The following is a 55,847-nucleotide window of genomic DNA, read 5'->3' as shown; positions in this document are numbered from 1 at the left end:
CTCCAAGGGCCAACAGCCTCAGTTCATCACCGGCTTCCCGGACAGCGGCCGGGTTGATCAGGTCACCCTCCCAGAACTCGGTTAACTCGCAAAAATCGATCCCGTGCTTTTCTAGATTGATCAAGCGCTTGGCTTCGTCCCATTCAAATTCCATAACGCCCTGCCCACGCTGGAGTGTTTGATGATGCCAAAGCCGTTCCGCCCTGCCCGCTTCACCCAAGCTATCGCAGGATTTACCCTGGCTCTAGCCCTGCTTGGCTCTCCAACGGCAGCGCAGCAGACACCCCCGCCCGCAGGCCCGACGCGCATGACGATGGCCGAGGCGGCGGGGTACAAGGCGCAGTTCCTGTGTTCGAGCCTCTGGAACGGCAACAAGACTCTCGCCGATATCGAGGCGGACGAGCTTTCGGGCATATACCCGCATATCGACCCGATCGTGCCGGGCCTGAAGGCCGAGATCGACGAAGCCGCGCATCAGGTGAGCGTCAGTTTCGCCGAGGACATGCCGCCGCGCGTTGCCCGGCACAATCCGGTCACCGGCTGCACCTCGATGCCGATCGGCTGGACCAATGACGGCCGCCGTCTGCCCGGCGAGGCGCTGGAGCGCGCGCCTGCTGGCAGTCTCGACGACCGCCCCTGGCCGATGGGTGATGCCGATGCCAGCGACCCACGCGTGATGATGATCACCCCGTTCGACACGCTGATCGAGAGCGCGTTCGATGCGAAAGCCTTTGGCGGCAAGACCAGCGGCGTGGTGATCGTCCACAAGGGGCGCATCGTGCAGGAACGCTACAAACAGGGGCACGACCTGCATACCGCGCAGCGCACCTGGTCGGTCGCGAAGTCAATCGCGGGCACCTATGTCGGCTTCGTCCGGCAGAAGGGCTTCACCATCCCCGAAACGCCGATCCGCGAATGGAACGTGCCGGGCGATCCGCGCCGCGCGATCACGGTCGATAACCTGCTGCGCATGGGCAGCGGGCTCGAGAGCGACAGCCCCGGCAACCGCACCGACGCGGTATACATGGGCGCGGGCGAGGTGCGCCAGTGGACCACGCAATGGCCGATGCTGCACAGGCCCGGCTCGATCTTCCGCTATGCCAATAACGACATCCTGCTGGCGACGCTCGCCGCGCGCGATGTTGCGCCCGACCTCCACCCGCACCAGATGTTCGACGCGATCGGCATGACGCGGACCTGGGCGGAGACCGACTGGCAGGGCAATTACATCCTGTCGAGCCAGGTCTGGACCACCGCGCGCGACATGGCACGCATGGGCCTTTTGTACCTCAATGACGGCATGTGGGACGGCCAGCGCATCGTGCCCGCCGGATGGCGCGACTATGTCACCAAGTCCAGTGGGCCTCAGCCGGACGGCCCGTTCGGCTATGGCGCGAGCTTCTGGCTGATGAACAGGAGCGAGGGCGTCCCCGCCGATGCGTTCGCGGCGATCGGCAATCGCGGCCAGTATCTGGTGGTGATCCCCAGCCGCGATCTGGTGATCGTGCGGCGCGGCTATGACAAGGCGGGCGACGGGTTCGACATTGCGAAGTTCACCGCCGAGGTGTTGAAGCAGCTTCGCTGAAGTCGATGCGCAAGTTCGAGCACTTTGCCTGTTTCGACTGGTCGGGCCAGGCAGTTGCACGCCCCAAGGGGTTGGCGCTGGCGACCATCGCCGCAGAAGACGGCGCGCGGCCCGAACTGCTGCGACCGAAAGTCGGCTGGTCGCGCGGCGCGGCGCTCGACTGGCTGCTCGACCATGCCGCAGCGGGGACCGACATGCTGATCGGGCTGGACCTTTCCCCCACCTTCCCGTTCGTCGATGCGGGCGGCTATTTCCCCGATTGGGAGCATAGCCCCGCCGACGCGCGCGGCCTCTGGGCGCTGGTCGACGGGCTGTGCGCCGAGGACGAACATCTCGCCGCGAGCAGCTTCGTGCGGCATGATGAGGCGCGGCGCTATTTCCGGCACGGAAAGGGCGACACTGGTGACCGCTTCGGCAGCCTCGGCACCGGGCGGCTGCGCGCGGTCGAGCATCACCAGCGCCGCACGAAACAGGCGAATAGCGCCAGCTGCTTCAACCTCGTCGGCGCAGCGCAGGTCGGCAAATCAAGCCTCACTGGCATGCGTGTGCTGCACCGGCTCGCGGGGCGGATACCCATCTGGCCGTTCGATCCTGTCCCGGAAACCGGCCCGGTGATCGTCGAGATCTATACCAGCATCGCCGCGCGCGCCGCGGGGGTTGCAGGCGGACGGAGCAAGGTCCGCGATGCCGACGCGCTGCATGAGGCGCTCGCCAATCTCGGCGCGCCGCCGCCTGCCCCGCTGCTGGCGCATGACGACCATAGCACCGATGCGCTGATCACCGCTGCCTGGCTGCGCGATGCCGCGCGCGATGCGGAGCTGTGGCACGCCCTGTGGCATCCGCCCATGCTCGATGACGCGATCCGCCGCACTGAAGGCTGGACCTTTGGCGTCAAATAGCGCATGGCACGCGGCGCAATCGCGATGGGTACGCCGCTTTAGCTCAGCTGGTAGAGCAACCGCCTTGTAAGCGGTAGGTCGTTGGTTCGAATCCGACAAGCGGCACCATGCACGGTCGCAATCAGGGGCTTGGGGGGCCGCAATCGCACGAAAGCTGACCTGTCGCTGATGGACTTCTCGCCCGCCGAAAACCTGCCCCAACCCGCATCCCGGTTTTCGCATTGGCGCGAAGCGTTGCGCTCGCGGTTTGGCGAGCGTGCTGGCGGCATCATCCTGGCGCTGATCGCCGAACTGCTGTTCGTGCTCGCCCTGCTATCGCTGTCGATCGCGCCGCCGGGCGAAAAGCGCGAAGAATCGCTGATGACGGTGTTCGGCGTTACGCCCGAACCAACGGCGGAAAAGACCGAGCAGGACAGCCCCAAGCCGGCGGAAAACGCCTCGCGCTCGCCCGAGCCTACCGAGCAGGAAGAGAGCCCGGTCGAAACGCCCAGCCCGGTCGTCTCTCCGCAGCCCTCGCCGATCCCGCCGCCGATCGTCGCGATCCCTTCGCCCCAGGCTGCGCCAGCCGCGCCGCCGTCACAGCCCAAGGCCAAGGCGGTGATCAAGCCGGGCCGTGTCTATGGCCCGATGGACAAGGGCGTGCCCGGCGACAGCGAGCGGGTCGGATCCGGTCCGAATGGCGAGCCGCTTTTCGCCGCCGCCTGGTATCGCGAGCCTTATGACGATGAGCTCAAGGGCTATCTATCGACCGCGCGCGGCCCCGGTTCGGCGCTGATCGCGTGTCGCACGGTGCCCGATTTCCGCGTCGAGGATTGCTACGAGATCGGCGAATCGCCGCAAGGGTCGGGGATCGCCCGCGCAGTGCTTGCCGCCGCCTGGCAGTTCCGCGTACGCCCGCCGCGCGTCGGCGGCGTATCCAAGGTGGGCGAATGGGTGCGCATCCGCATCGACTACGGCGTGCGCACCACCAGTCGCTGAAATTGCCGGTCGCTGATCAGCCGCGCGTAAAGACACCGCAAGCTAGGCGATCCCCGCTATCGCCCGAAGGATCGGTCTTCTGGTCGTCCGCCTTGGCGTGGATCACCAGAGCCGCCCCATCGGCATCGAGCATCTGATCGAGCTGCGCTTCGTCGAGCAGATAATCCATCCGTCCACTGCCGTCGCTCGCCACGACGAGATTGGGCATGTCGCCCGAATGCTGGCCCTGCGGATTGTTGAGACCATGTTTGGCACCCATGGGGTTCCAGTGGCCACCTGCGCTCTCGAACTTCGGTCCATCGCACTTGCCAGTCATGTGGACATGGATGCCATGCTCGCCTGCCGACATGCCCGTGGCATTGATGGCGAGGCGGATGCCGCCGTCTTCCTGCGTGGCCGTCACAGAGCCTGCATCCTTGCCGTCTGCGGTCTTGAGCAGCGCCTGTGCCGTGGCCGGAGCGGAATCGGCGGCCATATAGGCCCGTTCAGGCTCGTCCTGTGCGGCGGGCGCCTCGGCGTCATTGCTGCAGGCGGCGAGCGCGAGGCCAAGGGTCAGGCTGGTTGCGGTCAGAACTGTTCGGGCAGAGATCATCATGGGCTCCTGTCTTTGCCCAATTACCCCGCGCGCCTTTCTCCGGTTCCCGCACCAGCCCGGAAAGTCTGTTTGACAATGCGACGCCTTGCCGGTTGGTTGACCGCACCAGACGCCTTAACCGCTGCAGGAGAGAATGCCGCATGTCCCACGCCGTTGCCGTCAATCCCCCAACCGATCTCAACCAGGCGCTGGGCTTTGTCCGCGTCGTCGAACTCGATCCGGCGGGCCGTGCGACGATCGAATATCAGGCGGGCATGCACATGTGCCATTCGGGCGGCGTGGTTCAGGGTGGGTTCGTCACCGGCTGGATCGATGCCGCCATGGCCTATGCCGCCATGGCGATGACCGGCCCGGACGTCGTGCCGATGTCACTCGAACTGAAAGTCAGCTTCTTCGCGCCGGCGCGCCCCGGCCTGCTCACCGCGACCGCCTGGGTCGAGAAGCGCGGACGCAGCACCTGCTTTTTCGAAGGGCAGTTGCTCGACGCCGGCGGCAAGGTGCTGGCCAAGGCGAGTTCCACGCTGATGCTTGCCGACCGGGGACGGATCGAGCAGGCTTCGAGCGCGGCGCTGGCGACCGACTAGACTTGCGATTATTTCGGTGCAGCGGCCTGCAGGTCGCTCAGGAAGCTGCGGATCCGCTTGGCGTTGACGCCGAGATCGCTCTTGCCGACGCGAGAGACGCTGCGGACGTCGACTTCGCTGGTAAGACCGCCGGGGCCAGGCTGCACCCGCACCACGACATCGTCCTTGAACTTGAACAGCGAAACCGTGTCGGTCGCCTCAAGCCGCCCTTCCTCGGGCTTTGATGCGGCGATTTCCCAGCCACGCTCACGTGCGACCTCGGTGGCCAGCGTCACGGCACGGTCGACCGGCAGCTTGATCACCACCGTCTTCAGATCGCCATAGGCGCCGCGGTGCAGCACCTTCCAGCGCTCCTTGGCGTCCATGCCGGCATATTTGGGCTCGCCACGACCGGGAATGTCGGCAAAATCGTCGGGACGCAGCTTGAGCACCTGGAATTGCGGCGGGTTGTCGAGATTGGTGGTGATGTCGTGAATCTGCGGCACGCTGCGCGCGACATTGATCCAGTATCCCATGAAGCCGAGATAGGCGAGCGAGCAGACCAGTCCCATCACCGTCAGATCGCGGATGCGCTTGCCCTTCTTGCGATAGAGCAGCAGCACGATGAGCGAGAATACCAGACCCACCAGCGCCACGACAATGGCGGCTGCCACGGTGCTGACGCCGTTCAGCTTGCCCCACCAATCCTGGCCCGCACCGATCGCGCCGATCAGCGCCATCACGATCGATCCTGCCCCCAGCAACAGGCAAAGCCGTGCCAGCCAGATCGAACCATGTGGTTTTGCGGTCTCGTCCATGAACTCCCCCTGTTACGCGTACGTGTTGCCAGCAAGTCACACATAGGAAAGCGATGGCGCTTTGGCAAACCTTATGGGGAAGCCGGAGGGTCAAGAATTGCGCTCGACTCAAGGGCTTGCCGTCCCTAAGGGCGCGGATCGACGCCCTTTCCTTCTATCGTCTGGACCGATGACCGAATTCAACATTATCCCGCTGGATCAGGTGGATAGCGCCTGGGTTGAAGAACTGCTCGATCTGGTGTTCGGCCCGGAGCGAAAGAACCGCACCATCTACAAGGTGCGCGATGGCCTGACGCATCTGCCCGCGCTCAGCTTTGCCGCAGTCGATGGCGAGGGCTATCTGGTCGGAAGCATCCAGTGCTGGCCGGTCGCGCTGACCGATCCCGATGGGCTGGCCTATCCGATGATCCTGGTCGGCCCGGTCAGCGTCGCGCCCGATCACCAGGACCAGGGCATCGGCCGCGCGTTGATGGCGGCGGTGTTCGGCGCGATGGGCGTGGGCGAGAAGCTGCCGCTCGTGCTGCTGGGCGATCCCGAATATTATGGCACCCGCTTCGGCTTTACCGCCGAGCGCACCGGGGGCTGGACGCTGCCCGGGCCGTATGAGCAGCACCGGCTGCTGGCATTGGCGCGACCCGATTCGCTGATGCCCGAGCGGGGCATGCTGGGCCCCTGGCGGCTGAGCTGACACGCACGAGGCGGCATCGCCCTTTGCATCGCGCACCGGCCATGCTTATCTGGCACCTGCATGCCTTATGATCCGCCCCCCGAACTTCAGGACCTCTCGCTCGCCGATATTGCCGGCCTGGTCGCCGCGCGCAAATTGCCGCCGGTCGAGAAATGGACGCCCGCGCACCAGAGCGACAGCCATATGCGGATCGCCGCCGATGGCCGCTGGTATCACCAGGGCGGGCTGATCTCGCGCCCGGCGATGGTGCGGCTTTTCGCTAGCGTGCTGCGCCGCGAGCCGGACGGGCGTTACGCGCTCGTCACCCCGTTCGAGCAGCAATGGATAGAGGTCGAGGACGCGCCGCTGCTCGCGGTCGAGCTCAAGTCCGAAGGCACGGGCGACCAGCGCCGCCTCGCCTTCCGGCTCAACACCGACGAACTGGTCGTCGCCGGACCCGAGCGGCCGATCATCATGCGCGGCGATGCCGATGAACCCCGCCCTTATCTCGGCCTGTGGCGAGGGCTCGAGGCGCGGATCGAGCGCGCGGTCTATTACGATCTGGTCGAGCTGGCGCTCCAGGAGGCTGGCGAGGCCGATACCAGCCTGCCGATCTGGAGCGACGGCACCTGCTTCCGGCTCGACCGGATCGAGGACGCATGAGCCTGTACGACCGCCTGGCCGAGGCGCTTGCCGTCAGCCAGGGCATGGAATCGATCGACGAGGCGCATATCCGGCCTGACCGGGGTGTGCACATTCCCGCCGCCGTGCTGATTGCGATCACCGACCGCCCGCAGCCCGGCGTCATCCTGACCCAGCGGCCCGATTATCTGCGCAGCCATCCCGGCCAGGTCGCCTTTCCCGGCGGCAAGATCGACCCGGAGGACGAGGACGCCATCGCCGCCGCGCTGCGCGAGGCGGACGAGGAACTGGGCCTGTCGCCCGAACATGTCCGCGTGATCGGCACCGGCGATGTCTATCGCAGCGGCAGCGGCTTTGCGATCACCCCGGTGCTGGGCGTCATCCCGCCCGATCTCAGCTACTCGCCCAATCCCGGCGAGGTCGCCGACTGGTTCGAGGTGCCGCTCGATTTCGTGCTCGATCCTGCCAATCACGCGCGGCATTCAACCTTCTGGAAAGGCGCGCAGCGCCAATATGTCGAGATCATGTGGGGGCAAAGGCGCATCTGGGGGGTGACGGCGGGGATCATCGCCAATCTGTCGCGGCGGCTGGAAGGCGTGCTGGCGTGACGCGAATCGATGCTGAATGGACCCGGCGCGAGGACCTGCGCGCGATGCTTGCCGTGCTTGATGCCGAGGGTAATCAGTGCCGCTATGTCGGCGGCGCGGTGCGCGATGCGCTGCTGGGCATCGAGGCGACCGATATCGACATCGCCACCAGGCTGCTGCCCGAAGACGTGATCGCACGGCTGGAGGCGGCAGGCATCCGCGCGGTGCCGACGGGCCTTGCGCATGGCACGGTAACCGCCGTGATGCCGCGCGGCCCGGTCGAGATCACCACGCTGCGCCGTGATGTCACCACCGACGGCCGCCATGCCGAGGTCGCGTTCACCGATGACTGGCGCGAGGACGCCGCGCGGCGCGATTTCACGATCAACGCGCTGTTCGCCGATCCCGCGACGCTAGAGGTGACCGACTATTTCAGCGGGCTTGAGGACCTGGAGGCGGGGCTGGTGCGCTTTATCGGCGATGCAGGCGAGCGCATCCTCGAGGATCACCTGCGGATCCTGCGCTATTTCCGCTTTCACGCCCGCTTCGGCGGCGCGGTCGATGCTGAGGCGGTCGCGGCCTGCAGCGAACATGCCGAGCGGCTGAAGGCGCTGTCGCGCGAACGGATCGCACGCGAACTGCTGTTGCTGCTGGGCGCCGCGGACCCGCTGGCATCGGCACGGCTGATGGCCGATGGCGGGATCTGGAAGGTCGTGCTGCCCGAAATGGCAGAAAATGGTCTCGACCGGCTGGCCGAATTGCTGGCGCGCGAACACGCGCTGGGAGCCGAGCGCAATGCGCTGCTGCGGCTCGCGGCGCTGCTGCCCACCGAGCCGCTGCTCGCCGATACGGTGGCGGCGCGGCTGCGCCTGTCCAAGGCGCAGCGGCTCGCTCTGGCGCGCTTCGCAACGCCCTGGCCCGCCAGCGGCACGGCACGCCAGGTCGCGGCAGGTGTCCAGCCCGAGGAGCTGGTCGCCCCCTGGCTGCTGCTGCGCGCGCCCGATGCTATGCTGGCGACCGGGTGGCAGAGCCTGCAGGATTGGCAGGTGCCGGTTTTTCCGCTGGGCGGCCGCGACATCATCGCGCTCGGCATCCAGGCAGGACCGCAAGTCGCCAAGGCTCTGGGCGAGATCAGGCGCCGCTGGATTTTCGAGGATTTTCCAGAGGATGCGCGGCTTGCCGAGATTGCAGCCGAAGTCGCCGCCTCGGGCTGATCAGCTCATCCGCTCGATCATGAAATCATAGGCACGGCTTGCGGGAACCGGGGGCGAGTAGAAATAGCCCTGGCCGTAGGAGCAGCCGAGCGCCGCGAGCGTGTGCGCGATTTCCAGCGTCTCGATCCCTTCGGCGGTCGTTTCCATGTTGAGCGCCGAGGCGAGCGACAGGATCGCGCGGACGATCGCCACCTTGTCGCGCTCCTGCAGCATGTGCGTCACGAAGCTGCGGTCGATCTTGAGCACATCGATCGGCAGCTGCTGCAGATAGGCGAGGTTCGAATAGCCGGTGCCGAAATCGTCCATCGCCAGCGACACGTCGAGCGCACGCAGCGCGTTCATTACCTTGGCGGCGCGCGCGGGATCGCTCACCACCACCGATTCGGTGAGCTCGAGCATGATCCGATCGGGCCGGGTCTTGTTGGCGCGCAGGATGCCGGAGACCATGTTCGGGATATCGTCACGCGCGAACTGCGCCGCAGACACGTTGACGCTGATCTTCAGCGGCAGCTCCTCGCCCGCCTTCTTGTCCCATTCGTTCAGCACCTGGCAGGCACGGTCGAGCGCCCAGCGACCGAGCGGCAGGATCAGGCCGCATTCCTCGGCGACGGGAATGAACTCGGCGGGCGAGATCATTCCGTAATCGGGGTCCTTCCACCGTGCCAGCGCCTCGAACCCGGTGACGAAACCATTGCTGAGATCGATCAGCGGCTGGAAATAGAGTTCCAGCCGGTCGAGCTCGATCGCCTTGCGCAACTCGGTTTCCAGCGTGAAGCGACGGCGCGCCTTGTCGAGCTCCTCGGGGGTGTAGATTTCCGCCTGGCGGGTCTGCTTGGCGCGCTTGAGCGCGATCTGTGCCTGGCGGATGTAATTGGCGCAATCCGCCTGACCCTGCTTGCTCAGCGCGATGCCGATCGCGCCATCGATCTGGATTTCGAGATCGGACAATCGATAGGGGTCGGCGAACACGCTGCGAATACGGTTGGTGATCCGCATCAGTTCGCGCTCGTTGGTGCTGCGCAGCGGCACGAACAGGGCAAATTCATTGCCGCCGATCCGCGCCACGATATCGGTCTTGCGCATACGCCCCATCAGGCGCCGCGCGACGGTGATGATCAATTCGTCGCCAACGATGCTGCCGGCGCATTCGTTGATCTGGCTGAACCGCGCGATATCGAGCGTGAAGATCGCGAACGCACCCAGATTGCCGCGCCCCCCGATCGGCGCCTCGGCCAGCCGGCTCTCGACCTCATCCTCGAAACCGGCGCGATTGGGGAGGCCCGTAAGGCTGTCGCGCATCGTTTCGCGGCGGAAGCTGTCATGCGTCTCGATCTCGCTGGTGCGGTCGATCAGGCTGACCAGGAAATGCGGCCATTCCATGCCGCGCAGGTCCATGCGCGCCACGGTAACGTCATAGCGACGCGGCTTGACCGGATCGTGCGAAGTCCAGGGCTTGACCGCCTTGCCACTGTCGTTGCGATGGGCGACGGAGACCAGCTCGGCAAGCAGACGCAGGTCGAGCCCGTTCGGATTGCCCGGCGCCAGTTCGCGCTCCACGAACGCGGGATTGGCCGCCATCAGCTCCAGATCCTCGCCCGCGCGCATGACGACCGCAGCGGGAATCGGCAGCGGATCGAGCGCGGCGGCCACCATCGGATGCGCGCGCGCACTGCCGAACACGCCGGAACGATCCGGAACGCCCTTGCCGCGCGCTTTCGATGATGGAGTTGGACTTACCATGGTTAGTATCAGCTAACCGGGAAAGATGTAAAATTCACTTAAAGAATGGTCGAAAGCTGTTCGTGCAATCGAAATCAGCCATCGAACTTGTTGCTGCGGGGAAATCCATTCGGCGGAAGTCTTCCCGCCGCGCCTCGCGCCACGCGCCACAGCCCCATGTCCTTTTCGGTGCGTACGCGCCCGCTATCGCCGCCCATGGTCCAGCTGAGGCCTTCTTCGAGCCGGAAGGTCGTAGCGTCGGACAGCGATCCGTCGCGATAGCGTTGCAGCTGCACGCCCTGGCCGCGCGCCATCACCGGCAGCTCGGCGATCGGGAAGACGACCAGCTTGCGGTTCTCGCCGACCACCGCGACATGATCGGCGCTCGGCGGAACGGGGCGAATCACCATCAGCTTCACGCCGGCCTTGAGGTTCACCACCTGCCGGCCCTTGCGCGTTTCGGCGATCAGCTCCGCCATCTCGGCCAGGAAGCCGCGCCCGTTCGATGCGGCGAGCAGCAGCTTGCCCTGTGGATCATAAGGCAGCAGCGCCACGATCTGCGCCTCGTTCTCCATGTCGAGCATGCCGCGGACCGGCTCGCCGAAACCGCGCGCGCCGGGAAGCTTTTCCGCACCCAGCGTATAGAAGCGGCCATTGTCGAGCGCGAACAGCAGCTTGTCGGTGGATTGCGCGTGGAAGGCAAAGCCGGGGCCGTCGCCTTCCTTGAACTTGGTGAGCTCCGCCGCGCTGAGGTCCGCATGGCCCTTCATCGCCTTGATCCAGCCGCGCCGCGACATGATCACGGTCACCGGCTCGCGCTCGATCATCGCCTCGAGCGGAATTTCGCGCGCGGGCGCCGCTTCCTCGATCTTGGTGCGGCGCGCACCCAGCCGGCCCAGTTCGGTATTGCCCGAATAGAGCGCGCGCAGGGCCTTCAAATTCTTGGTCAGGCGCTGCTTCTGCAGCTTGGGATCGGCGAGCAGTTCCTCGAGCTCGGCCTGTTCGGCGATCAGTGCATCATGTTCGCGCCTGAGCTCCATTTCCTCGAGCTTGCGCAAGGACCGCAGCCGCATGTTCAGGATCGCCTCGGCCTGGCGGTCGGTCAGCTCGAACTCGGCCATCATCACCGGCTTGGGCTCGTCCTCGGTGCGGATGATCTCGATCACGCGGTCGAGGTTGAGATAGGCGATGATATAGCCGCGCAGCAGTTCGAGCCGCGCCGCGATCTTGTCCAGCCGGTGGCGGCTGCGGTTGACCAGGATCAGGATCTGGTGGCGCAGCCAGGATTCGAGCAGCGGCTTGATGCCCATAACCCCGGGCGTGCGTGTCTCGTCGAGCACGTTGAGGTTGAGCGGGAAGCGGATTTCGAGATCGGTCAGCCGGTAGAGGCTGTCCTTGAGTATATCGACATCGACATTGCGGCTCTTGGGCTCGATGACGAGGCGGATGGTCTCGTCCGATTCATCGCGGACATCGGCGAGGATCGGCAGCTTCTTCTCCGCGATCAGCGTCGCGATCTGCTCGATCAGCTTGCCCTTCTGCACCTGATAGGGAATTTCGCTGATGATCAGCTGCCAGGTGCCGCCGGGCAGCTTCTCGATGCCGGTCGGCTCCCAGTTGCCCTCGGCATCCCTGCCGGTCGAGTAACGCGCGCGCAGGCGGAACGCGCCGCGCCCGGTGCGATAAGCCTGGGAAATGCTCTCCGCGCTGTCGACCAGCACCCCGCCGGTCGCGAAATCCGGGCCCAAAAACACCGTCATGATGTCTTCATGCGTCGCTTCGGGCTTCTTGATCAGCAGCATCGCCGCATCGATGATCTCGAGGACGTTGTGTGACGGGATCGAGGTCGCCATGCCCACCGCGATGCCGCTGGCGCCATTGGCGAGCAGATTGGGGAACAGGCCCGGGAAGACCTCGGGCTCTTCCTCCTCGCCATTATAGGTGGGCTTGAAGGCGACCGTGCCTTCGTCCAGCCCCGCCATCAGCTCGATCGCGGTGCGCGTCAGCCGCGCTTCGGTATAGCGATAGGCGGCGGCGTTATCGCCATCGATATTGCCGAAATTGCCCTGCCCATCGACCAGCGGATAACGCAGCACGAAATCCTGCGCGAGGCGGACCATCGCATCATACACCGAGGCATCGCCATGCGGGTGATATTTGCCGATGACATCGCCGACGACACGCGCGCTCTTCTTGTAACCGCTCGCCGGATCGAGCTTGAGCTGCCGCATCGCCCAGAGCAGGCGGCGGTGGACCGGCTTCAGACCATCGCGCAGATCGGGCAGCGAGCGCGCGGTGATCGTCGAGAGCGCATAGACGAGATAACGGTCCGACAGCGCGCGGTCGAACGAGGTGTTCTCGATTTCGGGAATGTCGTCGCCGGAACCGGCGCTCGCCTCGTCTGCCATGCGTTGCGCCTAGCAGCGCCAACGCGCCAAGGCGAGAGGGCCAGCCCGGTTTTCTGGGGAAAATTTATCGCGAAAACGCCGCTGTGCCGGGCAATCAGAACGCGCCGTGCCGCCCCTTGCCCCCGGCAAAGCTCGCCGCGCCGGTCAGCGTCTCGCCGCTGGCGATCGTCTCACGCCCCAGCCTGGCCTCGAGCGCGATCGCCTCGGCCTCGGACAGCGACCATTGCGCGATCGCGCTGGCGCGATCATTGCGCAGGCATTGCTGCGGGAAGGCCGCGATCTGGCTGGCAAGCTCGACCGCGAGTTCGAGCGCGCCGCCGTGCCGGGTGACGCGGTTGGTGAGCCCCATTTCCTGCGCCTCTGCCGCGCCGACCTCGCGCCCGGTCAGCATCAGGTCCATCGCGCGCGCATGGCCGATCAGCCGCGGCAGGCGGATCGTGCCCATATCGACCAGCGGCACCCCGAAGCGGCGGCAGAAGACGCCCATCCTCGCGGTTTCCGCCATCACCCGCATGTCGCACCACAGGGCAAGCTCCATGCCGCCCGCGACGGCAAAGCCCTCGATTGCGGCGATCACGGGCTTGGTCAGCTGCATCCGCGTCGGTCCCATCGGCGCCATGCCGCTATCGGTGACCGGGCGCTTGTCGCCCTCGCTCAGTGCCTTGAGGTCCGCACCTGCGCAGAAATGGCCGCCTGCGCCATGCAGGATCGCGACATGGACGCTATCGTCGGCATCGATGCGCTCGAACGCCTCGAACAGGGCCTTTGCCGTTGCCGCATCGACCGCATTGCGCCGTTCCGGCCGGTTGATGGTGACGATCGCCACCTGCTGCTTGTGATCGATCTTGACGTTCATCGGCCTCTCCTTCGGCACCTGCGGATCGGTGCGATGATCATCCCCCTGTCCGGTTTCCTGACAGTAAACATGCGCGCCCGGACAGCGCAATTGCGCCCGCGCACCCAAGTCGCTATAGGGGCGCTGAGAGACGCCCCGGCCCTGCGTGCATTGGTTGCCGCACCGGGGCGTCCTGCTTTCTATCGGAGATACGTGCCATGACCCGCCGCCGCCAGATTTACGAAGGCAAGGCCAAGATCCTCTATGAAGGCCCCGAGCCCGGCACGCTGATCCAGTATTTCAAGGACGATGCCACCGCGTTCAACGCCCAGAAAAAGGGCACGATCAACGGCAAGGGCGTGATCAACAACCGCATCAGCGAATATGTGTTCACGCGGCTGGCGCATATCGGCATCCCCACGCATTTCATCCGCCGCCTGAACATGCGCGAGCAGCTGGTTCGCCAGGTCGAGATCGTGCCGATCGAGGTGGTCGTGCGCAATGTCGCCGCCGGATCGATCTGCAAGCGTCTGGGCCTGGAAGAAGGCCAGCCGCTGCCGCACACGCTGATCGAATATTGCTACAAGGACGACAGCTTGGGCGATCCGCTGGTCGCCGAAGAGCATATCGCGTGCTTCGGCTGGGCGAGCCAGGAGGAGATGCAGGACATCTCGTCCATGGCGATTCGCATCAACGATTTCATGTGCGGCATGTTCGCCGCGATCGGCATCCGCCTGATCGACTTCAAGCTCGAATTCGGCCGCCAGTTCGACGGCGATTTCTCGCGCATCATCCTGGCCGACGAGATCAGCCCCGATGGCTGCCGCCTGTGGGACATCGAGACCGGTGAAAAGCTCGACAAGGACCGGTTCCGCCGCGATCTGGGCGGCGAGGTCGAGGCCTATCAGGAGGTCGCGCGCCGTCTGGGCCTGCTCAACGAGGGCGGCGACAACGAGGTGCTCGATCTCGACAGCCACCGCCGCCGCAAGGGCAAATGATCGCCTGACCGCAGGGCGGATGCTTGACGCGTCCGTCATCTTGCGCGGGGTCTGACCCCGTGCAACATTTCCGCCACACAACAGTAAAAGTGGGTGGAGATGGATCGAGGCGGAAGGCTCCCCGGAACCGTGGCGAAATCGGCGCTGGCCGGCATGGCCGCTGCCGCGCTCGCGCTGCTCCCCGCCACGCTGCTCGCCCAGTCCGCCGCGCCTCCCCTGACTGATAGCAGCGCAGCGCCTGCGCCCCAGCCGGTGCGCGACGAGGCCGCGATTGCCGCCGCCTGGGGCTATGCCACCAGCGATCTTGCGCCCGATCCCGCCGTGCGCCTGGGCGTGCTGCCCAACGGCATGCGCTATGCCATCCGCAAGAACGCCACCCCGCCCGGCACCGCCGTGATGCGGCTGCTGATCGATGTGGGATCGACGGCGGAGAACGAGGACGAGCGCGGCCTTGCCCATTTCATCGAGCATATGGCGTTCAACGGCACCACCAACGTGCCCGAAGGCGAGATGGTCAAGATTCTCGAGCGGCTGGGGCTCGAATTCGGCGCGGATACCAACGCGTTCACCAGCTATGACCAGACCGGTTATCTGCTCGACCTGCCCAATGTGAAGGCGGAGACGGTCGACACCGCGCTCTATCTGCTGCGCGAGACCGCAAGCGAGATCCGCTTCGACCCCAAGGCGATCGATCGTGAGCGCGGGGTGATCCTCTCCGAACTGCGGACCCGCGCCAATTACGCGCAGCGCAACCGCGAATCTTTGTTCGAATTCACCGTGCCCGGCACGCGCATCGCCACGCGCTCGCCAATCGGCGACAAGTCGGTGATCGAGACCGCGCCAGCCGAGCGCTTCCGCAGCTTCTACGAGCGCTATTATACGCCCGGGCGTAGCACGCTGGTGGTCGTCGGCGATGTCGATGTTGCCGAGATCGAAGCGAAGATCCTGGCGAGCTTTGGCAACTGGGAGGCAAAGCACGGCGAAGCGCCCGATGTGCCACTGGGCAAGATCGATACCGCCCGCACCGATGAGGCCAACATCTTCACCCATCCCGCGATCGACGAGGTGGCCACCGTCCTGCGCTTCTCGCCTTATGTCGAGGAGCCCGACAGCAAGGCGACCCGCCGCGCCAAGCTCACCCGCGCGCTGGCCTACAACATCGTCGGGCGCAGGCTGGGCCGGATCGCGCGGCAGGAGAACGCCCCGTTCGTCGGCGCGTCGGTCGGGCGGTCGGACGTGTACAAGATCGCCAACCAGTCGGTGCTCAACGTCGCGACGCGCGATGGCGAATGGCAGCGCGGGCTGGAAGCCGCCGAACGCGAGCTGCGCTCCGCACTGCGCTACGGCTTCACCAAGGCGGAACTCGCCGAACAGCTCGCCAATTTCACCACCGGCTATGAAAACGCGGTGCGCGGGCAGGATACGCGCAGCAACGACCAGCTCGCCGACCAGATCATGGGCATGGCCAAGGACGGGATGATCGTCACCACGCCCGAGAGCCAGCTCGAGCGCTTTACCGCGCTGCGCGATGCGCTGACGCCGAAGATGCTGCTCGAGGCGCTGCGCAAGGATTTCGGTACGCTCGACAAGCCGCTGATCCACCTGGCCACCAAGGTCGATCCGGCAGGCGGCGCGGACGGCGTGCGCATGGCTTTCGCTCAGGCGCAGAAGACGAAGGTGGCCAGGCCCCAGGCGCGCGATGCGCAGGCCTTTGCCTATCAGGATTTCGGCAATCCCGGCACGGTCGTTGCGGACAGTCGAATCGAGGATCTCGGCATCCGCACCATCCGCTTTGCCAACAACGTGCGGCTGAACCTCAAGAAGACCGATTTCGACAAGAACCGCGTGCTGGTCTCGCTGCGCATCGACGGTGGCGATCTGCTCGCTTCGCGCGACAATCCTGAAGCGACCAGCCTGATGAACATCTTCGTCCGCGGCGGGCTGGAGGCGCACAGCCTCGATGATCTTTACTCGATCTTTGCGGGCCGTGCGGTGTCGCTGAATTTCGGCTCGGGCGAGGATTATTTCGGCGGTTATCTCGCGACCACGCCCGATGACCTCAAGCTGCAGATGCAGGTGCTCACCGCGTTCACCACCCATCCCGGCTACCGCAGCGAGGCGATCAACCAGTATCGCAGCTACCTGCCCAATTTCTATGCGCGGCTGAACGCGACACCCGAAGGCGCGATCGGCAGCCAGATCGGCGCGATCCTGTCGGACAACGATCCGCGCTTTTCGCTGGCCGACAAGGCGGTGTTCGAAAAGCTCACCTTTGACGACCTCAAGGCCGCGATCGGCGACCGGCTGGAAAAGGGTGCGATCGAGATCGGGCTGGTCGGCGATTTCGACGAGGAGCAGGCGATCGCCGCGGTTGCCGCGACCTTCGGCGCACTGCCCGAGCGCGAGGCCGAATTCCGCGACTATGACGAAGCCCGCACCCGCCAGTTCACCGCAAACCGCAGCCCGCGCGTGCTGCACCACAAGGGCGAAGCCGATCAGGCGATCGTCGAATTCTACTGGCCGACCACCGATGATCGCGATTATCGCGAGGACGTGCGGCTGCGCCTGCTCGCCGAGCTGCTGCAGATCAAGGTGACCGACCAGATCCGCGAGCAGCTGGGCGCCAGCTATTCGCCCGCGGCGCGCTCGTTCACCTCGTCCATCTATCCCGGTTATGGGTATATCCAGATCAGCACCAACGTCGCCTCGGCCGATGTCGAGAAGGTGTCCGAGGCGGTGCGCCATATCGCCGCTGAGCTTTCCGCCCCTGCCCCGCTGGCGGGATCGCCCTCGACACCCTCGCCGATCGCGGCCGACGAGCTGGCGCGCGCGCGCACGCCGATCCTGGAGAACATCGCCAACAGCGTGAAGAGCAACACCGCGTGGCTGGGTGTCGTCGACTCGGCGCAGAGCAAGCCCGCCAAGCTCGACCGGTTCCGCAGCGGCGGCACCGCCTTCGGCACGGTGAGCGCAGACGAACTGCTCGCCATGGCGCGCACCTATCTGTCGCCCGATCGCGCGCTGCTGGTCCAATCGCTCTATGAGGGCGCAGGGACGGGAACCGCGCTGGCCGCGCGCCAGTCGCCCGTCGCCGCCAACGCCGCGCCGCAATAGTTTCAGCTGCGGGTGCGGTATCCGCTGATGATGCCGAAGATGAACGACATGAACAGCGCCAGCTGGATGCGCCCGCCCGGGTCGCTCCAGCCCAGCAGCTCGTGGCCGAAGCCGAACAGTCCGATGAACATCGCCAGAGCCAGACCTGCCATGGTTTCCCCCCGCATATTTGCTCAACAAACGCTATGCCGTAGCGATTGACAGGGCTTTGTTAGGATAGGTTAACGCAGCCACCGCCTAGCGCGAACCATGTCTGCCGCGATGCACCCCCTTGCCCCTTTGCCGCCGGACGCTATAGGGCAGGCCAGAAACCCAGCCAGGAGGACGCCGATGAAGGCCCGCATCCATGTGACCCTGAAAGACGGCGTGCTCGATCCCCAGGGCCGCGCGATTCATCACGCGCTCGAAGGCCTGGGCTTTGGCGGTGTCGAGGATGTCCGCGCCGGTCGGCTGATCGAGCTGACCCTGGCCGACGGCACCAGCGACGAGGATATCGACGCGATGTGCCGCAAGCTGCTCGCCAATATGGTGATCGAGAACTATCGGGTCGAGAAGGTCGCATGAAGTCGGCGGTCATCACCTTCCCCGGATCGAACTGCGACCGCGATCTCGCCGTCGCGATCGAGCGGGTGACGGGTCACGCGCCGATCCGGCTGTGGCATGGCGAGCAGTCGCTGCCGGAAGGGCTCGACCTGATTGGCGTGCCCGGTGGCTTTTCCTATGGCGACTATCTGCGCTCGGGCGCGATGGCGGCACGCTCGCCGGTGATCGGCGCGGTGGTCGAGGCGGCAGAACGCGGGGTTGCAGTGCTCGGCATCTGCAACGGCTTCCAGATCCTGACCGAAGCCGGGCTGCTGCCCGGCGCGCTGATGCGCAATGCCGGCATCCGCTTCGTCTGCCGCACGGTCGGCCTGACGGTCGAGAACACCTCCAGCCGCTTCACCAGCCTGTATCAGGCGGGCGAGACGATCCGCATCCCGGTTGCGCACCATGACGGCAACTATTTTGCCGATGAAGCGACGCTCGACCGGATCGAGGGCGAAGGCCAGGTGGCGTTTCGCTATGCCGAGCCGGTCAACGGATCTGCGCGCGACATTGCTGGCGTGCTCAATGCAAGGGGTAACGTCCTCGGAATGATGCCGCACCCCGAGCGGGTGATCGAGGCGCAGCACGGCAATACCGATGGCGCACGGCTGTTCGAAGGCCTCGCCCGCACGGTGCTGGAACGCGCCTGATCAGCCGAACATCGCGGTCTGCTGCCCGCCGAACAGGCTCTGCACATCGTCGGCGGTCATCGGGCGACCGTAGAAATAGCCCTGGATCTTCTTGCATCCCAGGTCGCGGATGACCCGCACCTCGTGCTCGGTCTCGGCGCCTTCCGCCGTGGTCGACATGCCCAGGCTCTCTGCCATGGCCACCACGGCGCGGATGATCGCGATGCTTTCCTGCGCCCCCCTCGCTGCGCCCTGCACGAAGCTGCGATCGACCTTGATCGTGGTGAAGCGGGTCTTGCTGAGATAGCCCAGCGCCGAATAGCCGGTGCCGAAATCGTCGAGCGACAGCCCCACGCCCAGCGCGAGGATCTGGTCCAGCGTCTCGCCAGCGCGTGATCCTTCGCGCAGAAACACGCTTTCGGTGACCTCCAGCTCCAGCCGCTGCGGCGCCAGACCGGTTTCCGACAGCGCCTCGACCACGGTTTCGACAAAATCGGGCTCATAGAGCTGTTCGGCCGAGACGTTGACGGCCACGCGGACATTGGCCGGCCAGGTCACCGCCTCGCGACAGGCGCGGTGCAGCACCCAGTTGCCGATCGGCACCACCAGCCGGGCGTCTTCGGCCAGCGGGATGAAGCGCGCTGGCGATACCTGGCCGAATTCGGGATTGGACCAGCGGATCAGCGCCTCGAACGCGACCAGCGACTCGCTGCTGGCATCGACCACCGGCTGATAGGCTAGCGAGAACTCGTCCTTTTCGAGCGCCTTGCGCAGCGCAATTTCCATGACGCGGCGTTCTTCGGCATGGCTGTGCAGCTTGGGCTCGTACACATTGTGACGGCCGCCGCCCTCGTCCTTGGACCGATAGAGCGCCAGATCGGCGCTGCGCATCAGCGTCTCCACCGTGCGGCCGTCGCGCGTTCCGGTGGCAGAGCCGACGCTCGCGCCGATGAACAGCGTGTGCTGGTCCACCTCATAGGGCCGCGACAGCACGTCGATGATGCGGCCCGCCAGGTCCGAAATGCGCTGCCCGTCACCGGTATCGCGCATCACGACCGCGAACTCGTCACCGCCCAGACGGCCGCACAGCTCGTCCTTGCCCATCAGCGAGCGCAGCCGCAGCGACACCTGCGCAAGCAGCCGGTCGCCGACCAGATGGCCGAGCGTATCGTTGACCGACTTGAACCGGTCGAGATCGATCATCAGGAAGCCGCAGCGGCAATTCCACTGTTCGCATTCCTTGAGCGCGCGGTCGAGCGCCTCGGTGAGCTGGAGGCGGTTGGGCAGGCCGGTCAGCGTGTCGAACCGGGCGAGGCGTGCGATCTTCTCGGCGCTTTCGCGACTTTCGGTCACGTCCGAGCCGACCCCGCGGAAACCCATGAATGTGCCGTTGTCGTCATAGCGCGGCGAGGCCGACAGTTCCCACCAATAGGTCTTCTCCTCGCCGTGCACCTTGACGACGAGGTTCGAGAAGCTTTCGCGCTTTGTCAGCTTGTCCGACAGGATATGCAGGCTGGGGGCAAGATTGCCGCTCTCCCAATGCTTGCCGGCGATCAGCTGGGTCAGCGGCATGCCCTCGATCTCGCTCGCCTCGCGGCCGGCGGCAAAGGCAAAGCGCGGGCTGGCGGCGACGATCCGGCGCCCGGCGTCGATCTGCCACAGCCAGTCGGCATCGCCTTCCTCGAATTCGCGCAGCAACAGGCTGACCACCTCGTCCTTTTCGGCAAGGCCCTGCTCGGAGAATTTGAACATCAGATAGGCGCGCGCATTCTCGAAGCCCGACAGTGCGAGCAGGATCGAGAAGCAGACAATCGCCCCGACCGTGACGATATTTTCGCCCTGCCAGAAGGCGATCACCGATGCTGCCATCAGCACCAGGTTGAACACGAAGGCACCGAGCGGCAGCGCGTTAAGCAGCAGCGTGCCGCCGACCACCAGCGCGGCCAGGATCGTCCAGACCGCAGCGAGTTCCATCTGGGTCGCCATCGGTGCGAATACCAGGATCGGCACGCACCAGACAAAGGCGATCAGGCTGGTTGCAGCGACCAGCTGAAGCACGAAACGGCGGGCGACATGATCGTGATTGACCATGCCGCTGTGGCGGTAAAGCACGGTGGGAAAATACAACGAGGCGCCCAGCATGCCCATCCATCCAGCCAGCTGCCAGAGCGGCACGAAACCGCTGAACAGCTGGCAGACCATCAGGCCAAGGACGAGATTGGTGACCACGCGCAAAATGGCATAGCGGGCCAGTCCGGTATATTGGATCGCGCGGAAATGATCCCAGTCGCCCTCGGGAGGGTCGCACAGGCCGAGAAGGGCCATGACCGGCAGGTCGCGCGCGGTCGAGGGTTTGGCGGGGGTCTTGCTCACCCGGGCGACATAGCGAAACAAAGTTAGCGAAGGGTAACCGGTAAAGACGGTTTCGCTGCCGGGCCATGCAGGGATTTGAAGGATATGATCGGGGCACCTTGCCTGCAACCGGCGTTGATCCGCAGGTTGCAGGCCTTGGCGAACTGGCCTGCTGCCGCACTCGTGCGGCCGCGTCTCAGATCAGATGACGGCCAGCATGATCACGGCGCTGCTCACGAAGGCAGCGGCCAGATTGAATGCAATACGCATGACGAACTCCTGACGAACTATGGAATTGGCCGCGCAGACATCCTGCTCTCTGTCAGGGTACTTAGGTCATAATTGCTGTCCTACAAGTGCAATTGATTCGCATGCACTTGCACAAAACGCAATTCAATCATCCGTCAGGGCAGCGCGCGCTGCCTCCCAGTTTCGCCCGTCGAACGCTTCGGTTTGCGCCTCGACGCCGTGCCCGTCGTCAAGGCAGCGATAGTCGACCGACCAGCTGTCGGGGTGCGATCGCGGCTGGTAGAAGCTGCGGATTCCGCAGGTCCGGCAGAACAGATGCTCGGCAGCGCCGGTGCCGAAACGATAGCTGGTGAGCTGGTCCTGGCCGGAAATCAGCCGGAATTGGTCGTGCGGAACGATCATGTGCAGAAAGCCGGTCTTGGCGCACATCGAGCAGTTGCACGCGAGCAGCTTCACGCGCGCCTCCACATCCGCCTCGAAGCGAACGGCACCGCAATGACAGCCCCCCTGCACCGTGACAGGAGGCCCGAGCTTCTCGCCTTCAATCGACCGTTTCGACAAGCATCCGCGCCCTGATATCGTCTGGCCAGGCAATCGCGCTGGCCTTCACAAGGTCCATGCATACCAGAGTGGCCGAGGCCCGCAACCGCGTCTCCTCGCCGCAGCGCACGGCATAGCGTACCGCGCAGGAGGATCGCCCGACCTTTTCGACCGCCAGATCGATCGACAGCAAATCGCCCAACCGGCTGGGCGCGGCAAAATCCGCCTCCAGATGCACGGTCGGAACGCCGATCTGCCGGTCGAGATGCATGGTCTTGAAATCGACCCCCACGATATCGGCGAAATATTGCTCGACCGCGGCGTTGAGCATCTCGAAATAGCGCGGATAGAAAACGATGCCCGCTGCGTCGACATGGGCGAAGCGCACCGGCAGTTGCAGCACCTGCATCAGCGTTCCTCCGACTGGTCGAGCGAGCCACGCAGCACGGCGAGCAGCCTGTAGAGCTGGTCGCGATCGTCAGCGCCGATCCCGGCGAACATTTCTTCGACCCAGCCGTGATGCTCGCGGGCGACGGTGGCGAAGTGCGCGCGCCCCTCGTCGGTCATCGTGACGATCGAGCTGCGCCGGTCATGTTCGGGCTTGATGACCGACACATGGCCCAGCTTGGCCAGCTGCTGGACCACCGCCGTGACATTGCCGTTCGAGACCAGCAGCCGCTGCGACAATTCGGTCATCGCCAGCCCGCCCGGCTCTCGCTCGAGCGCGGCGAGCACATCGAAGCGCGGCAGCGTGGTGTCGAACTGCTCGGCCAGACGCCGCCGCAGCCGCTTTTCCGCGATGGTGGTGCAGCTGAGCAGCCGCAGCCAGAGGCGCAGGTTTGGATTGGGCTGGGCTTCGGATGCGCCGTGCACGTCCCCCTCCTGCCCTGCCTGGAATGCCGTTGCCATCAGGCCTGCACCGTAACCGTGCGGCTGTTGCGGAGCAACTGTTCCTGCCCCAGCCGATAGGCATCGTGCGCGCGCAGCCCCTTAAAGCCTGCTGCGGCCGCCGCGTGCAGCGTCCAGGCGGGGTCGGCCAGATGCGGGCGACCCAGCGCGACCAGATCGGCGCGGCCTGCCACCAGGATCGAGTTGATCTGATCGGCATCGGTAATGTTGCCGGCGACGATGGTGGGGCATCCCACTTCGTTGCGCACCTGATCGGACAATGGCGCCTGGTACATGCGGCCATAGACCGGGCGCGCCGCCGGCGAGGTCTCGCCCGAGGACACGTCGATGATATCGGCGCCGGCGGCCATGAATGCGCGCGCGATCTCGACCGCGTCCGCGCCGGTAATTCCGCCGGGTACCCAGTCGTGCGCGGAAATGCGCACCGAAAGCGGCTTGTCCTGCGGCCAGGCTGCGCGCACCGCCTCGACCACCGATAGCGGGAACACCAGCCGCGCTGCCAGATCACCGCCAAGGGCATCGTCGCGATGGTTGGTCAGCGGGCTGATGAAGCCGGACAGCAGATAGCCATGTCCTGCCTGGATCTCGATCAGATCGAACCCCGCCCGGTCAGCGCGCAGCGCTGCATCGACAAAGGCGGCGCGGATCGCCTCCATGCCCGCAGCGTCGAGCGCGGCAGGCGTCGCATATCCTTCCGCCCAGGGTTGGGCGCTCGCGGCAACCAGCGGCCAGCCAGCATCGCCCAGAGGCTTTTCGCCCTGCGACGGAACCGATACCGCACCGCGCGCGCCGGCATGACCGATCTGCACGCCGATCGCGCTGCCCGCCGCGTGCGCGAAGTCGACGATGGACGACCAGCCATCGGCCTGTTCGTCGGTCCACAGGCCCGGACATGCCGGCGTGATCCGGCCTTCGGGCGCAACCGCGCACATTTCGGTCATCACCAGCCCTGCACCGCCCAGCGCACGCGCGCCATAATGCACCAGGTGGAAGGCGCCGACGCGCCCCTGATCGTCGGCCTGATAGGTCAGGACCGGTGCGACGACGACGCGGTTGGCCAGCGTCAGACCGCGCAGCCGGAAGGGCGTGAACATCGGGGGTGCCTGAGTGTCGCCCTGCGCGTGGCTTGCAAACCAGCTTTCCACCTCGGCCAACCATTGCGGATCGCGCAACGCCAAGTTCGCATGGCTCACCCGCTGCGAGCGGGTCATCAGCGAATAGGCAAATTGGATCGGCGGGAAGTCGATATAGCGGTCGAGCGTCTCGAACCATTCGGTCGAGTTGCGCGCCGCATTCTGGATCTTGAGCACCTCGACCCGGCGCTCCTGCTCATATTCGCCCAGCGCCTCGGCCAGCGCCTCGCGGCGATCGAGGCCGGGCCGGTCGAGCACCGCCGCCAGCTTGATCGCGTCTTCCAGCGCCAGCTTGGTACCCGATCCGATCGAGAAATGCGCGGTGTGCGCGGCATCGCCGAGCAGCACGACATTGTCGAAAGACCAGCGATGGCACAGCACCCGGCGGAAATTGATCCAGGCCGCCGAGCCGCGCAGATGCGTGGCGTTGCTGATCAGCGGATGGCCCTGAAGATGCCGCGCGAACAGCCTCTCGCACGCCGCGCGCGCCTCGTCCGGCTCCATCGTGTCGAAGCCGAGGCCCGCCCAGGTGCTTTCCGAACATTCGACGATGAAGGTCGAATGCGTGTCATCGAAACGATAGGCATGCGCCCAGACCCAGCCGGCCTCGGTCTTTTCGAAGATGAACTCGAACGCCTCAAACAGCCTTGTGGTGCCCAGCCAGATGAACTTGTTGGCGCGCACCTGGATATCGACATCGAACCGTTCGGCGTAAAGCTCGCGCACCCGGCTGTTGATGCCATCGGCGGCGACGACCAGGTCGTAATCGGTCCAGGCCTCGATCTCGGGCGAAAACTCGGTCTCGAACACCAGCTTGACGCCGAGCTCGCGGGCCCGCTCCTGCAGGATGACCAGCAGCCGCTTGCGCCCGATGCCGATAAAGCCGTGCCCCCCGGAGCGGATGCGCTCGTCGCCGACCACTACATCGACATCGTCCCAGTGCGCAAAGCTGTCCGCGATCGTCGCAGCACTCACAGGGTCATTGGCACGCAGATTGCCCAGCGTCTGGTCGGAAAAGACCACGCCCCAGCCGAACGTGTCGCCTGCCTTGTTGCGCTCGAACACGGTGATGTCGTGCGCAGGATCGCGCAGCTTCATCGAGATTGCGAAATACAGGCCCGCCGGTCCGCCGCCCAGGCACGCGATGCGCATCGCCATTACACCGCCACCACATTATGCCGCAGGCGGCCGATGCCCTCGACCGCGCATTCGACGACATCGCCCGGCCACAGGAATTCCTGCGGCGTGCGGCCTGCCCCCACGCCCTCGGGCGTGCCGGTGGCGATGATGTCGCCCGGCTCCAGCGTGATGCCGACCGAGATGTCGGCGATCAGCTCATCGACCTTGAACAGCATCTTGGCGGTGTTCGACCGCTGCTTTTCGACGCCATTGACGGTCAGCCACAGGTCGAGCGTCTGCGGATCGGGGATTTCGTCGGCGGTGACGATCACCGGCCCCATTGGCGCATAGCCATCCTGGCCCTTGGAGTAGATCCACTGGCCCGCGCGGCGGCAATCGCGCGCGCTCATGTCGATGAGCACGGTATAGCCGAAGACATAGGCCAGCGCCTCTTCGCGCGCGACGCGCTTGGCGCGGGTGCCGATGATCGCGGCGAGTTCGACCTCCCAGTCGAGCTGCTGGGTGACATTGGCATCGTGCGGGATCGGGTCGCCCGGGCCGATCACGCTGGTCGGCGGCTTGGAAAAGATCACCGGCTGGCGCGGCAGATCGGGCGAGGTGTCGAGCGCGGCGGCGGATTCGGCGACATGGTCGATATAGTTGAGCCCGATGCCGAAGATGTTCTTGCGCGGCCGCGGGATCGGCGCGAGCAGCTTTACATTGACAAGCGGCTGCGCGGTGCCGAGCGGGAATTCGCCATCGAGCTCTGCCATCAGCGCCGAGGCAATGCGCACGGCCTCCGGGCCCAAATCAATGAAATCGAGCATCGTGGAGGGCAGCGGCACGCCGGTGGCATCGCCGAGCAATTCGAGATCGACCACCAGCGATCCGGCGATCGCCCCCAGCCGGGCAGGCGCTTCGACGGTGGCGCGGAAGGTAACGAGACGCATAAGGCAGATCCTTGGACTGACGGGGAGGAAAGACGGAAGAGCGGCAGGTCAGCCGAGGATCGGCTGGTGCCCGCCATTTTCGGCCAGCGCTTCCTGCCGATAGAGGCCGAGCGCGCGCATGACCGGAAGGTCGTGGAACGAGAACAGGCAGGCATCCTCGCTGTCCGATCCGTTGACATGCTCGTGGAACATCCAGCTCGGCACGACGAAAATGTCCCGCTCCTGCCAGTCGAAACGCTGGCCGTTGATGATCGAATGGCCCGAACCCTTGGCGCACTGATAGACGAAATTGCCGACCTCGCGGTGCGCGCGGGTGCGCTCGCCGGGGCGCAGCATCTGGATCGACGCGCCGATGGTGGACATCACCGCACCGCCGGTCAGCGGGTTCATGTAGTCCATATGGATGCCGTCATAGGGGCTGCCGTCGCTGACCGAGGCATAGCGCTGCAAGGCTTCGTAGGTCGGCTCCCATTCGTATTTGAACAGCGGCGAATAGCGCTTCGACCAGTCCTGCCCCGCCGGGCGCAGCCCCGCGCCCGCCCAGGTTGCGGTGGAATCGTCGACCGGATAGGTCACCGCCTGGTTGAGATCGGGGTGCACCTCGTAGAAATTGGCATCGAGCGCGTTCATCAGCGGAATGTCGAGCCCGTCCTGCCAGATGCATGGCGTTCCACCTTCCGCAACACCATGCTCGTGCCAAGTGCCGTTGGGGGTGAGCACGAAATCGTTGCGCCGCAGCGTCATCTTGTGCCCGTCGACATTGGTAAAGGCGCCCTCGCCCTCCATGATGAAGCGCAGAGCCGAAGCGCTATGGCGATGGCTCGACGCGCATTCGCCCGGCGCCATCACCTGCAGCCCCGAATAGAGCCAGCCGACGGCGGCCACGACATCCTGCCGCGCCGGGTTGGCGAGATAGACCACGCGACGCCCGGCCTGTTCGGGGGTCACCAGCTCGAGCGCGCGCATCACCCGGTCGCGAAGGTCGTTGTAGCGCCAAATGATCGGGACCGAAGGCGAAGCCGGTTCCCATGGCTCGATCTTGTTGGCGACGGTCCACAGCGCGCCGGTTCCCAGCTCCTCGAGTTCGCGATAATAGCGAACCAGCTCCGGCGTGTCGGTGACATTGGCCCTGCCTGCCACATCCTCGCGATACTGGTCATAGGTCGATGCCATTGCCGATTCCTCCGCTCGAGATACTTGAAGGTTAAAACTTTAAGCTTGAAACGTCAATCGCCCGAGCTATTCTGGCGGCGAAATTTTTTTGGAGAAGCGCGACGATGGCGAGATACAAGGCAGCGGTGGTCCAGGCGGCGGCGCATCCCTTTGACCCGATGGCGTCTGCGGCCAAGGCGGCAGCGCTGATCCACGAAGCGGCGGCGGCAGGTGCGCGGCTGGCGGTATTTCCCGAGGCCTTTGTCGGCACCTATCCCAAGGGCGCATCGTTCGGCACGCCGGTCGGTATGCGCAAGCCCGAGGGTCGCCGCGACTTCCAGCGCTATCATGAAGGCGCGATCGCGCTCGACGGGCCTGAGGTCGCAGCGATCGCGGAGGCGACGGCGGAAACCGGGCTTTTCGTCGTCATCGGCGTGATCGAGCGCGACGGCGGGACGCTCTATTGCACCGCATTGTTCTTCGACGGCGCGGCCGGGCTGGTCGCGAAGCATCGCAAGCTGATGCCCACGGGGGCCGAACGACTGATCTGGGGCTTTGGCGACGGTTCGACCATGCCGGTGCTCGACACGCCGCTGGGTAAGGTGGGCGCGGTAATCTGCTGGGAGAATTACATGCCCGCGATGCGCATGGCGATGTACGCCAAGGGCATATCGATCTGGTGCGCGCCGACGGCCGACGATCGCGACGGCTGGCTCGCCTCGATGCGGCATATCGCGCTGGAGGGGCGCACCTTCGTGCTATCGGCCTGCCAGCACATCACCCGCGCCGCCTATCCAGCGGAATACGACTGCGCGCTCGGGGACGATCCGGACACCGTGCTGATGCGCGGCGGAAGCTGCATCATCGGTCCGCTGGGCGATGTGCTCGCCGGGCCCGATTATGCAGGCGAGACGATCCTCTATGCCGAGATCGACACCGAAGAGGTGGTGCGCGGCAAGTATGATTTCGATGTGACCGGCCATTATGCCCGGCCCGACATTTTCAGCCTGACCGTCGACGAGCGCCCCAAGACCTGCGTCGTCCGCACCGTCGAGGATTGAGCCGCATGGAATTCGATCTCCGCGCGCTTGAGGTTGCCAAGCGCTACAAGCTGCTCGCCTCGTCGATCACACCGCGCCCGATCGCCTGGGTCACCAGCCGCTCGGCCGACGGAATTCACAACGCGGCACCCTATAGCTTCTTCAACATGATGGGCTCCGATCCGCCGACCGTGGTGCTGGGGCTGATGCTGCGGCCCGAAGGCGGGTTGAAGGACAGCGCGGTCAACATCACCACCACCGGCGAATTCGTCATCAACCTGGTGTGCGAAGCCGACGCCGAGGCGATGAACCTCACCTGCATAGACGCGCCGCCGGAAGTCGACGAGTGCGCGCTGGCCGGGCTGGAGCTGCTGCCCTCGCGGCTGGTCGGGCCGCCGCGCATCGCCAGCGCGCCGGTCAGCCTGGAATGCCGGGTGCTGGAAACCGTCTATCCCGGCGGTGAGGGCGGCCAGGTGATCGTCATCGGCGAGGTGCTGATGGCGCATGTCGCCGACCGGTTTGTGCTTGATGCCGACCGCTGCCATCTCGACACGCTCGCCATGGGCCTGATCGGGCGTGTGCACGGGGCGGGCTGGTATGTGCGGATGACCGACCTGTTCCAGATGGACAGGCCGGTCTGGCCCGCAGAGGCGCCTGGCTTAGAAGCCTGAGCCAGCGGCCCCACCTCCCGCCGCAATCCAGCGCTCGATCTTCGCCTCCAGCACCGCCATCGGCAGCGCGCCGGTGCCGAGCACCTGGTCGTGATAATCGCGGATGTCGAAGCGCTTGCCCAGCGCCTTGCGTGCGCGCTCGCGCAGCACCGCGATGCGGATCTCGCCGATCTTGTAGGAACAGGCCTGGCCCGGAGAGGCGATATAGCGGTCGATCTCCACCGCGACATCCTTGGGCGCCATCGAGGTGTTGGCGAGCATATAGTCGATCGCCCGCTGCCGCTGCCAGTTCTTCGCATGCAGCCCGGTATCGACCACCAGCCGCACCGCGCGGAGCATCTCCATGTCGAGATGACCGAACCACTGGAGCGGATCGGTGAACATGCCGAGATCACGGCCCAGCGACTCGGCATAGAGCCCCCAGCCCTCCGAATAGGCGGTGGACGATCCGAAGCGCAGGATCGGCGGCAGCGCCTCGTTCTCGCGCGCCAGGGTCAGCTGGAAATGATGACCCGGAATGCCTTCGTGCAGCGTCAGCGTCTCCAGTGTCGGGATGGGCCGGGTGCCCAGCATCGCCATGTTGAAATAGAGCGTTCCCGGCGACACGCCATCGGCAGGTCCGGGCCGGTAATAACCGGTGCCGCGCTGATCGCCGAGCGCGGGCAGCGGCGCGACGCGGAACGGCGCCTTGGGCCGCCGCGCGAACAGCTTGGGGATCGCCGGCCAGATCTTCGCTTCGATCGCGGCAAAGCGCGCGAGCAGCTCTTCGGGGGTCTTGTAATAATATCTGGGGTCGGTGCGGATATGCTCGAACAGCCCGGCAAGGTCGCCCTCGAAGCCGATGTCCTTGCGCGCCTGTTCCATCTCGCTGCGGATGCGCGCGACTTCCGACAGGCCGAGCGCGTGAATCTCGTCTGCGCCAAGGCTCGTCGTGGTGTGCCGCGCCAGCTCTGCCGCATAGAGCCGCGCGCCATCGGGCATCGCCCCGCGCCCCGGCAGCGCGAGCGCCTTGGGCGCATAGTCCTGGGTCAGGAAATCGTGCCACCGATTGTATCCCGGCAGGATGCGTTCGCGGATCAGCGAGCGATAGGCGGCGGTCAGCCGGTCGCCATCGCTGGCCTTGACCGGATCGGGCATCTGCCGGATCGCGGCAAAGAAGGGCGTGTCGTCGGGCGCGAGCGCCAGCATGGCATCGACCTGGCGCAGCACATTGGCGACCACGACCTGCGAATGGACATGGCCCGAAGCCAGACCCTCGCGCAGCCGCACGATCGCGGTCTGCAGATAATCGGCAAAGCCTTTGAGCCGCTCCAGGCCGCGCTCGTAATCGGCGAGCGACTCGAAGCGAGCGCCGCCGCCCGAGACGAAATCGGCGACCTCGACATGCGGACCGAACGAAGGATCGAGTGCCAGTTGCCGCTTGATGACGAACAGCCCGCTGTCGAACAGGCTCAGCACCTCGCGCGTGCGATACGCGAACACGTCATAGGCGATCGCGTCCTGCGGCGAGAGCGCCTTACGGTCGATCTGCTCGAGCGCCTGCATCTGCGCCTGCTTGTTGGCACGCAGCGTGTCGCCATAGGCATCGCCCAGCGGATCGACATAGGCCGGGCCGCTGCTCTCCCCGCGCCGTTCGTCGGACAGCGGATCGAGCAGCGCATCGGCGGCATCGGCCTGTTCGAGCAGCGCGCGCAGCCTGGCCCCGGCATCGCTCGCCTGGGCGTGCAACGGCATGCCCGCCATCGCCCCCAGCGCGAGTCCGCCCGCCAGCGTGGTTCTGCGCGTTACTTCCAGTCCGTTTGTCGGCATGTCCTTGTCTCCCCGATGTGCCGATCCTCACCACAGCCGGCACAGATTCTAGCGCTCAGATCGGCAAAGCGCATTTGATCATACTGGCCACCCCGGCGCCGAAAGCGCGCGTTTACAACAATCTAATTTCATCAGAGCGCTGGCTACCTTTCATATGTTGCGCCTGACGCAACGATTCGGATGGTTTTGCTGCATTGCACGAATGCGTCATTTGCGTGACGTTGCACGTATTCAAGGGGCTGCGGGGACAGGCATATGCGCTACCGGCGATGGATGATGGCGGCGATGGCAACGGCGGCGACGCTGATGCCACTGGCGACGGCGGGCGTGGCAGAGGCGCGCGAAGGCAAGATCATGGTCGACCAGGAGGTCAGCACCGAGGTGATCGCGCTGGTCGGCGGCAATGTCGTCGATGTCGATACCGGCAACGTCATGATGAACGCGGTCGTGATCGTCACCGGAGGCCGCATCAGCGCCGTGGGGCCTGCCGCCTCGACCACCATTCCGCGCGATGCCAAGCAGGTGTCGATGACGGGCCGCTGGCTGATCCCGGGCCTGATGAACATGCACACGCATTATGGGCTGAAGCTGCCCGGTGCGGCGGGCGCGGCGCTGGTGGGCGAGACCGACCCGCAACAGGTGCTGCGCATGGCGGGCAATGCCCGCAAGTCACTGCTTGCCGGGGTCACCACCACGCGCTCCACCGGCGAGGATCATGGCAATGACTTCGCGCTGCGCGCCGGGATCGAGCGCGGCGACGTTATCGGCCCGCGCATCCTGACCGCAGGCGAGATCATCGTGCCCACCGGCGGCCATGGCTCGCTCGAGGCCGATGGCCCCTATGGCCTGGCGACAGCGGTGCGCAAGCAGATCAAATATGGCGCGGACTGGATCAAGATCGCGATCTCGGGCGGCATTTCGGACACGCACGGCGCGATCGGCGCGGCGCCGATGACCGACGAGGAGCTCTCGACGCTGATCGAGGTGGCGCATCGCAACGGCATTCCGGTCACCGCGCATAACGGCTCGGCCGAGGCGGCACAGCAGGCGCTCAAGTTCGACATCGATTGCTTCGAGCATGGCTATTATCTCGACGATGCCGCGCTGCAGCTGATGAAGAAAAAGGGCGTGTGGCTGGTCCCGACCATCGTTGTCAGCCAGCCGGGGGCCAAGGAATTCTACAAGAAGATCGGATCGCCCGCCTGGTATCTCGCGCGGGTCGACAGCACCGGCAAGGAACATTGGGCGATGCTGCAAAAGGCGATCCGCCTGGGCGTCAACATCGCGCTCGGCACCGACCAGTTCCCGTTCGAACCCAATGACGGCACCACCGCGACCGTCGCCGAGGCGGAGCTCTACGTGAAGGCGGGGATGACCCCGCTCCAGGCGCTGCGCTCGGGCACCACCGAGACCGCGCGGATGCTCAAGATCGACGACATGACCGGGCGCATCAAGCCGGGCCTCGCGGCGGACATCATCGCGGTGAACGCCAATCCGGTCGAGAACATCTCGGCACTGCGCACCATCGATTTCGTGATGAAGGACGGCCGCATCTATCGCGACGACAAGACCGGCCTCATCGCACAATGAAGGGTATTTCTGACATGACCTTGATGACCAGACTGATCGCCGGGGCCGCACTGGCGCTCGTGCCCGCTATGCCGGTGCTCGCTCCGGCGGCCATCGCCGCGCCCGTCGCTTCGGACGATCCGGTGTCGCAGATGTTCGTCTGGTGGAACGAGGCGTTCAAGACCCCCGGCGCGTTCACGCCCGAGAATTTCCGCAAGCACTTCACCGAAGATGCGACGCTGGTGCTCGAGGGCAAGACCGTGATCAACGGCGTCGAGGGCTGGGCGAAGCACTTCCAGAAGATCCAGGCCGGTGGCGGCGATGTCGAGATCGTGGTGCCGTTCAAGGACATGTTCCGTGTCGGCGACCGGGTCTACACCTATCACGTCATCCGGTCGCGCCGGGACGGCAAGACCGCCTGCTCGCTGGCGGCGGGCCATGGCGTGATCCGCGACGGCAAGATCGCATCGATCGTGCTGGTCCGCTCGGAGCTCGATCCGGCCAAGGGCCAGACCGATCCGCAGTGCTGGACGCGCTGAACACATGACGGTTTCGGCGGAGCGACCCTAAAGGCGCCCGCCCAAAATCCAGGGGAATGAAAAACCATGCCGTCGGCACCTGCTGGCGGCAGAAAAGGGGATATTGCCATGACGATTGCCACAACGACCGCCCAGCTGCGCATGGGAACCGGCCTGATCGCGCTTGCCCTTTGCAGCATCGCGGCACCGGCGCTGGCGCAGGACGCCGCCCAGGCCGACGCGACCGAGACCGAAGCCAAGGACGAGATCATCGTCACGGCGCAGCGCCGCTCGCAGTCGATCCAGGACGTGCCGATCGCGATCACCGCGGTCACCGCGCAGACGCTGAAGGACCAGAACGTCCAGAGCGTCGAGGACTATTTCGCGCTGACGCCAAATGTCAGCTTCCAGACCAACGGTTCGCGCGACCGCAAGGATCTGTCGATCCGCGGAATTTCCAACCAGCTGAACCCCTATGCCGACGTCCGGCAGTCGAGCTACGCCTTCTATATCGACGAGTTCAACGTCGCCGCCGGGACCAGCAACCCGCAGATCGTCGACCTCGAGCGGATCGAGGTGCTGCGCGGGCCGCAGGGCACCTATTTCGGCCGTAATGCTGTGGGGGGCGCGATCAACGTCATCACCAAGAAGCCGGTGCAGAACTGGGAGGGCGAGCTCGAGGCCGCCTATTCCAATTACGATACCTTCCGCGCGCAGGGCGTGCTCAACATTCCGGTGATCCCCGATCTGCTCGCGGTGCGCGCCTCGGCCCAGTACGAAAAGAGCGACGGCTATATCCGCAACATCAACCCGATCGGCGGCGGCAACGACAGCAAGTTCTACACCGCGCGCGTCCAGGCGCGGCTGACGCCGACCGACCGGCTGACCTGGGATTTCGCCTATAGCTATTCGAACGAGGAAGTCGGCATGCGCAACGGCGTGCCGACCGGCGCGGTCACCGGCACCTGGGCGAGCGTCTATTACGGCGTCAACTACAACGCCACCGGCCGTACCACGACGATCACCGGCGCGCCCGACGGCGTCGGTTTCTTTCCTCAGAATGACAACAAGGTGAACTTCAACCGGCCGCAGAATGTCGGCAGCACCTATCAGTATTTCAGCTCGCGCGCGGTATGGGACTTCGACGTCGCGACGCTGACCGGCGTGGTCGGCCATCTGACCTCGGACGTGTTCAACTTCGGCGATGTCGACGGCGGCAGCCCCGACTTCTTCTACGAGGACTTCTTCCTGAAGCGCAAATCGACCAGCGGCGAGCTTCGCCTGCAGTCGAACGGCAAGAACTTCCTCGACTGGAGCGTCGGCGCGTTCATCGGCCGCGACACCGGCACCACCGACCAGTCGACCTTCCACGGCCGCAACAGCCCGCTCTGCCCCGCCGGACGCGTCGGCAACTGCTCGGGGCTCGAGGTTACCGGGTTCGATTCGGACAGCACGACGCGCTATTTCGCAATCTTCGGTGAAGCGACACTGCATTTCACGCCCGAGCTTACCCTGGTGCTCGGCGGTCGCTATTCGTGGGAAAAGACCCGCAACTTCGCTGAAAACCGGTCGAACCTCACCATCACCGGCGTCAACGATCGCACCGCGGATTTCCAGGATTTCTCCCCCAAGGCGACGTTAAGCTACAAGCCCAACAATTCGCTGATGGTCTATGCGACCGCCTCGCGCGGCTTCAAGTCGGGCGGCACGCAGACCTCGAACAACGTCAACCTGTCGAACGATTTCGATCCCGAAACGCTGTGGAACTATGAGGTCGGCACCAAGTTCGACCTGTTCGACAACCGCGTTCGCGTCGACATTGCCGGTTTCTATATGGACTGGAAAAACGTTCAGCAGACCATCCGCTTCCAGTTCATCGATCCAGCGACCGGGCTTCTGCGCGGCGTCAGCGGCATCGCCAATGCGGCGAGCGCGGAGAGCTATGGCATCGAGGGCAGCTTCGACGCCAAGATCACCGACAACTGGAAGCTTGGTGGCCAGGTCGGCTATAACAACACCAAGTTCAAGAGCTATCCCAACGCGCTGATCGACGGGATCGTCATCGACATTTCGGGCCGGCCGCTGGTCAATGCGCCCAAATGGACCTTCGGTGCGCAGACCCAGTATACCCAGCCGCTGCGCGAAGGGCTCGACGCCTTCGTCCGCGCCGAATGGAGCTATCGCAGCTCGATGCTCTCCACCCCGCTCGCCTATCGCTATAGCGGCTTCCCATTCATCTCGCCCAGCTATCACAATGTGAACCTGCGCGCGGGCATCGAGGGCGAAAAGTGGCGTGCCACGGTGTTCGTCGAAAACCTTTTCGACGCGAAATATTTTGCCAACGCCTATGAAAAGGCCTTTTATTCGGGCGTGCAGGTGGAGCCCTCTTTCCAGAGCTATGGCATCATCCTGAGCTACAAGTTCTGAAGCAGGTACAAGGGGTTAAGGGGTTGCTGGCATGACGTTTGACAGACGCAGCCTGTTGCTTTCCGGCATGGCAGGCGCGGTGGCGACCGCCCTGCCCGGCACCCTGACCTGGGCCGCCAAGCCGCCGGGCAATCCCGATGAGGGATTTGCCCGGCTGCTGCGTCGCCACACCCACGCCTTTCTGCACCGCTCGCCCGAAGAGGCCACGGGTCTGGGCTATGATACCGGAGCCAATGCGTCGCTCCGCGCGCGGCTCGACGACCGCTCACAGGCTGCGCGCGAGGCAGACCGCGCGGCCATCACGATCGCGCTGGCCGATCTCGACGAAATCGATGTCCTGGCGCTGTCGAAGCCCGCCCAGCTGGACCATGCGGTCGCGCGCTTCGTCTATGAAACGCTGGCCGATACGCTCGGCCGCTATGGCTATGTCGACGCCAATCTGCGGCCCAGCCCCTATATCGTCAGCCAGATGAACGGGGCCTATTACTGGCTGCCCGATTTCATCGGCGGAACGCATCCGCTGGAAAGCGCTGCCGATGTCGCGGCCTGGCATGACCGGCTGGCAGCGCTTGCGGTCGCGCTCGATCAGGAAACCGACCGAATCCGGATCGATGCCGCCGCCGGCGTCATCCCGCCCGGTTTCGTCATCGACCGCGCGGTGCGCCAGATCGAGGCCTTGCGCAATGCGCCGCCGCGCCAGTCGGCGCTGATGGCCAAGGCGATTGCCCGCGCCGAGGCGGCGGGCCTCGGCGATATCGGCACCAGGGGCGAGGCGATCTTCGCCAAGGCGATCGCGCCCGCGCTTGACCGTCAGGCAGAAACGCTCAAGGCGCTGCGGGCAAAGTCTGTCGAGACCGCCGGATGCTGGCGGCTGCCCGAGGGCGATGCCTATTATGCCAGCGCGCTGCGCGCCAACACCACCGCTGCCATTTCCCCCGAGGAGCTGCACCGCGAAGGGCTCGACCAGTGCGCCGCGCTGATCGCCGAGATCGATGCCGGGCTGAAGGCGCAAGGCCTTTCCAAAGGCTCGGTGGGCGATCGGATCAAGGCGCTCAATGCCGATCCGCGCTTCACCGTCAGCGACGACGATGCGGGACGCGCGCAGATCATCAAGGCGGCCGAAGCCACGCTGGAGCGAGTGCGCGAGCGGCTGTCCGGCGCGTTCAGCGCGGTCGAGATCGATCCGCTGGTGGTCCGGCGCATTCCGGTCGCGATCGAGAATGGCGCGCCGGGAGCTTTCTATTCGGAAGGCGTCGCGGGCCAGCCGGGCACCTATTCGCTGAACCTCAAGACTCCGGGCGAGCATCCGCTCTGGCGGCTGCCAACGCTGACCCATCACGAGGGCATTCCGGGGCACCATTATCAGGCATCGGTGCTGCGCCATGGCAGCGCGCTGCCGCTGTTCCGCAAGCTCGTGCGCTTTTCCGCCTATACCGAAGGCTGGGCGCTCTATGCGCAGCAGGTGGCGGACGAACTGGGCGTGTACGAGGGCGACCCGTTCGGGCGCATCGGCTATCTGCAGTCCGAGCTGTTCCGCGCCGCGCGCATCGTCGTCGATACCGGCCTCCACCACAAGCGCTGGAGCCGCGAGGAAGCGGTGCAGTGGATGGTCGACAATGCAGGGGAAAGCCCGGAAAGCACCGATCGCGAGGTCGTGCGCTATGCCGTCTATCCGGGTCAGGCGTGCAGCTTCAAGGTCGGCGCAAACCGCATCGTCGCCGCGCGCGAGGCGGCACGGGCGCGGTTGGGCGCGAAGTTCGACATCCGCGGCTTTCACGATCTGGTGCTGCGCTCCGGCCCGGTGCCGATGGCGGTGCTCGAAGAGGCGGCGCGCCAATGGATGGCATGAGCCCCCCACCCCCCGCGCGGCGCTGGCACCTGGCGCTGCTGCTGCTGCCGTTCGTGTGGCAGGTCGGCGCGGTGCCATTGGTCAATGACATTGCCTGGCGACCCTTCGGCCTGCCCTTCCCCATGGTGTGGCAGATGGCGGGCGTGCTGTTTGCCAGCGCCATCATCGCGCTGGTCCGCGCGATCGACCTGAAGCGCGAGCAGCACCGATGATCCTGGGCGTCACGCTGCTCGTCGTGCTCGGCACGATCGTCGGGGCGGTGCTCTATGGCCGCGCGCAGAGCAAGGCGAAGTCGGTCGAGGAATGGGCGCTGGGCGGCCGCCGCATGGGCACGCTGATCTTCTGGTTCCTCAATGCGGGCGAGATCTACACGACTTTCGCAGTGCTCGGCATTTCGGGCTTTGCCTGGGCCTATGGCGCGCCGGCCTATCTCGCTTTCTGCTCGGTCTCGCTCTCGGCGGCGATCGGTTACTGGCTGATGCCGAATATCTGGGCAGCGGGCCGCGCGCGGGCGCTGGTCACCCAGGCTGATTTCTTTGCCGATCACTATCGCGCGCGGTGGCTGGGCGTGGTCGTCGCAGTCGTCGGGATCGCAGCCCTGGTCGTCTATGTGCAGATCCAGATCACCGCGCTCGGCCTCATCCTGCGGATGACGCTGGGCACCGATGTCTCCCCCGGCATGGCCGCCGTGCTTGCCGCCGCTGCGATGCTCGCCTTCGTGTTCCTGGCCGGGCTGCGCTCCGCCGCCTTTGCTGCGGGCGTCAAGGACGTGCTGATGCTGGTGCTGGTCATCGCGCTCAGCGCCACTGTCGCGGGCATTGTCGGCGCCAGCTCGATGGCCGATGTCTATGCCCGCGCGCAGGACGCGTTTCCCGGCATCGGCAAGCTGCCGGGGCTCAAGGCCGATAGCAGGCTTTCGACCACCTGGCTGATGACCTCGGCGCTCAATGTCGCGCTCGCCAACTGGATCTTCCCGCACATGTTCCAGCTGAGCTATTCGGCGGCGACCGAGGATGCGATCCGCCGCAACGCGATCTTCCAGCCGATCTATTCGCTGTCCTATTTCTTCATCATCCTGCTGGGTCTTGCCGCGCTGCTCGCGGGCACGGTGCCTCCCGATGGCGATATCAACGCGGTGCTGCTGCAGTTCGTGTCCGATCGCTATCCGCCCTGGCTGGTCGGGCTGCTCGCGGGGACGGCGTGCCTGCTCGCCCTCGTCCCGGGGTCGGTGCTGCTGCTCACCGCCGGGTCGATCTTCGCGCGCAATGTCGTCGCGCCGCTCCGGCCGGGCCTCAGCGAACGCGGCGGCCTGCTCGCCTCGCGATTGTCGATGGTGGGGGCAGCGGCCATCGCGGTCTATCTGACGCTGGGCGGCAACCGCTCGCTGGTCGAGATCGGGCTGTCAGCCTATGGCGCGATCGGCCTGCTCGCGCCGGGCGTGTTCCTCGCCTTCGTCTGGCCGCGCACCAGCGCGGTCGCGGTCGCGGGCGGGCTGGTCGCTGGCTATGCGTTGCTTGTCACCCCGCCGGGCGAGGCCTGGATCGCCGCGCATTTCATCGAATGGGAGCCGGGCCTGGTCGCGATGGGGGCGGCGCTGATCGTCACCGTCGCGATCAGCCTCGTCGTCCCGCGCCGCGCAGATGCGCCCGGCGATTTACCGCTCACCCCGCCCCTCGCCTCGCAAGGAGAAACCGCCTGATGACCGACGCGCCTGCCTTTCTCGCCGCCGACCATGTCTCGTTCACCGTGCCCGATCTGGAGGCGGCGATCGCGTTCTATACCGACACGTTCGGTGCGCGTGAGCTGTTCCGCATGGGGCCGCTCGCGGCGAGCGAGATTCCGGCCATGCCCGATGGCCGCGACTGGATGGAGGCGCATGTCGGCGTCGCCGGCGCGACGCTGACGCTGGCGATGCTGGCGCTGGTGGACAATCTGAACCTGCAGCTGGTGCAATATGATGCGCCCGGCGACCGCAATCCGGTGCCGCCGCGCAACTGCGATGCGGGCGGGCATCACCTCGCGCTGCGCGTAGACAATGTCGACAAGGCCGCCGCCTATCTGGCCGCCAGGGGCTGCACCGTGCAGAATATCATCGAGATTTCCGAAGGGCCGCTCGCGGGCAAGAAGAACCTCTATGTCCGCGACCCCTTCGGCCACAGCCTCGAAATCGTCGATTGAAGGAGTCAGCCATGCCCAATACCCGTCTCAACCCGCCCTCGCTCTATGAAAGCACCGGCTTCGGCTTTTCCCACGCGACGGTGCAGGATGGCGGCCGGACCATCCATTGCGCCGGCCAGGTCGCCTGGGACAAGGACTGCAATGTCGTGGGTACCGGCGATCTCGCCGCACAGACCCGCCAGGCACTCGCCAATCTGAAAGAGGTGCTCGCAGCCGCAGGCGCCAGCCCGGCGGATGTCGTACGACTACGCACCTATATCGTCGATCACACCCCCGACAAGCTGGGCGTGGTGCTGCCCGAGATTGGCGCGTTCTACGATGGCGGCGTGCCCGCGCCCAACACGCTGATCGGCGTCGCCGCGCTCGCCATGCCCGATTTCCTGATCGAGATCGAGGCGACCGCCGCGATCGGCTGATGCGATCGGCTGGCCGCCGGTCAGTCGATCAGATCGGCAATCGCCACCGGGCGCGCCGGGAAGCGCGCGGTAAAGCCGCCGCCCGGTGCCGCGCCCTGTTCTGCGAGCAGCGCGCGCACGGCATGCTCGCACGAGCGGCCCTGGCACACCCCCATGCCCGCACGCGATACGAGCTTGAGCGCGCTCGCATCCTCGGGCCCTGCGGTCGCCCGGATCGCGCGGATCAGCGCACCGCGCGTCACATCCTCGCAGCGGCACAGGATCGTGGCATCGTCGGCGAGCCCCGCGATTGCCGTGCGCGGATCGGCGATGCGCGCGAGCAGATCGGCAAAGCGCTGCAGTTTCGCCAGTTCGCGGCGGATCGGCGCGGCACGGCGTTCGGCCTCACTCTCGCTCAGCAACCCATCGGCCAGAAGAATCCCGATCGCCGCCAGCCGCCCTTCGCGCAGCGCAACCTCTGCCCCTGCCACCCCGGTGGTCTCGCCCGCCGCGCTAAGGCCTTGTACGCTGCTGCGCTGCCAGCGATCGATCACCGCCGCCAGACCGCCCGTGCGCTCGCAGCGCTGCATCGCGCAGCCCGCCTGGCGCGGCAGATCGGCCTGGGGCAGGAAGCCGTAGCAGGTCGCGAGCACGTCGCAGGCGATTCTGGTGCCATCGGCGAATTCCGCCGCCTCGAGCCGCTCGCTGCCGATCGCGCGGACCAGCCGCTGCCCAAAGCGCACCGCCACGCCCGCGCGCCTGAGGTTCACAAAGGCCGCAGCGGCATCGCGGAACGGGCGCAAGTTGCCGAGCGGCAGCAGCGGATCGCGCAGCAGCTGCCCCACCATCGCACCCAGGCCCTGCGCGAAATGCACGCCTGCGACATCCGCCCCCGCCTTGCGCAGCTGATCGGCGACGAGCAGTTGCAACGGATGCGTGCCGGCCAGCACGAAGCGCTTGCCCGGCACGACCTGCTGGCTCTTGAGAAAGGCCTGCACGCCGCCCGCGCTCATCACGCCGGGCAATGTCCAGCCGGGAAAGGCGGTCGGCATGTCATAGCATCCCGCCGCGACCAGCACCCGGCGCGCGGCAATCGTCAGCCGTCCGTCGCGCCCCGTGGCCAGCAACTGGAAGCCGTCTGCGTCCCGGAACAGCCCCAGCACCGAAACCCCGCCGCGCCAGTCGAGCCCGGGCAGCGCCTCGCTGCGGTGAAGCTGTGCCTTGAGATCGTCATAGGTCGCGCCCGGCAGCCAGTCGCGCACGCCGAGGGTCGAAGGCGGCTGACGCAGGATCTGCCCGCCCATTCGGGGCTGCTCGTCGAGCATCACGACGCCGAGACCTGCGGCACAGGCGATCTGAGCCGCTGCCTGTCCGGCGGGGCCACCACCGACGATAGCAAGGTCGAACATCCCGCTCATCCGCGCCACACCTCCATGCCGAGCTCGACTGGAACGAGGCAGGCACGCAGCCGACGCGGCGGGCGGCCCAGCGCTTCCACCGTCACGAAACATTCGCCGCACGTCCCCATGTTGCAGAACATGCCGCGCGCCTGGCCTTCCAGGTCGGCGCGGAACACCGGCTGGTCGGCGGCGAGCAGCGCCGAGGCGAGCATCTCGCCGGGCAGCGCGGTCACCTCCGCGCCATCGACGCGGATGAGGATCGGCTCGGGATGGTGGGTGGCGATCCGGTGGCTCATCCCATGAACCCGTTGAGATGATCGAACCGGTCGGGACTGAACAGCGCGAGTTCTCCGTCGCCGCCGCGCTCTCCCGCCATCTCTGCCGCGAGCAGCCGGGCGAAGGTCGGCCCCAGGGTGAAGCCCGATCCGCCCGCCGCGACGTACAGGCCGGGCACCCGGCTCACAGCACCCACCAGCGGCAACTGGTCCGCCGTCAGCGCGACGATACCGGTCCAGCTGCGGATGATGTTGAGCGCGGCGACGCGCGGCACGGTATCGGCCGCCGCCTTGAGGTTCGCGCGCAACGCCTCGGGATCGATCGTTGCGGGCCGCGAGAGGTCGAAGCCGGTCTCGCCGCGCTGCAGGCGCGAGGCCCAGCCGCCGCCGATCAGGATATTGCCGCTTTCGGCCTGTTTCATCGACAGCCGCCGTCCGACATGCTGTACCAGATGGCCGATCATCGGTGCGGTCCGCTCGGTCGCGGTCATCGTCAGCCCTGCGGGGAAGACTGGCAGGTGCAGATTGAACAGCACGCCGGTCCTCATGGTCGCAGCGCCGGTGGCGAGCAGCACGCGGTCGGCGCGGACCTGCTCGCGCCCCTCGCCGCTGGCCAATGTGACCTGAAAGCCGATCGCCGATCGCCCGATATCGGCAAGCCGCGTATGCGAGCGCACCTCGGCGCCGCCTTCGATCGCGCGCGCGGCGAGCAGTCGGGTGATGGTGCGCGGGTTGGCATGGCCTTCATCGGCGAGCCAGGTGGCGGCGCGGATGCCTGGCGACAGATAGGGCGCGATCGCGGCCACGCCTGCACCATCGAGAAGCTGGGTCGGAACGCCGAATTCCGCCTCGCGCGCGGCCTTGCGCTCCAGCAGCGCCACCTCGGCATCGCTCTCGGCGACCATCAGCCCGCCATGCATGACGATCTCCATTGCGGGGCCGAACTGCTGATCGAGCGCGCGCCAGTCCTGGATTGCGAGCCGGTTGAGCGCGAGCACGCGGCTGGCCTGTTCGGCCAGCGCGGGCCCGTTCTCGAGAAAGCGCCGTTCGATCTGGAAATGCAGCGAGCCCGCATTCTGGCCCGACGCACCGCCATTGAGCTCGCCCGCCTCGACCAGCATGACGCTGGCCCCGCGCTCCGCCAGATGCCAGGCGGTGGCGCAGCCGGTCAGTCCGCCGCCGACGATGAGAACATCGACCGCGGTCATCCGCTCACAGCTTGCCGGCCTGGCGCAGCGTCGCTTCCACCTGGGCGCGGCCATGCGCGTCGACATCGATCAGCGGCGCACGCACCCCGCCCACCGGCATGCCAAGCGCGGCAAAGGCGGCCTTGAGCACCGCCGGGCCCGAGCCGAACCGGCCGACCAGATCGGGCGTGTACCACTGGTCCAGGATCATCCGGTCCTTCGCCCCGCAAGCGCGTGCGGCATCGAGGTTTCCGGCCCAGAGATGGTTGTAGAAATCGGGCTGGTCGCGGCCCAGCACGCCGCCCGCGCCCATCGTGCCATCGCCACCGGCGCCGTTCAGCAGGGTCAGTCCGTGTTCGTCCATCGCGAAACCGAAGATACGCACAGTTTCGCGCAACATGAAGAAGGTCTTGACGAAAAGATCGAGCCTGCCGGTCGATTGCTTGAGCGCGACCACGCCGTCCAGCCCGGCAATCCGCGCGAGCAGCTCGGGCGGCATGTCGATTCCGGTGCCCGGTGGCCAGTTATACACGCAGATCGGCAGCACATTGGCATCCGACACGGTCTTGTAGAACCGGAACAGTTCCTCTTCCGACGGGCGGACATAAGGCGGCGGGGTCAGCAGGATACCATCGAAGCCACAATCGCGGGCATGGCGGGCAAGGTCGATGCTGTCCTGCGGCGTGAAGCTGGTGCAGCCCGCAATGATCGGCAACCGCCCCTTCATCTGCGCGCCGACCAGCGAAAACAGGTCGCGCCGCTCGGCAGGCGAGAGGCTGGTCCATTCGCCGGTGGTACCGCCGATCACTAGGCCATGCATCCCTTCGGCCAGAAGCCATTCCAGATACGCGCCCAGCCGTTGCGGATCGAGCGCGCCATCATCGCTGAACGGCGTCACGATGGCGGGCAGATAGCCCCGCCAGTTCACTCTCGACCGCTTGTCTGCCACCTCAGGCAACTCCCCCAGGAAATTGTGTTCTCGTCACCCTGCGCCGATGTCTTGTGCTTCATCAATAGCAACGCAGGCCAATTGTCATTGCGTATCAGGCAACACTAAGCGACAAGCGTTTCATGCCCCATCGGCTCTAGGGAACGGTCCATGTCCGATATAGCATTGCGTTACCTCTACGAAACCGTGATGGCCGGTTCGATGCGCGCCGCAGGCGACCGGCTGGGCGTCGCCGCCTCATCGATCAGCCGCCAGGTTGCGCAGCTGGAGCTCGAATATGGCATGCCGCTGTTCGAGCGCGGCCGCCGCACGATCCAGCTGACCCAGGCGGGCGAGCTGGCGATCGAGCATTACCGTTCGCTGATGGCCAGCCGCGAATCGCTTTCGATGCGGATGGAAGAGCTGCGCGAGGCGCGCACCGGCATGGTCAGCCTGGGCGTCGGCGAAGGCTTTCTCGGCCCGTTCTTCAACCAGCTGATCGACCGGTTCCACCGCGAGCATCCGCAGGTCCAGGTGCTCAGCACGGTGACCTCGTCCACCGCGATCGTGCGCAGCGTGCTGGCGGACGAGGCGCATTTCGGGCTGGTGCTCTACACCCCGGCCGAGCCGAATATCCGCGTGCGCATTTCGGTGGACGAACCGCTGCGCGTCATGGTCGCGCCGACGCATCCGCTGGCAGGCATGGCACGCGTCTCGCTCGCCGATCTGGTGCAGCACCCGATCTGTCTGGGGCCGGAGGATTTCCTCATCCGCCAGCTGCTGCGCACCGCAGAGGCGCGGCAGCGGCTGTTCCTGGAGCCGGCGATCGTCATCAACTCGATCCAGGCGATGCGCGATCTGGCGGCAACGGGCAGTGTCACCACCGTGCTCCCCGAATTTTCCGCCCGGCCCGAGATCTCCGACGGGCGGCTGCTCGCCATCCCGCTCGACGAGACGATCGACACGGTCACGGTCAGCCTGATCACGCGGATCGGCCGTCAGCTCGAAAGCGCACCGCGACGGCTGCTCACCGCGTTCGAATCGGGCATGGCGCGCTGGGCGGCCACCGCCAGCCGCTAGCGATCCACCGTCACTCCACGGTGACCGATTTCGCGAGGTTCCTGGGCTGATCGACATCGGTGCCCTTGGCGACGGCGACGTGATAGGCGAGCAGTTGCACGGGCACGGCATAGACCAAAGGCGCGATGAGCGGGTGAACGCTGGGCATCTCGATCGTGGCGAGGCACCCTTCGCCCGCCTCGGCCAGGCCGTCTGCGTCAGAGATCAGCACCACCTTGCCGCCGCGCGCGCGCACTTCCTGCATGTTGCTCACGGTCTTCTCGAACAGCGGACCCGAAGGCGCGATGACGATGATCGGCACCGCCTCGTCGATCAACGCGATGGGGCCGTGCTTCATTTCGCCGGCGGCATAGCCTTCGGCATGGATGTAGCTGATTTCCTTGAGCTTGAGCGCACCTTCCAGCGCCAGCGCATAATCCGGGCCGCGGCCCAGATAGAGCACATCGCGCGCCTGCGCGATGGTGTGCGCCATCGCCTCGATCTCGGCATCGTGCGCCAGCGCGGCGTTGATCGCCGCCGGGGCCTCGATCAGGTGACGGACGATCTCGGCCTCTTCGGCCGCATCGAGCCTGCCCTTGGCGCGCGCCAGATTCACCGCGAGCGCGGCCATCACCGCCAACTGACAGGTGAACGCCTTGGTCGAGGCAACGCCGATCTCCGGCCCGGCATGCGTCGGCAGCAGCAGATCGACCTCGCGCGCCATCGAGCTGGTCGGCACGTTGATGATGCCCGCAGTGGTCACTCCCCCCGCCTTCATGTGGCGCAGCGCCGCAAGCGTATCCGCCGTCTCGCCCGATTGCGAGACGACGACGCCCAGCATGTTCGGGCTCAGCACCGGATCGCGATAGCGGAACTCGGAAGCGACATCGACCTCGACCGGAACGCGCGCGAGCTGTTCGATCCAGTATTTGCCGATCAGCCCGACATAGGAAGCGGTGCCGCAGGCGATGATCGTCACCCGCTCGATCGCCGAGAGTTCGAAATCCATCTGGGGCAGCGCCACCTGCTGCTCGACCGAGCGGATATAGCTCTGCAGCGTCTGCGCCACGACCACCGGCTGCTCGAAGATCTCCTTCTGCATGAAATGGCGGTGGTTGCCCTTGTCGATCAGCGCGCCGGTCACACCCGACAGCGTGATCTCGCGCTCGACCGGCTGGTTGTCGGCATCATAGACCTGCGCGCCCTCGCGGGTCAGAACGACCCAGTCGCCTTCTTCCAGATAGGCGATGCGCTGAGTCAGCGGCGCCAGCGCCAGCGCGTCGGAGCCGAGATAGGTCTCGTCCTCGCCATAGCCGAGCACCAGCGGCGAACCCAGACGCGCGCCGATCAGCAGATCGGGATGCTGGCGAAACGCGATGGCAAGCGCAAATGCGCCACGCAGCTGGGGCAACACCGCCTTGACCGCCTCTTGCGGGCTGTCGCCCGCCTCGACCCGCTCGCTCACCAGATGTGCGACGACTTCGGTATCGGTCTCGCTTTCGAAGGTGCGGCCGCGCGCGATCAGCGCATCGCGCAGCGACTTGAAATTCTCGATGATCCCATTGTGCACCAGCGCGACCTCGCCGGTAGCGTGCGGATGGGCATTGGCCGTGGTTGGCGCGCCATGCGTCGCCCAGCGGGTATGCGCGATGCCGACATGGCCGGGGGCAGGATCATGGCGAAGCACTTCGGCCAGATTGCGCAGCTTGCCCTCGGCGCGCCGTCGCACCAGCTGGCCATCGTGCACGGTGCAAACCCCAGCCGAGTCATAACCGCGATATTCCATCCGCCTCAGGCCATCGACCAGATCATCGACGACGTCGCGCCGGGCGAGAATTCCAACGATACCACACATGCAGCAAAACGCCTTTCAAAGCTGGTAGGGAACGCGGATGCCCGGCATTTCGGCCGGGAAATCCCTTGTATTACGTGTGACGAGGACGCGCCCTCGAATCTGGGCGGTGGAGAGAATGATGGCATCCATGGCTTTCAATCGCTCCCTCTCACGTCGCATCGAGGCAGCCCGCGCGGCGATTTCTTGATCGATCTCGTCAATGCCGAAACCTGACAGCAGAACCTCAGCCCGCTTCAAGCCAGCCCCTTGCCCCTTGGAAAGCACCTCAATCCAGACTGCGCGGCTCACCCAAATTCTGCCAAATTCCGCAGCCCGCATGAGTTCGGTTCTCGCCTGCGGGATGCCCCGAAGCATATCAATCAAAATGTTGCTGTCGAAAGTGAAGCTACTCAACGGCGTGTGCGCTTTGCTTTTTGTTCTGAACGCTCAGTTTGCTGGGTGTCGAGAGAATTGTCGGTTAAAACGCAGCCATCGCCTAGCTCACGTCCATTCTCTGCCAGCCAGGCCTTGTGCAACTCATGCTCCCGGTCATCCTCTGCATCGAAAAGGTCAGGAAATTCAGCGCGCACTTCAGGGTAATCAAAATCCCAAGGCCTCGTGGCCGAGGCTCGCTCGCGTCTTTGCCATTCAACTGCATCGCCAATGTCGTCGCGATCTTTCCATGCGCCGAACCCTTGGTCGATCCAGTCAAGCGGCTGTTCGGGTCGATAGGCAGCCACCGCCTCACGCAAGACCTGCGCCCGTGACTTGCCTTGCGAGGCCGCAAGCTGGTCAAGCCATTTAATGTCGTCTTCGGGGAGATCGGCGAGGATGCGGGGCATAGTGATATAATGATATCATATCATGATATCATGTCAAGGGCCACAGCTTCACCGGCCCTCGCGCTTCTTCTTGCGCATCGCGTCGTGGAAACGGTCGGCCCAACCGGGCTTGACCAGCTGTTCGGCGCGCACCAGGCGAAGCTCGCCATCGGCGACGTCGCGGCTGACGGCGCTCCCCGCTGCCACGATTGCATCGCGGCCGATCTTCACCGGGGCAATCAGCGCGCTGTTCGATCCGATGAACGCGTTCTCGCCGATCACGGTCTGGTACTTGAAATAGCCGTCGTAATTGCAGGTGATCGTGCCCGCGCCGATATTGGCATTCGCGCCCACAGTGGCATCGCCCAGATAGGTGAGATGGTTGGCCTTGGCCCCCGGCCCCAGCACCGCCTTTTTCATCTCGACGAAATTGCCGACCTTGGCGCCTTCGCGCATGTCCGCACCGGGGCGGAGCCGCGCGAACGGGCCGACCGAACAACCGCTGGCGATGGTCGCCCCCTCGATATGGCTGAAGGCGTGGATCACGACATTGTCGGCAATGGTGACGCCGGACCCGAACACGACATTGGGCTCGATCACGACATCGCGGCCCAGCACCGTGTCGTGCGCGAACCACACGGTCTCGGGCGCAATCAGCGTGGCACCATCGGTCATGGCCAGCAATCGGCGGCGCACCTGCCAGATGCGCTCGGCTTCCGCCAGTTCGGCGCGGCTGTTGATGCCGATCAGCTCGTCGGGATCGGTCTCGACCACCACCGCCTTGTCGCCATCGGCCAGCGCGAGCATGATGATATCGGGCAGATAATATTCGCCCGCCGCATTGTCGTTGCCGACGCGCTCGAGCAGCAGCCACAGATCGGCGGTACGCACGGCGGTGACGCCCGAATTGCACAGCTTGACTGCGCGCTCGGCATCGGTCGCGTCCTTGAACTCGACCATCTTTGAGATCGCACCGGTGTCATCGGCGATGATCCGGCCATAGGCCTTGGCATCATCGGGCACGAAGCCCAGCACGGCCACGCGCGGGGCGTCATCGGCGAGCAGCCGGTCTCTCAGCCGGGCGACGGTTTCGGGGCGCAGAAACGGCGTGTCGCCGAAACAGACGATCGCGATGCCATCGAACCCGGCAAGCGCATCCTTGGCCTGCAAAGCTGCATGCGCCGTACCAAGCTGTTCCGCCTGGTGCGCGATATCGACTCCGCGCGGCGCGACCGAGGCCTCCACCTGTTCGCGACGCGCACCCACCACGACCACCTGGCGAGCGGCCCCCGCCGCCTCCAGGCTGTCCAGCAGATGATGCAGCATGGGTTGCCCTGCTATCGGATGGAGCACCTTGTGCAGCTCCGATTTCATGCGCGTTCCCTGGCCCGCTGCCAGAATGATTGCTGCCAGCGGCTGCTCAGCCATTTCGTAACGTTCTCCGCGTTTCCCAAAGCAGATCGTGTTTACCCTTGGCACGAACTGCTTGCATCCGCCACCTTTTTCGGGCGATGCACTGCCCCATGACAGACTTTCCCTACCAAATCATTGGCTTTGATCTCGATGGCACGCTGCTCGACACCAGCCCCGAACTGACCGTTTCGGTCAATCACACGCTGGGTCTCGCCGGCTTGCCTCCGCTGACCCAGGAAGAGATCAAGCCGATGGTGGGCCTGGGTGCCAAGCACATGCTGCAGGTCGGACTGGAGCGCGCGGGCAACAGCGACCCTGAGGCGCTGCGCGAATATCTGCCGATCCTGCTCGACCATTATGGCGAGAATTTGGGCAGCGGCTCGCCGCCCTATCCGGGCCTGCTCGATGCCATGGCGCGCTTCGACGCGATGGGCGTGAAAATGACCATCGTCACCAACAAGTACGAGCGGTTCGCGGTCAAGCTGCTGACCGAGGTCGGGCTGATCGACCGCTTCGCCTGCGTCATCGGGGGCGACACCATGGGCAAGGGCAAGTCCAAGCCAGATCGCGCGCCGATCGACGAGATGATCCGCCGCTGTGGTGGCGAGCCGGGAGCGACTCCGGCAGCTTTCATCGGCGACAGCATCTATGACGTGATGGCGGCGCACAATGCGGGCATCCCGTGCGTCGCGGTCAGCTTCGGCTTCCTGCATCAGCCGGTGGACGAACTGGGCGCCGATGCGATCATCGACCATTATGACGAGTTCATCCCGACGCTGGAACGGATTGCGTGCCTGTAACCATCCGGCGCTTTCAGCTTGCCGACTTCGACGGGGTCGATGCACTGTGGACCGCCTGTTTCCCCGACGACCCGCCGCACAACCGCGCTGCGGTCGCAATCCCGCAGAAGCTGGCGTTCCAACCCGATCTGTTCTGGGTTGCGGAGGATGAAGCCAGGATCGTCGGCAGCATCATGGCGGGCTATGACGGCCATCGGGGCTGGCTCTACTCGGTCGCGGTGCTGCCCTTAGCGCAGCGCGGAGGCCTGGGCAGCCGCCTGGTGCGGACCGCAGAGCAGGCATTGCAGGCCCTGGGGTGCAGCAAGGTCAACCTGCAGGTGCGCGACACCAACGAAGCGGTGGCGGCCTTTTATGCGCGGCTTGGCTATGCGCAGGAGCCCCGGATCAGCATGGGACGTCGTCTGACACCCTAGCCCCGGTGCCCCTTGCGCCATTTGGTCCACAGATGCCGGGCGAGCATCGCCGGCGGCATGCGCAGCAGGTGCGAGCGGATGTAGAAGCCCTGGCGCGTGAGCTTGCGCGTCTTGCGGCCCCAGCCATCGACCGCGGTGATCCGGCGCAGGAAGAGCGCGTCGGCAACGCCCGGGCGGATCGGCCAGATTGCCGGAGTGTCGAACAACCGGTGTGCCAGACGCAGCGCACGCGCCACGGGCGCGGTCAACTGGTGCAGGCCCGCCCGCTCCTCGAGCGCGTCGCCAAAGTCCGGATCTTCGCTGCTGAACTGCCGCACCAGCCGGTCGATGTCCCACAGGTTGCGCATGCCCCCCGACAGGTCGCCATCGGCGATAAGATGCGCGGCGGCATGGCAGATCATGTCTGCAGGTGAGAGCACGTACAGACCCGACGGCACCTCTCGCGCATCGGCGATCAGCGCCGCGGCATCGGGCTTCGGCCCGGCGGTCAGCGGCAGGATGGTGTGGTGCACGTCGATCATCCGGTCGCGCTCCGCATGGATCAGCGGCGGCAGCTCGTGCATCCATTGCCGGTAATAGGCATCGTCATAGGGATCGGGCTTGACCCATTCCCAGCCCGAAGCGAGCAGCAATGCCTCGACCTGATCGAGCCCCTCGCGCGCGACGAGAATGTCGAGATCGCCGATCGACCGCCCGATGGCGGCATCCAGCCCGGCGGCGGCGAAGGCGGTGCCCTTGAGCAGCACCACGCGGCCCGGGTACCCGGCCAGCGCCATCTGCGCGCATTCGGCTTCCCATAAGGCCTGGCGCAGCCCCGCCGCGTTCGACAGGCGCACATCGGCAAGCACGCGCGCTGCCGGATAGGGGAGCGGCTGGTCAGCCATGATCTCGGCCAGCGTCCCGATCAGCGACAGCGCCCGGGCGGCCGAGAGCAGCCGTGTCCAGCCGGCGGCATCCAGCCGGGCGACCGATGCGGGATCGGTCAGCGCGCGCGCAACCGACCAGCCGTCGATCATGCCGCCGCCCTGTCCCCCCATTTGGCCCCCTGTTCGGACCAGAGCCGTTCGACCAGCTCGACGCCCTCATCGCCGGTGGCATAGTCGATCGCACAGGCGGGGACCGAGCGCACGAACTGGGTCAGCGCATCGAAGCCGCGTTCGCCCAAAGCGACATAATTGGTCGAGGCCTGTGTCAGGCGCACGAAGCTCTCCGCCTCGTCCATGCGGCGCACCGCGCGCGGAAAGCCGAAGCGCGGGAAGAGCAGCAGGCCAGGCCGCGTCTCGCGTGCCATCTGCTCGATCCATTCGGTGCGCGGGCGCAGGTGGCGGATGGTGCCCTTGGGCGTATCGCGCAGCACCGGGCCGAAGCGCGTCTCGTCATCGACCTCGCGCTCCATCGCGGCGATCGCCTGGTTCTTCAGGCTCACCGGGCGCGGGAATGGCGCGATATTGCCGCTATCAGGATCGAGCAGGACGAATTCGTCGCCCAGAAAGCGCCAGCCGCGTTCGGCCAGCAGCGCGGACAAAGTAGACTTGCCCGCGCCCGACAGCCCGGTCATCACGACAGCCCGGCCTTGGCGTGAAACGGCACTCGCATGCAGCAGCAGATGCCGCCGCCAGCCCAGCGCCATCTGCAGGTTCATCGCCATTTCCGCCGCGAGCAGGCCCTGTTCCAGCGGCAATGGCAGCGCATCGGGCAGCGTGAAATCGCCCGCAATGGCGACCTGCGGGCGGACGTAACGGCGCAGCGCCGATGTTGCCTGCAGCCGCACGGTGAAATCGGGCACCACCTCATCCAGAGGGTAATCGGCATAGAGCGCACGCAGCTCATCGATCGGCGCGCGCCAGTCGCTGCCGATGCGGAATCGAGCCGGTCCTACAGTGATGAAACAGGCATGGCGCATGGCAAGCGCCATATCGTTTGCGCCCCCGCGGACAAAATGGAAACAGGGGCGTATCGGGTCAGCGATGCAGTTTTACATCGCGCTGATGCAAGTGTGTCACGCCTCGGCGCGCAAGCGAACCAGTCCCAGCGCGGCAAGCTCTGCCAGCCGCTCGCCCAGCACCTGTTCGGGGCGTTCCTGCGGATCGTCGCCGACCAGATCGAATCGGCTCGCGATCTGCGCAACGAGCCGCTCAGCTGTGACAAATGTGTCGGTTCCGACAGCATCCAGCGCATCGAGCAGTTCGGGCACGGGTTCGGCCAGCAGATGCGTGATACCCGAAGGCGTGTGATAGATGGCCTCGAGCCCGCCCATCCGTACGCGCTTGAGCGCATGGCCGGGCAAGGCAGCATAGGCACGCTCGCTCACCGCCTGCGCCTCAGGTCAGCGGCGCGGCATCTGCAGCGAAGCGTAGCAGGTAAAACCGCTCTGCCCGTTCTGGAGCTTGCGGATATAGTTGAGATAGGCCTGCGACTGTTCGCGCGTGGCGCCCGGCAGGTTGCTGCCCTGCAGCGCCTTGCGCACCTCTTCCCCCGTGAAATCGCGCGGAGAGGGCGGGAAGGCGCCAGGCGTGTCGGGCGTCACCAGCTTGCCGGTGGGGTCGATATACATGCCCTTGCCGCGTTCGGGCACCGGGATCTGGCAGTTGAGCACCGACCCTGCGGTCTGAGCCAGCGCGGGACGGATGCTCACTACGGCAGACGTGGCGACAGCACCGATCAGCAAGGTCCTGCGTGCCGCATCGACGGTCGCACCCACCTCCACCGAATCGCTGGGAGTGGCGCCATCCATGTTGCTGTCATCAGCGTGCATTATCATCGTCCCAAACGCGCAAAATCGCAGCGCAAATATCGGCCAAAAAGACTAAAGACCCGTCACCGGCGCAAAGGCAAGGCCTTTGATCAGCTGTCCTTTGTCGGGACAAGGCGCGCCGCCGCCATGAAAATGCGCGCCGCCCCGATCATCGATGGCGTGGCCCAGCCAAGGCTGGTATAGCCCGCCCGACATGGGACAGGCCAGCGGAACGGGACTGAACGGCGGCCGCTTTCTCCTCGCCACGGCGGTGCTGGGCGCAGGGGTGGCGATCAGCCAGTTCGGCACAAACGGCATGGAGCAGGCGATGATCTGCTTTGCCGCAGGCATCGTCGCGATCGTCATCATGGCCGACCTGTCGAGCCCGGCCAAGCACAACCCCCAGGCCGCCGCACCGATCCGCGAGCCCGAGGTCAAGCCGATCAGCCAGCATCGCGACTTTACCAGCTTCATCGATGGCCTGGCCGACCCGGTGCTGGTGCTGACCGGCACCAATGTCCGCCGCGCCAACAGCGCCGCGCGCAAGCTGCTCGGCGAATATTGCGTCGGGGAGGATATCCGCCTGGTCATCCGCCATCCTGCCGCTGCCGATCTGCTCGCCGAAGGCACGCTGGCCAATGAAGGGCCGATCCAGCTGGTCGGCATCGGCAGCCGCGACCAGCGCTGGGAAATGCTGGTGCGCGACATGCCCGGTGGGGAACGCATATTGCACCTCTGGGACCGTTCGGGCGTCTATGCGGTCGAGCGGATGCGGACCGATTTCGTCGCCAATGCCAGCCACGAGCTGCGCACCCCGCTCGCCTCGATCAAAGGCTTTATCGAGACGCTCGAAGACAAGGAAGCTGGCGACGACCCCGAGATCCGCGCGCGCTTCCTCAATGTGATGTTCCGCGAAGCCAATCGCATGCAGAAGCTGATCGACGACCTGATCTCGCTTTCGCGCATCGAGGCGGAGAAGTTCCGCGTGCCCGATACCCCGGTCGACCTGCCCGATCTGATGCGCGAGGTGCAATCGGTGCTGCGCCAGAGCCAGCCCGAGCGCGGCGCGGATATCGTCGTCGATATCGGCCCCGACCTGCCACCGATGCGCGGCGACCGGGCGCAGCTTTCGCAGCTACTGCACAATCTCGTGTCGAACAGCATGAAATACGGCCAGGCCGGTACTCCGGTCACAATGCGCCTGCGCGCCTCGCGCAACGGCGCGCTGCTGCGGCTGTCGGTCAGCGATTGCGGCGAGGGCATCGCGCCCGAGCATCTGCCGCGCCTGACCGAGCGCTTCTATCGCGTCGATTCGAGCCGCAGCCGCGCAATCGGCGGCACGGGCCTCGGCCTGTCGATCGTCAAGCATATCGTCGAGCGGCACCGTGGCCGGCTGGAAATCGACAGCGAAGTGCAAAAGGGTACGACGATCACCATCACCCTGCCCGCCGATCCGCGCGGGGCCCAGGGCGATGCTTCCGCACCGGCCGACGAGCCCGCGCTGCCCGCCTGAGGGGCCACCGTCCGGACCCGCCGGAAGCGCTGTCACAAAAGCGTCACCTGATTGTCATGTTCGGGCAACGGCCCCTCCCTAACGGCCTCAACGGAAGGGGGCCAGGCAAAGGCATGATCCGCGTCGCGCGATTCTGCCATGTCCGCTGCCGCCGCCTTCATGGCCGGACGTGCGGCTGATGTTCTTGCCCAGAGAGGGGTCGACGTGTTGATCAGGAAGCTCGCCTTTGCCTGCCTTCCGGCGCTTTTGCTGGCCGGATGCAAGGACCCGGCGTCGACCAGCGAGGGCAGCAGCCGCAGCGAGATTCGCATCGTCGGCTCGTCCACCGTCTTCCCCTTTGCCAAGAAGGTGGCGGAGGAATTCGTCAATTTCGATCCCGAGCGCCGCTCGCCCATTCTTGAATCGACCGGTACCGGCGGCGGGGTGGAGCTGTTCTGCGCGGGCGTCGGCGCGAAAACGCCCGACATCGTCAACGCGTCGCGCCGGATGAAGAAGAGCGAGTTCGAGCGCTGCCAGGCCAATGGCGTCGATGGCGTGATCGAGATCGTGATCGGTTTCGACGGCATCGCGCTCGCCCAGTCGACCAAGGGACCCAAGCTGTCGCTCACGGTCGAGGAATTCTACACCGCGCTCGCCGCCCAGCCGTTCGGCAAGGGCCCCAATACCGCGATGCGCTGGCCGGATATCAATCCGGCGCTGCCCGATACGCGAATCAACATCTTCGGCCCGCCCGCCACCTCGGGCACGCGCGATGCGCTCGAAGAGATCATCATGGAAAAGGGCTGCAAGACCGATCCGGCGATCAAGGCTTTGTCAGATAGCGACAAGGAAAAGTTCGAGGACATCTGCCACTCGATCCGCACCGACCAGGCCTATACCGATACGGGCGAGAACGATAACCTGATCGTCCAGAAGCTTTCGACCAACCCCGATGCGGTCGGCATCTTCAGCTACAGCTATCTGGCCGACAATGCCGACACCGTGCGCGGCGTGCCGATCGGCGGCGTCGAGCCGAGCTATGCGACGATCGAGAACGGCACCTATCCCGGCGCGCGCACGCTCTACATCTATGTGAAGAAGAAGCATGTCGACGTGATCCCGGGTCTGCGCGAATTCGTCGCCGAATTCCTTCGCGGCGGGGAGCATGAGGGCTATCTCACCCGGATCGGCCTGATCGCCGCGCCCGACAAGACCCGCACCGAGATGCTCGGTCGCATCAAGTCGCTCACCGCGCTCGACGGCGCGGACCTGAAATAAGCAGTGTCATGACCATCACCGCCACCTTCTTCCTGATCGCGGGCCTCGGCCTGATCGCCTGGGTCTTCGCCCGCGCGCGTGCCGGACGCTTCATCCAGTCGGGCGTCGCCAGCGTCCATTCGCTGCCCAGCTATCACGGCTGGTATGCCGCGATGTGGGCGGTCGTCCCCGCCATCCTGTTCCTGCTGGTGTGGAGCACCATCGCGCCGGCGCTCGGCAGTTACCAAGTGCTCGAAAGCCCGCTAGCCGCAGGGCTTCCCACCGATGCCTTCGAACGCGCAGCGATCCTGTCCGAAGCGCGCGCGCTGTCGCACAATCCCGACCTCAAGGTGTTCAACGACGCCGCAGTCAGGCTTGCGCCGCTCTATGAAGCCGCGGACAGCAAATATGCGATGATCGGCGCGCTCGCCGCCTTCCTGCTGTGCTTTGCCGGCGGCGCCTTTGCCTTTACCCGCATCCGCCCGGATTTCCGCGCGCGCACCCAGGTCGAGCGGACGGTGATGTTCGGCCTGCTGCT

55 protein-coding genes and 1 tRNA gene (2 of these 56 cut by a window edge) are annotated in these 55,847 nt (G+C 65.7%); 29 read left to right on the top strand and 27 right to left on the bottom strand.

The window, feature by feature from the left end:
* On the bottom strand, positions 1-154 hold the 5' portion of the coding sequence (locus FG486_RS10670; RefSeq protein WP_181267481.1) for a BrnT family toxin. The gene continues 134 nt to the left of window position 1, outside the view; 154 of the gene's 288 nt are visible here — the first part of the coding sequence; the start codon lies at positions 152-154; the stop codon falls past the left edge of the window.
* 153 nt (positions 155-307) lie between these two features.
* On the opposite strand from FG486_RS10670, the gene FG486_RS10665 reads away from it, so the two are divergent.
* The 4 genes from FG486_RS10665 to FG486_RS10650 all read left to right on the top strand — a co-directional run bounded on the left by FG486_RS10665 (position 308) and on the right by FG486_RS10650 (position 3,462).
* A complete protein-coding gene (locus FG486_RS10665; RefSeq protein ID WP_181267480.1) occupies positions 308-1,585 on the top strand; it encodes a serine hydrolase domain-containing protein in 1,278 nt (425 codons plus the stop codon).
* Between the two features lie 5 nt (positions 1,586-1,590).
* The gene (locus tag FG486_RS10660; RefSeq protein ID WP_181267479.1) at positions 1,591-2,484 is read left to right on the top strand and encodes a hypothetical protein; all 894 of its coding nucleotides are present in this window, start codon (positions 1,591-1,593) and stop codon (positions 2,482-2,484) included.
* A gap of 32 nt (positions 2,485-2,516) precedes the next feature.
* Positions 2,517-2,592 (top strand) — tRNA-Thr (locus tag FG486_RS10655).
* A gap of 126 nt (positions 2,593-2,718) precedes the next feature.
* Positions 2,719-3,462 carry a hypothetical protein gene (locus FG486_RS10650; RefSeq protein WP_241695692.1) on the top strand — a complete coding sequence of 248 codons (744 nt, stop codon included), beginning with the start codon at positions 2,719-2,721 and terminating at the stop codon, positions 3,460-3,462.
* Between the two features lie 16 nt (positions 3,463-3,478).
* Here FG486_RS10650 and FG486_RS10645 read toward each other — a convergent pair whose 3' ends face one another.
* Positions 3,479-4,057, bottom strand: a complete 579-nt coding sequence (locus FG486_RS10645) for a superoxide dismutase family protein (RefSeq protein WP_137775317.1) — start codon at positions 4,055-4,057, stop codon at positions 3,479-3,481.
* A gap of 140 nt (positions 4,058-4,197) precedes the next feature.
* On the opposite strand from FG486_RS10645, the gene FG486_RS10640 reads away from it, so the two are divergent.
* Positions 4,198-4,641, top strand: a complete 444-nt coding sequence (locus tag FG486_RS10640; RefSeq protein WP_066279642.1) for a PaaI family thioesterase — start codon at positions 4,198-4,200, stop codon at positions 4,639-4,641.
* Between the two features lie 8 nt (positions 4,642-4,649).
* Here FG486_RS10640 and FG486_RS10635 read toward each other — a convergent pair whose 3' ends face one another.
* Positions 4,650-5,438: a DUF1499 domain-containing protein gene (locus FG486_RS10635; protein ID WP_181267477.1), complete on the bottom strand. Its 789-nt coding sequence runs from the start codon at positions 5,436-5,438 to the stop codon at positions 4,650-4,652.
* 169 nt (positions 5,439-5,607) lie between these two features.
* On the opposite strand from FG486_RS10635, the gene FG486_RS10630 reads away from it, so the two are divergent.
* Genes FG486_RS10630 through FG486_RS10615 form a run of 4 tightly spaced genes read left to right on the top strand, consistent with a single transcriptional unit; the run spans position 5,608 to position 8,548 of the window.
* A complete protein-coding gene (locus FG486_RS10630) occupies positions 5,608-6,126 on the top strand; it encodes a GNAT family N-acetyltransferase (RefSeq protein WP_181267476.1) in 519 nt (172 codons plus the stop codon).
* 60 nt (positions 6,127-6,186) lie between these two features.
* Positions 6,187-6,768, top strand: coding sequence for a DUF1285 domain-containing protein (locus tag FG486_RS10625; protein WP_181267475.1), 582 nt, complete (start codon positions 6,187-6,189; stop codon positions 6,766-6,768).
* The gene (locus FG486_RS10620) at positions 6,765-7,355 is read left to right on the top strand and encodes a CoA pyrophosphatase (RefSeq protein WP_181267474.1); all 591 of its coding nucleotides are present in this window, start codon (positions 6,765-6,767) and stop codon (positions 7,353-7,355) included. The genes FG486_RS10625 and FG486_RS10620 overlap by 4 nt, the downstream gene beginning before the upstream one ends.
* Positions 7,352-8,548, top strand: coding sequence for a tRNA nucleotidyltransferase/poly(A) polymerase-related protein (locus FG486_RS10615; RefSeq protein ID WP_181267473.1), 1,197 nt, complete (start codon positions 7,352-7,354; stop codon positions 8,546-8,548). Before FG486_RS10620 ends, FG486_RS10615 begins: the two co-directional genes overlap by 4 nt.
* Here the strand turns inward: FG486_RS10615 and FG486_RS10610 are convergent, their stop codons facing one another.
* From FG486_RS10610 to FG486_RS10600, 3 genes are all read right to left on the bottom strand, one after another.
* Positions 8,549-10,288 (bottom strand): putative bifunctional diguanylate cyclase/phosphodiesterase, encoded by a 1,740-nt coding sequence (locus FG486_RS10610; RefSeq protein WP_181267472.1) that lies wholly within the window; start codon positions 10,286-10,288, stop codon positions 8,549-8,551.
* A 74-nt stretch (positions 10,289-10,362) separates the two neighbouring features.
* Entirely contained in the window at positions 10,363-12,675 is a 2,313-nt protein-coding gene (parC, locus tag FG486_RS10605; RefSeq protein WP_066280870.1) for a DNA topoisomerase IV subunit A, read from the bottom strand.
* 94 nt (positions 12,676-12,769) lie between these two features.
* Complete coding sequence (locus tag FG486_RS10600; protein ID WP_181267471.1) at positions 12,770-13,531, bottom strand: crotonase/enoyl-CoA hydratase family protein; 762 nt, start codon at positions 13,529-13,531, stop codon at positions 12,770-12,772.
* A 197-nt stretch (positions 13,532-13,728) separates the two neighbouring features.
* Here FG486_RS10600 and purC point away from each other — a divergent pair, with 197 nt between their 5' ends.
* Together purC and FG486_RS10590 are read left to right on the top strand one after the other, a co-directional pair.
* On the top strand, positions 13,729-14,508 hold the full coding sequence (gene purC, locus FG486_RS10595) for a phosphoribosylaminoimidazolesuccinocarboxamide synthase (RefSeq protein ID WP_023836390.1): 780 nt from the start codon (positions 13,729-13,731) through the stop codon (positions 14,506-14,508).
* Positions 14,509-14,637: 129 nt separating this feature from the next.
* Positions 14,638-17,622 (top strand): insulinase family protein, encoded by a 2,985-nt coding sequence (locus tag FG486_RS10590; protein ID WP_181267470.1) that lies wholly within the window; start codon positions 14,638-14,640, stop codon positions 17,620-17,622.
* A gap of 2 nt (positions 17,623-17,624) precedes the next feature.
* Here FG486_RS10590 and FG486_RS10585 read toward each other — a convergent pair whose 3' ends face one another.
* Positions 17,625-17,774, bottom strand: coding sequence for a hypothetical protein (locus FG486_RS10585; RefSeq protein WP_023836388.1), 150 nt, complete (start codon positions 17,772-17,774; stop codon positions 17,625-17,627).
* A gap of 178 nt (positions 17,775-17,952) precedes the next feature.
* Between FG486_RS10585 and purS the strand changes: the two genes are divergently transcribed.
* Positions 17,953-18,186, top strand: a complete 234-nt coding sequence (gene purS, locus FG486_RS10580; RefSeq protein WP_110299146.1) for a phosphoribosylformylglycinamidine synthase subunit PurS — start codon at positions 17,953-17,955, stop codon at positions 18,184-18,186.
* On the top strand, positions 18,183-18,857 hold the full coding sequence (gene purQ / locus FG486_RS10575) for a phosphoribosylformylglycinamidine synthase subunit PurQ (RefSeq protein WP_181267469.1): 675 nt from the start codon (positions 18,183-18,185) through the stop codon (positions 18,855-18,857). Before purS ends, purQ begins: the two co-directional genes overlap by 4 nt.
* Here the strand turns inward: purQ and FG486_RS10570 are convergent, their stop codons facing one another.
* From FG486_RS10570 to FG486_RS10540, 7 genes are all read right to left on the bottom strand, one after another.
* Positions 18,858-21,161: a putative bifunctional diguanylate cyclase/phosphodiesterase gene (locus tag FG486_RS10570; RefSeq protein WP_241695779.1), complete on the bottom strand. Its 2,304-nt coding sequence runs from the start codon at positions 21,159-21,161 to the stop codon at positions 18,858-18,860.
* A gap of 420 nt (positions 21,162-21,581) precedes the next feature.
* The gene (locus FG486_RS10565; protein ID WP_241695691.1) at positions 21,582-21,998 is read right to left on the bottom strand and encodes a GFA family protein; all 417 of its coding nucleotides are present in this window, start codon (positions 21,996-21,998) and stop codon (positions 21,582-21,584) included.
* Entirely contained in the window at positions 21,979-22,386 is a 408-nt protein-coding gene (locus tag FG486_RS10560; RefSeq protein ID WP_181267467.1) for an acyl-CoA thioesterase, read from the bottom strand. The genes FG486_RS10565 and FG486_RS10560 overlap by 20 nt, the downstream gene beginning before the upstream one ends.
* Positions 22,386-22,850, bottom strand: coding sequence for a MarR family winged helix-turn-helix transcriptional regulator (locus FG486_RS10555; protein ID WP_273301657.1), 465 nt, complete (start codon positions 22,848-22,850; stop codon positions 22,386-22,388). The genes FG486_RS10560 and FG486_RS10555 overlap by 1 nt, the downstream gene beginning before the upstream one ends.
* A gap of 35 nt (positions 22,851-22,885) precedes the next feature.
* Positions 22,886-25,177 carry a bifunctional salicylyl-CoA 5-hydroxylase/oxidoreductase gene (locus tag FG486_RS10550; protein WP_241695690.1) on the bottom strand — a complete coding sequence of 764 codons (2,292 nt, stop codon included), beginning with the start codon at positions 25,175-25,177 and terminating at the stop codon, positions 22,886-22,888.
* The gene (locus tag FG486_RS10545; RefSeq protein ID WP_181267465.1) at positions 25,177-26,088 is read right to left on the bottom strand and encodes a fumarylacetoacetate hydrolase family protein; all 912 of its coding nucleotides are present in this window, start codon (positions 26,086-26,088) and stop codon (positions 25,177-25,179) included. The genes FG486_RS10550 and FG486_RS10545 overlap by 1 nt, the downstream gene beginning before the upstream one ends.
* Positions 26,089-26,136: 48 nt before the next feature.
* Positions 26,137-27,261: a cupin domain-containing protein gene (locus tag FG486_RS10540; protein WP_066280905.1), complete on the bottom strand. Its 1,125-nt coding sequence runs from the start codon at positions 27,259-27,261 to the stop codon at positions 26,137-26,139.
* Between the two features lie 104 nt (positions 27,262-27,365).
* Here FG486_RS10540 and FG486_RS10535 point away from each other — a divergent pair, with 104 nt between their 5' ends.
* Together FG486_RS10535 and FG486_RS10530 are read left to right on the top strand one after the other, a co-directional pair.
* Complete coding sequence (locus FG486_RS10535; RefSeq protein ID WP_066280913.1) at positions 27,366-28,301, top strand: carbon-nitrogen hydrolase family protein; 936 nt, start codon at positions 27,366-27,368, stop codon at positions 28,299-28,301.
* A 5-nt stretch (positions 28,302-28,306) separates the two neighbouring features.
* The gene (locus tag FG486_RS10530; RefSeq protein ID WP_066280918.1) at positions 28,307-28,951 is read left to right on the top strand and encodes a flavin reductase family protein; all 645 of its coding nucleotides are present in this window, start codon (positions 28,307-28,309) and stop codon (positions 28,949-28,951) included.
* Here FG486_RS10530 and FG486_RS10525 read toward each other — a convergent pair.
* A complete protein-coding gene (locus FG486_RS10525) occupies positions 28,940-30,760 on the bottom strand; it encodes a DUF885 domain-containing protein (protein WP_181267464.1) in 1,821 nt (606 codons plus the stop codon). The genes FG486_RS10530 and FG486_RS10525 overlap by 12 nt on opposite strands.
* Before the next feature lie 255 nt (positions 30,761-31,015).
* On the opposite strand from FG486_RS10525, the gene FG486_RS10520 reads away from it, so the two are divergent.
* The 8 genes from FG486_RS10520 to FG486_RS10485 all read left to right on the top strand — a co-directional run bounded on the left by FG486_RS10520 (position 31,016) and on the right by FG486_RS10485 (position 39,717).
* Positions 31,016-32,350, top strand: a complete 1,335-nt coding sequence (locus tag FG486_RS10520) for an amidohydrolase family protein (protein WP_241695689.1) — start codon at positions 31,016-31,018, stop codon at positions 32,348-32,350.
* Between the two features lie 14 nt (positions 32,351-32,364).
* The gene (locus tag FG486_RS10515) at positions 32,365-32,868 is read left to right on the top strand and encodes a nuclear transport factor 2-like protein (RefSeq protein WP_231750114.1); all 504 of its coding nucleotides are present in this window, start codon (positions 32,365-32,367) and stop codon (positions 32,866-32,868) included.
* A 108-nt stretch (positions 32,869-32,976) separates the two neighbouring features.
* The gene (locus FG486_RS10510) at positions 32,977-35,274 is read left to right on the top strand and encodes a TonB-dependent receptor (protein WP_181267463.1); all 2,298 of its coding nucleotides are present in this window, start codon (positions 32,977-32,979) and stop codon (positions 35,272-35,274) included.
* Between the two features lie 31 nt (positions 35,275-35,305).
* A complete protein-coding gene (locus FG486_RS10505; protein WP_181267462.1) occupies positions 35,306-37,123 on the top strand; it encodes a DUF885 domain-containing protein in 1,818 nt (605 codons plus the stop codon).
* Positions 37,120-37,335, top strand: coding sequence for a DUF3311 domain-containing protein (locus tag FG486_RS10500; RefSeq protein WP_231750171.1), 216 nt, complete (start codon positions 37,120-37,122; stop codon positions 37,333-37,335). The genes FG486_RS10505 and FG486_RS10500 overlap by 4 nt, the downstream gene beginning before the upstream one ends.
* Complete coding sequence (locus tag FG486_RS10495; protein WP_181267461.1) at positions 37,332-38,822, top strand: sodium:solute symporter family protein; 1,491 nt, start codon at positions 37,332-37,334, stop codon at positions 38,820-38,822. The genes FG486_RS10500 and FG486_RS10495 overlap by 4 nt, the downstream gene beginning before the upstream one ends.
* Positions 38,822-39,301, top strand: a complete 480-nt coding sequence (locus FG486_RS10490; RefSeq protein ID WP_181267460.1) for a VOC family protein — start codon at positions 38,822-38,824, stop codon at positions 39,299-39,301. Before FG486_RS10495 ends, FG486_RS10490 begins: the two co-directional genes overlap by 1 nt.
* Positions 39,302-39,312: 11 nt before the next feature.
* Positions 39,313-39,717, top strand: a complete 405-nt coding sequence (locus tag FG486_RS10485) for a RidA family protein (protein ID WP_181267459.1) — start codon at positions 39,313-39,315, stop codon at positions 39,715-39,717.
* 20 nt (positions 39,718-39,737) lie between these two features.
* Here FG486_RS10485 and FG486_RS10480 read toward each other — a convergent pair whose 3' ends face one another.
* The 4 genes from FG486_RS10480 to FG486_RS10465 are packed head-to-tail and all read right to left on the bottom strand — an operon-like array spanning position 39,738 to position 43,486.
* Positions 39,738-41,114 carry an FAD/NAD(P)-dependent oxidoreductase gene (locus FG486_RS10480; protein WP_181267458.1) on the bottom strand — a complete coding sequence of 459 codons (1,377 nt, stop codon included), beginning with the start codon at positions 41,112-41,114 and terminating at the stop codon, positions 39,738-39,740.
* Complete coding sequence (locus tag FG486_RS10475; RefSeq protein ID WP_181267457.1) at positions 41,111-41,392, bottom strand: (2Fe-2S)-binding protein; 282 nt, start codon at positions 41,390-41,392, stop codon at positions 41,111-41,113. Before FG486_RS10475 ends, FG486_RS10480 begins: the two co-directional genes overlap by 4 nt.
* The gene (locus tag FG486_RS10470) at positions 41,389-42,579 is read right to left on the bottom strand and encodes an NAD(P)/FAD-dependent oxidoreductase (RefSeq protein WP_181267456.1); all 1,191 of its coding nucleotides are present in this window, start codon (positions 42,577-42,579) and stop codon (positions 41,389-41,391) included. The genes FG486_RS10475 and FG486_RS10470 overlap by 4 nt, the downstream gene beginning before the upstream one ends.
* Before the next feature lie 4 nt (positions 42,580-42,583).
* Complete coding sequence (locus FG486_RS10465; RefSeq protein WP_338401604.1) at positions 42,584-43,486, bottom strand: dihydrodipicolinate synthase family protein; 903 nt, start codon at positions 43,484-43,486, stop codon at positions 42,584-42,586.
* A gap of 171 nt (positions 43,487-43,657) precedes the next feature.
* On the opposite strand from FG486_RS10465, the gene FG486_RS10460 reads away from it, so the two are divergent.
* On the top strand, positions 43,658-44,566 hold the full coding sequence (locus tag FG486_RS10460; RefSeq protein ID WP_181267455.1) for a LysR family transcriptional regulator: 909 nt from the start codon (positions 43,658-43,660) through the stop codon (positions 44,564-44,566).
* Positions 44,567-44,576: 10 nt separating this feature from the next.
* Here FG486_RS10460 and glmS read toward each other — a convergent pair whose 3' ends face one another.
* Genes glmS through glmU form a run of 4 tightly spaced genes read right to left on the bottom strand, consistent with a single transcriptional unit; the run spans position 44,577 to position 48,628 of the window.
* Positions 44,577-46,400: a glutamine--fructose-6-phosphate transaminase (isomerizing) gene (gene glmS / locus FG486_RS10455; protein ID WP_181267454.1), complete on the bottom strand. Its 1,824-nt coding sequence runs from the start codon at positions 46,398-46,400 to the stop codon at positions 44,577-44,579.
* Between the two features lie 15 nt (positions 46,401-46,415).
* Positions 46,416-46,793 (bottom strand): type II toxin-antitoxin system VapC family toxin, encoded by a 378-nt coding sequence (locus FG486_RS10450; RefSeq protein WP_181267453.1) that lies wholly within the window; start codon positions 46,791-46,793, stop codon positions 46,416-46,418.
* On the bottom strand, positions 46,790-47,221 hold the full coding sequence (locus FG486_RS10445) for a ribbon-helix-helix domain-containing protein (RefSeq protein WP_082751189.1): 432 nt from the start codon (positions 47,219-47,221) through the stop codon (positions 46,790-46,792). The genes FG486_RS10450 and FG486_RS10445 overlap by 4 nt, the downstream gene beginning before the upstream one ends.
* A 48-nt stretch (positions 47,222-47,269) precedes the next feature.
* Complete coding sequence (glmU, locus tag FG486_RS10440; RefSeq protein WP_181267452.1) at positions 47,270-48,628, bottom strand: bifunctional UDP-N-acetylglucosamine diphosphorylase/glucosamine-1-phosphate N-acetyltransferase GlmU; 1,359 nt, start codon at positions 48,626-48,628, stop codon at positions 47,270-47,272.
* Positions 48,629-48,723: 95 nt separating this feature from the next.
* On the opposite strand from glmU, the gene FG486_RS10435 reads away from it, so the two are divergent.
* Both FG486_RS10435 and FG486_RS10430 read left to right on the top strand, forming a co-directional pair.
* A complete protein-coding gene (locus FG486_RS10435) occupies positions 48,724-49,413 on the top strand; it encodes an HAD hydrolase-like protein (protein WP_181267451.1) in 690 nt (229 codons plus the stop codon).
* Positions 49,404-49,826 (top strand): GNAT family acetyltransferase, encoded by a 423-nt coding sequence (locus FG486_RS10430; protein ID WP_181267450.1) that lies wholly within the window; start codon positions 49,404-49,406, stop codon positions 49,824-49,826. Before FG486_RS10435 ends, FG486_RS10430 begins: the two co-directional genes overlap by 10 nt.
* Here the strand turns inward: FG486_RS10430 and FG486_RS10425 are convergent.
* The 4 genes from FG486_RS10425 to FG486_RS10410 form a co-directional block, all read right to left on the bottom strand.
* Positions 49,823-50,842 carry a nucleotidyltransferase domain-containing protein gene (locus FG486_RS10425; RefSeq protein WP_181267968.1) on the bottom strand — a complete coding sequence of 340 codons (1,020 nt, stop codon included), beginning with the start codon at positions 50,840-50,842 and terminating at the stop codon, positions 49,823-49,825. The two genes, FG486_RS10430 and FG486_RS10425, sit on opposite strands and share 4 nt — an antisense overlap.
* Entirely contained in the window at positions 50,839-51,729 is an 891-nt protein-coding gene (locus FG486_RS10420) for an HprK-related kinase A (RefSeq protein WP_181267967.1), read from the bottom strand. Before FG486_RS10420 ends, FG486_RS10425 begins: the two co-directional genes overlap by 4 nt.
* A gap of 96 nt (positions 51,730-51,825) precedes the next feature.
* The gene (locus FG486_RS10415; protein WP_066283288.1) at positions 51,826-52,137 is read right to left on the bottom strand and encodes an HPr-rel-A system PqqD family peptide chaperone; all 312 of its coding nucleotides are present in this window, start codon (positions 52,135-52,137) and stop codon (positions 51,826-51,828) included.
* 15 nt (positions 52,138-52,152) lie between these two features.
* On the bottom strand, positions 52,153-52,581 hold the full coding sequence (locus tag FG486_RS10410; RefSeq protein WP_422125051.1) for a hypothetical protein: 429 nt from the start codon (positions 52,579-52,581) through the stop codon (positions 52,153-52,155).
* Positions 52,582-52,774: 193 nt separating this feature from the next.
* On the opposite strand from FG486_RS10410, the gene FG486_RS10405 reads away from it, so the two are divergent.
* The 3 genes from FG486_RS10405 to pstC all read left to right on the top strand — a co-directional run.
* On the top strand, positions 52,775-54,073 hold the full coding sequence (locus FG486_RS10405) for an ATP-binding protein (protein WP_181267449.1): 1,299 nt from the start codon (positions 52,775-52,777) through the stop codon (positions 54,071-54,073).
* A gap of 204 nt (positions 54,074-54,277) precedes the next feature.
* Complete coding sequence (locus FG486_RS10400) at positions 54,278-55,330, top strand: substrate-binding domain-containing protein (RefSeq protein ID WP_060977301.1); 1,053 nt, start codon at positions 54,278-54,280, stop codon at positions 55,328-55,330.
* Between the two features lie 8 nt (positions 55,331-55,338).
* Positions 55,339-55,847, top strand: partial view of a phosphate ABC transporter permease subunit PstC gene (gene pstC / locus FG486_RS10395; RefSeq protein WP_060977223.1) — the beginning only. The gene runs 868 nt beyond the window's last position; only the first 509 of its 1,377 coding nucleotides appear in the window; it begins with the start codon at positions 55,339-55,341; the stop codon falls past the right edge of the window.

This window comes from Blastomonas ursincola, assembly GCF_013607875.1.
Lineage (GTDB): Bacteria > Pseudomonadota > Alphaproteobacteria > Sphingomonadales > Sphingomonadaceae > Blastomonas > Blastomonas ursincola.
This window is presented reverse-complemented; position numbering and strand designations above follow the sequence as displayed.

Bases quoted from the DNA above. Each gene is read 5' to 3' on its own strand.
- FG486_RS10665 (WP_181267480.1), top strand. From the start codon at position 308: ATGACGATGGCCGAGGCGGCGGGGTACAAGGCGCAGTTCCTGTGTTCG.
- FG486_RS10660 (WP_181267479.1), top strand. From the start codon at position 1,591: ATGCGCAAGTTCGAGCACTTTGCCTGTTTCGACTGGTCGGGCCAGGCA.
- FG486_RS10645 (WP_137775317.1), bottom strand. From the start codon at position 4,057: ATGATGATCTCTGCCCGAACAGTTCTGACCGCAACCAGCCTGACCCTT.
- FG486_RS10640 (WP_066279642.1), top strand. From the start codon at position 4,198: ATGTCCCACGCCGTTGCCGTCAATCCCCCAACCGATCTCAACCAGGCG.
- FG486_RS10635 (WP_181267477.1), bottom strand. From the start codon at position 5,438: ATGGACGAGACCGCAAAACCACATGGTTCGATCTGGCTGGCACGGCTT.
- FG486_RS10630 (WP_181267476.1), top strand. From the start codon at position 5,608: ATGACCGAATTCAACATTATCCCGCTGGATCAGGTGGATAGCGCCTGG.
- FG486_RS10625 (WP_181267475.1), top strand. From the start codon at position 6,187: ATGCCTTATGATCCGCCCCCCGAACTTCAGGACCTCTCGCTCGCCGAT.
- FG486_RS10620 (WP_181267474.1), top strand. From the start codon at position 6,765: ATGAGCCTGTACGACCGCCTGGCCGAGGCGCTTGCCGTCAGCCAGGGC.
- FG486_RS10610 (WP_181267472.1), bottom strand. From the start codon at position 10,288: ATGGTAAGTCCAACTCCATCATCGAAAGCGCGCGGCAAGGGCGTTCCG.
- parC (WP_066280870.1), bottom strand. From the start codon at position 12,675: ATGGCAGACGAGGCGAGCGCCGGTTCCGGCGACGACATTCCCGAAATC.
- FG486_RS10600 (WP_181267471.1), bottom strand. From the start codon at position 13,531: ATGAACGTCAAGATCGATCACAAGCAGCAGGTGGCGATCGTCACCATC.
- purC (WP_023836390.1), top strand. From the start codon at position 13,729: ATGACCCGCCGCCGCCAGATTTACGAAGGCAAGGCCAAGATCCTCTAT.
- FG486_RS10585 (WP_023836388.1), bottom strand. From the start codon at position 17,774: ATGGCAGGTCTGGCTCTGGCGATGTTCATCGGACTGTTCGGCTTCGGC.
- purS (WP_110299146.1), top strand. From the start codon at position 17,953: ATGAAGGCCCGCATCCATGTGACCCTGAAAGACGGCGTGCTCGATCCC.
- purQ (WP_181267469.1), top strand. From the start codon at position 18,183: ATGAAGTCGGCGGTCATCACCTTCCCCGGATCGAACTGCGACCGCGAT.
- FG486_RS10570 (WP_241695779.1), bottom strand. From the start codon at position 21,161: ATGGCCCTTCTCGGCCTGTGCGACCCTCCCGAGGGCGACTGGGATCAT.
- FG486_RS10560 (WP_181267467.1), bottom strand. From the start codon at position 22,386: ATGCAGGTGCTGCAACTGCCGGTGCGCTTCGCCCATGTCGACGCAGCG.
- FG486_RS10550 (WP_241695690.1), bottom strand. From the start codon at position 25,177: ATGGCGATGCGCATCGCGTGCCTGGGCGGCGGACCGGCGGGCCTGTAT.
- FG486_RS10545 (WP_181267465.1), bottom strand. From the start codon at position 26,088: ATGCGTCTCGTTACCTTCCGCGCCACCGTCGAAGCGCCTGCCCGGCTG.
- FG486_RS10540 (WP_066280905.1), bottom strand. From the start codon at position 27,261: ATGGCATCGACCTATGACCAGTATCGCGAGGATGTGGCAGGCAGGGCC.
- FG486_RS10535 (WP_066280913.1), top strand. From the start codon at position 27,366: ATGGCGAGATACAAGGCAGCGGTGGTCCAGGCGGCGGCGCATCCCTTT.
- FG486_RS10530 (WP_066280918.1), top strand. From the start codon at position 28,307: ATGGAATTCGATCTCCGCGCGCTTGAGGTTGCCAAGCGCTACAAGCTG.
- FG486_RS10525 (WP_181267464.1), bottom strand. From the start codon at position 30,760: ATGCCGACAAACGGACTGGAAGTAACGCGCAGAACCACGCTGGCGGGC.
- FG486_RS10520 (WP_241695689.1), top strand. From the start codon at position 31,016: ATGCGCTACCGGCGATGGATGATGGCGGCGATGGCAACGGCGGCGACG.
- FG486_RS10515 (WP_231750114.1), top strand. From the start codon at position 32,365: ATGACCTTGATGACCAGACTGATCGCCGGGGCCGCACTGGCGCTCGTG.
- FG486_RS10510 (WP_181267463.1), top strand. From the start codon at position 32,977: ATGACGATTGCCACAACGACCGCCCAGCTGCGCATGGGAACCGGCCTG.
- FG486_RS10505 (WP_181267462.1), top strand. From the start codon at position 35,306: ATGACGTTTGACAGACGCAGCCTGTTGCTTTCCGGCATGGCAGGCGCG.
- FG486_RS10500 (WP_231750171.1), top strand. From the start codon at position 37,120: ATGAGCCCCCCACCCCCCGCGCGGCGCTGGCACCTGGCGCTGCTGCTG.
- FG486_RS10495 (WP_181267461.1), top strand. From the start codon at position 37,332: ATGATCCTGGGCGTCACGCTGCTCGTCGTGCTCGGCACGATCGTCGGG.
- FG486_RS10490 (WP_181267460.1), top strand. From the start codon at position 38,822: ATGACCGACGCGCCTGCCTTTCTCGCCGCCGACCATGTCTCGTTCACC.
- FG486_RS10485 (WP_181267459.1), top strand. From the start codon at position 39,313: ATGCCCAATACCCGTCTCAACCCGCCCTCGCTCTATGAAAGCACCGGC.
- FG486_RS10480 (WP_181267458.1), bottom strand. From the start codon at position 41,114: ATGAGCGGGATGTTCGACCTTGCTATCGTCGGTGGTGGCCCCGCCGGA.
- FG486_RS10475 (WP_181267457.1), bottom strand. From the start codon at position 41,392: ATGAGCCACCGGATCGCCACCCACCATCCCGAGCCGATCCTCATCCGC.
- FG486_RS10470 (WP_181267456.1), bottom strand. From the start codon at position 42,579: ATGACCGCGGTCGATGTTCTCATCGTCGGCGGCGGACTGACCGGCTGC.
- FG486_RS10460 (WP_181267455.1), top strand. From the start codon at position 43,658: ATGTCCGATATAGCATTGCGTTACCTCTACGAAACCGTGATGGCCGGT.
- glmS (WP_181267454.1), bottom strand. From the start codon at position 46,400: ATGTGTGGTATCGTTGGAATTCTCGCCCGGCGCGACGTCGTCGATGAT.
- FG486_RS10445 (WP_082751189.1), bottom strand. From the start codon at position 47,221: ATGCCCCGCATCCTCGCCGATCTCCCCGAAGACGACATTAAATGGCTT.
- glmU (WP_181267452.1), bottom strand. From the start codon at position 48,628: ATGGCTGAGCAGCCGCTGGCAGCAATCATTCTGGCAGCGGGCCAGGGA.
- FG486_RS10435 (WP_181267451.1), top strand. From the start codon at position 48,724: ATGACAGACTTTCCCTACCAAATCATTGGCTTTGATCTCGATGGCACG.
- FG486_RS10425 (WP_181267968.1), bottom strand. From the start codon at position 50,842: ATGATCGACGGCTGGTCGGTTGCGCGCGCGCTGACCGATCCCGCATCG.
- FG486_RS10420 (WP_181267967.1), bottom strand. From the start codon at position 51,729: ATGCGCCATGCCTGTTTCATCACTGTAGGACCGGCTCGATTCCGCATC.
- FG486_RS10410 (WP_422125051.1), bottom strand. From the start codon at position 52,581: ATGCACGCTGATGACAGCAACATGGATGGCGCCACTCCCAGCGATTCG.
- FG486_RS10405 (WP_181267449.1), top strand. From the start codon at position 52,775: ATGGGACAGGCCAGCGGAACGGGACTGAACGGCGGCCGCTTTCTCCTC.